Origin of the sequence: Herpetosiphon gulosus (assembly GCF_039545135.1) — a bacterium.
Classification (GTDB): domain Bacteria; phylum Chloroflexota; class Chloroflexia; order Chloroflexales; family Herpetosiphonaceae; genus Herpetosiphon; species Herpetosiphon gulosus.
The window spans coordinates 57,672-115,342 of record NZ_BAABRU010000005.1; the positions used below are offsets into that span (position 1 = coordinate 57,672).

Below are 57,671 nucleotides of genomic sequence, written 5' to 3' on the forward strand. Positions count from 1 at the left end.
TGCCATTTTGGGCTTGGTGATGCTCTGTACCGCCTTCTTGAATGCTGGGATTGAGCGCTTTGCCTATCGACCCTTACGCAATGCTCCACGCTTGGCCCCCTTGATTTCAGCGATTGGCATGTCGTTTGTCTTGCAGAACGTTGGGATCTTCCTGGGCGATGGTCTGATTTGGGATAAAATTGCTGCCGGGCTGGGCTCAGATGCAATTGGTCGGGTGGCTGATGCAATGGGTAGTCAATCGGTTGCCCCCAAGAACATCCCCGACTTGCTACCAAATGGTCAAGTCTTTTTTGTGCCTGCTAGTTTGCGCTATACCTATAAAGATCTGTTGGTAGCTGTTGTGAGCCTTGGCTTGCTTGCGGGCTTATATTCGTTTGTGCGTTTTACCAAGCTTGGTAAAGCAATTCGCGCAACCGCCCAAGACCGTGACGCAGCACGTTTGATGGGCATCAACGCCGACCGCACCATCTCCGTAACCTTCCTTATTGGTGGCGCGTTGGGCGGTGCTGCCGGTATGATCGTTGGCCTCTACAACGGGACAGCCTTATTTACCATGGGCTTTACCGCTGGCTTGCTCTCGTTCACGGCGGCGGTACTTGGCGGTATTGGCAATATCCTTGGTTCGGCTTTGGGTGGCTTGCTGATTGGCTTGGTGCTCTCTTTGAGCGATCAATATATTGGCACACGCTGGTCGAATGCGGTGATTTTCGCCATTCTTGTCTTGATTTTGCTCTTCCGACCAACTGGTTTGCTCGGACAAGAAGGTGGCCAAAAAGCCTAGAAACGAGGATTGTATGCCAAATACAAAGCGCTATGCGATAACTGGCGGGCTTGGCTTCGCAATTGGAACATTCTTTTTATGGAATTATCCTAATCTTGAGCTTGGTTCAGCCTTAATTGGTGGTTTATTCATTGCCGCACTCTGTTTGCTCTATAGTGCGCCCTTGCCCGATATGGTTAAAGGTGGTTTGATCGCTGGGTTGTTCGGTGCTGTTATGACGATTGTCTATGGCCCCGAAAAACCAGGTGTGGCGATTATTGCGGGTATGCTCAGTGGCTTGGGGGCTGGTTTGCTAGCATTTCAACGCAAACCGCAAGCAACGCCCCAAGCTGGAGCCGTTTTGGGTGCTGGCGCTGGCGCAATTGCTGGTGCTTGGACGGCCCTCGCTCTCTTTTTGACCGCATTTGTGATCGCTCCCGCCGCAGGCGTGACAGCCAATGATTTTGCTAAGCATTTATCTGAAACAGTGATTTTGGCCGATCTGCTGGGCTTAGGCAGCGATATTCTGATTTTGCTGTTCGTGTTGGTCTTTTGTACCATCACCGGCGCATTATTAGGCGCGGCAGCCAGTGCAGCCCGAGCCTTGCCCTTACGCCCCAACATTCCACTATTGGCAGTGATTGCGCTGCCTGTGTTGTTGATTCCGCTGATTGATCGGGCTGGCAACTTGCTTTTGCTCGATGCCTTGATTCCGATTTATATCTTTATTCTGTTGGCTTTGGGCTTGAATATTGTGGTGGGCTATGCGGGCTTGCTCGACTTAGGCTATGCTGCCTTCTTTGCAATTGGCGCTTACACCACCGCCATGCTCTCATCGCCACACCTTGGCATCAACCTAAGTTTTTGGTTGGTGATTTGGGTGGCGGCGGCAGTGGCGGCAATTGCTGGGTTGACCTTGGGTGCACCCACATTGCCCTTACGCGGCGACTATTTGGCGATTGTAACGCTTGGTTTCGGCGAAATTGTGCCGATTCTGTTCCGCAACCTTGGTGGTGGCCCACCTGCCGGAACCTTGACCTTGCGCTTCTTCGGCATGCCAATTGGGATTGAGCAGATGGACTTAACTGGTGGCAATAAAGGGATTAACCCAATCTCGCCGCCAAATTTGCCTTTGATTGGCAATTTCGAGCCATCGAACAAAATTCCTTGGTATTACCTATTGATCATCATCATGGGCTTGGCAATTTTCTTCATCAACCGCTTGCGTGATTCACGCCAAGGCCGCGCTTGGATGGCCATGCGCGAGGATGAATTGGCCGCCGATGCTATGGGTATCAACGTGGTGCGCACCAAATTGCTAGCTTTTTCGATGGGTGCAATGTTCTCAGGCTTTGGTGGTGCATTCTATGGTGCATTCATCGGGGCGATTTTCCCAAGCTCATTCGACTTTAGCGTTTCAATCATCTTGTTATGTATGGTGATTCTTGGCGGCTTGGGCAATATGGCCGGGGTGATTGTCGGTGGCTTGCTAATTCAGGGCGCTGATAAGATGTTTATCCCCAAAGGTGCCGAATTGTTCCGCGATATTGCTGACCAGAGGGCCCGCGCCACCGGTGGAAGTACGGTCGGGGTTTCAGCACTCCAAGATTTGACCCAACAACGCTTGCTGTTGTTTGGCATCGTGTTGGTGGTGATGATGCTGATTCGACCGGAAGGTTTGTTGCCCAACGAGCGCCGCAAAGCCGAATTGCATGCCGATGATGATCCGATCAATATCAATAGCGTTGCAGCCGAGGCGGAAGCTGATCCGTCGGTGGCGGCGTAGGAGACCTGCTATGGCACCTTTGCTGCAAGCTCGCGGCATTACCAAGCGTTTTGGTGGCCTAACCGCCGTGAGCGATGTTTCATTTGAGATTGAAAAAGGTTCGATTGTTGGGCTGATTGGTCCCAACGGCGCTGGTAAAACGACCTTCTTCAATATGATCACTGGCTTGTATACGCCTAGCGATGGCGACATGATTTTCGATGGCCAGCGGATCAACGGCACCAAGCCCAGCGAAGTAACCAAACTGGGAATTGGCCGAACCTTCCAAAATATTCGCTTGTTTGCGCATATGACGGCGCTCGAAAATGTCTTGGTTGGTCAGCATTGCCGTATGCAGACTGGCTTGTTGGGCACGCTTTTTCGCACGCCCAGCATGCGAGCCGAGGAAAAAGAGGCTCGGCATAAAGCCTTTGAATTACTTGAATATGTGGGCTTAGGCCGCAACAGTGCTGACGAAATGGCCAAAAATCTGCCGTATGGCGATCAGCGCCGTTTGGAAGTGGCACGGGCGTTGGCAACCAACCCCAAATTGTTGTTGCTCGATGAGCCAACCGCTGGTATGAACCCCAAAGAAACCGATGCCCTGACCAAGTTGATCTATCAGGTACGTGATGAGCGCGATCTTACGGTGCTGCTGATCGAACACGATATGAAAGTGGTCATGGGTATTTCCGAGCGGGTGACCGTGCTTGATCGCGGGATTAAAATCTCCGAAGGCTTGCCACGCGAAGTTCAAACTGATCCCAAGGTCGTCGAAGCCTATCTTGGCACAGGCCATGCCGCCAAGGGCAAAGGCGGCGGCGCTCCAGTGTTTGATAAAGCCTAGGTTTGGGGTCAGGGATTAGGGACTAGGGGTCGGGTTTGGAACCACGAAGGCTGCGAAGAACGCTAAGTCGCTTAGCATAATTCAAAACTTCTGGCTAAAAACCCGATCGCTGTGGCCTAGCATTCGTGGTTGCCTATAAAGAAGGATCGATTGGATGGTTTGGTATTTCATCCTTCATCCCTCATCCTTCATCCTTTAATGATAAGGACATTCGCGATGTTGCAATTGCAAAATGTACATACCTATTACGGCAACATTCATGCGCTTAAGGGCATTTCGCTGGAGATTAATCAAGGCGAGATTGTGACCCTGATTGGCTCGAATGGCGCTGGGAAAAGCACAACCTTGCGGACAATCTCCGGCATTACGCCGCCTCGTGCAGGCCAAGTGTTGTTTGAAGGCAAGCCGATCAATGGTGTGCCCGCCCATAAAATTGTTTCGCAGGGTATTTCGCAATCGCCTGAAGGTCGGCGGATTTTTGCCAACCTAACCGTGCGCGAAAACTTAGAAATGGGTGCATTCACCCGCAACGATAAAGCTGAAATTGCTAGCGATATGGATCGGGTGTTTGAGCTGTTTCCCCGTTTGAAGGAGCGGGTTGCCCAGCGTGGTGGTACGCTCTCTGGTGGCGAACAGCAAATGTTGGCAATTGGCCGAGCTTTGATGTCGCGGCCTCGCTTGTTGTTGCTTGATGAACCATCGATGGGTTTGGCTCCAGTGTTGGTTGACCTGATTTTTGAAATTATTCAAAATATCAACAGCCAAGGTACAACCATTTTGGTGGTTGAGCAAAATGCTTTGATGGCCTTGGGGATTGCAAATCGGGCCTATGTGCTCCAAACTGGGGCGATTGTTAAAGCTGGCGATGCCGCAACCTTGCGCGAAGACGAAGACGTGCAAAAGGCCTACTTGGGGATGGAATGAGCGACCGAGTTTTTTTGGCCCATCTGCGTGATCAAGCCGAGTTTGTCGCTGGCGATGGTTGCCATTTGCGCGAATTGCTGCATCCAGCTCAGCAGCCAGTTCAAATTGGCTATAGTTTAGCGCATGCCTACATTGATGTTGGTTGCCGCACTGCCGATCACTGGCTTGAACAATCTGAGGTATACTACATCATTGCTGGACATGGAACGATGGTGCTTGATGGTCAGGCCCATGCGATCGAGGCTGGCTCGTATTACTATATTCCGCCACGTTGCTCGCAATGGTTGCGCAACGATGGCGAGCAATGCTTAGAGTTTTTATGTATCGTCGAGCCGCCCTGGACGGCGGCAGGCGAGACGATTACTGAGTAGCCTCGCTGATGAGTCTTTGGGCGCGGGTCTTCCCGCGCTTTTTTGTCGTCTCTGTTCCAACCAGCATTGAGCTTTTTATTGACACACCAAGGTGGAACACTATGGTTTTTGGATTAACAGCTTTGGCAGTAGTGGCGTATTCGGGATTGTCACTGCTCTTCAAAGCGCTTGCTAGTCGGACACGTCCGGCCCAGATGGTTTATGCGTCAAGCGTGATTGCAACAATTTGTGGGCTGATTTATTTTATCGCCAGTGGCGAGTCATGGTCGTGGCCTGCGGCGATTTTGGCCTTTTTGGCGGGCGTGACCTTTTATTTTGCCACGATTGCTCGGGCTAAAGCCTTGGAGCATTCGCCTGCCTCGTTGGTTTTTGCGATCAGCAATTTGGATCTAGTGGTGGCTGGGGTGATTATTTTGCTCTTGCCCGCTGCCTGGAATATGTTGCAATTTGGCTCGGTTACGATCAATTTACCGTCGCAGGCGGGCAATCCAACCCTTGGCAATCTATTGGCGTGTGTGTTAACGGCAGTTGCCGTGCTCATTGGTGCTCAAGTTAAAGGTAGCGAGAAGCTGAGCAATGCCACCTATGTTTGTTTGGGCTTGTTGGTGGTTTCAAGTTTTGCTGCTGTAACCTATGCACGAAATTTTGGGGCACAAATTGGCTTGCTGATGTTTGTTGATTTTGCGGCTGGGGTGATTCCTGGCTTGCATCTTACCCCGCAAGTGCGTCGCCACGAATGGGGTTGGGGCGCGGTGGTTGGGTTGATCACCTTTGGCGGTTTTGTGGCAATGATGCATGCCCAAGCCATGTCCGATGCGGCAACCTTGCCATTTGTATTGTTGGCTATCAACCTCAAAACGCCAATCACCGCGATTATTGCCGTACCATTGTTCCGCGAACAATTGACTGCCCGCAAAATCATCGCTATTAGTTTAGCAACGCTTGCCTTGTTTATTTGGCAAATCTAAATTTGGGGATCGGGAGTTTTTGATCCACGAAGGACACGAAGAGCACGAAGGGGTGAGGAGTTAGGATTCAGGGGCGAGGGGTCAGATTTGCATTACCGAACCCAAGCGTCAATCCTGACTCCTGATCGCTGGCCCCTGACCCCTAAATCGTCTCTGTGCCTCTGCGTTAGATCCCGATCTCTAGCCCCCAACAACCGATCCCTGATCCCTAGCCTTTGCGCCCAAATTGGCGTTCGATTTGGCCTTGAGTAATTTGCAGCATGGTTGGGCGGCCATGCGGACAGGTGCGTGGCATTTCGCAGCGCTCAAGTTGTTGTAACAGTTGGCGCATTTCTTCGTGGGTTAGGGTTTTGCCCGCGCGAATTGAGCTATGGCAGGCGATTGTGGTCAGCATTTTTTCACGCCGATCGTCGCTGGTGGCCCCGCCTTCATAACTCAAATGATCAGCGATTTCCATCAGGGCGGTGGCAATTTGACCAACATGCAAGCCACTCGGTACAGCTCGCAACATTAATGTGCCTTCGCCAAATTCCTCGGCCTCAAAGCCCCATTGCTCCAAATCGGCCAAATGAGCGCTGAGCAAACGGGTGACCGCTGGTGGTAATTCAATCGGTTGGGCTAACATCAGGGTCTGGCGCTCGATCGGTACATCCTGATGTTCGGCCATCAAGCGCTCATAAACCACCCGTTCATGGGCCGCATGCTGATCGACTAAATACATTCCATCGCTACTTTCGGCCACAATATAGGTTTCGTTAACTTGGCCGACCACCCGCAGCATCGGCAATTTGGCCTCGCCTGGGGCTGGCATGCTCGGCGCATACGCTGGATCAAAGGCCTGTTGCTGAGGCGGCAAGAAGCTGCGGGTTTGGCTCGTGGCTGGCGTTTCAAACCGCGCTTGGTTGGCGATTGGCGGCAAATTCACGGTTGAATCAAAATCGTCATCAGGATAATTATTAACCTGAGGGCGTGGCACAACAGGAGCATCATCAAACAAGGGTGCATCATTGCTTGCGCTACGTCGTTCGCCGTTGGGTGAGCGTAATTCGACCCGCCGATTGACGCTGTCGTTGGCTCCAAAGCCTGTCCAAGCCCGAATGGTGCTTTGAGCGGCTAAGGCCTCACGCACCGCTTTGGTCAATGCGCCATAGACATGCGATTGATTGCGAAATTTGACCTCGCTCTTGGTTGGGTGCACATTTACATCAACCGCCTCTGGCTCAAGCTCAATGTTCAAGGCCACAATCGGATGGCGGCCCTTCATTAATAGGGTATGGTAGGCCTCTTCGATCATATACACCAAATTGCCTTGCGGCTTGATCCAGCGTTGATTGACGAATAAATGCATATACGAACGAGCAGCGCGAAAGGTCGAGGGCTGGCTGACAAATCCATGGACGCGCACGGTTTCATCCTCGGCTTCCGAGGTACGATCAACGCTAATCATCTCGCGGCCAACATCAATCCCATACAATTCGATCAAGGCATCGAGCAAGCGTCCATTGCCTGGGGTTTGCAAGGCCAGCTTGCCATCAAGCAGCAATGTCCAGCGAATGTTGGGGTAGGCCAAGGCATATTGGGTCACGATCGTGCTAATTTGGCTCATTTCGGTGGCATCAGAGCGCATAAATTTGAGCCTTGCTGGGGTGTTATAAAACAAATTGCGAATCGTGAAGGTTGTGCCAACCGAGCAGCCGCGCGGCGTTTTCGCCTGAATTTCGCCACCTGCGATCCGCAATTCAGTGCCAACTTCATCGGCAGCAGTGCGAGTAAGGCAGGTTACTTGGGCTACCGAGGCAATTGAAGGCAAGGCTTCGCCACGAAAACCCAGCGTGCGAATCGAAAATAAATCGTCGATTTCGGTTACTTTGCTGGTGGCATGGCGCAAAAATGCCGTTTCAACTTCGTCGCTGGCAATCCCAGAGCCATTATCTTGGATGCGCAATTCGCGTTTGCCGCCCTCGCGTGCCTCGACCCGAATCTCGGTAGCGCCAGCATCGACCGAATTTTCGATTAATTCTTTGACGACCGAGGCGGGGCGTTCAACTACCTCGCCAGCAGCGATTTGGGCAGCTAAAGTTGGGTCTAAAACACGAATTGGCATTGCTCAGGCTCCTCGTAGATACACATTCTGCCTTGCTATTGTAGCATAAATTGGGCTTTTTAGCATAAATGAGCTATTTTGGGATTAGGGGTGGAGTGAGGGGTCAGGATTCAGGGGTGAGGGATCAGTAACGCAGAAATCGCGAAGGCTGGGAATGGGGGTAATAGAATGACTAGTAACAATCACTCACCCCGACCCCTCGCCCACTGCGACGGGCAAGGGGCATTCCAATCGTCATGATGGAGAGATTCCCCCTCGCTCGCTCGGCGGGAGAGGGGGCTAGGGGGTGAGGGTATGAACATCGACTGTCCCTCTACTGTGCCTTTGCTAATAACCTACCCTTGAAAGAAGGGGGTCAGGGCAATGCTACAGACGCTCATCAACCCGAGCGAGCACAAATTTGAGATAGCGGCCTTCGTTAAAATGGGCTGGGACTGGGTGATCGAGCGCTTGCCCAGCTTCATGAATAATTCGCAATTGCTGATCGGTTTGAGCAGCGGCTTCGCCCAGCATCAAGCGAAAATTAGCGGGCGAAAGTTGGCTGGTACAACTGGCCGAGGCCAATAGCCCACCCTTAGCGACACATTGAATCGCCAAGGCATTGAGTTTGACATAAGCACGAGTGGCCGCATGAATATTTTTCTTGGAGCGGGCAAATGAAGGCGGGTCGAGAATCACCAAATCATAGGTTTCGCCACGCTGAATCGTGCGACTCAGAAAATCGAAGCAATCGCGGGCCAAAAAGCGCTGGTGCTCGTTCATCAAACCGTTGAGGATAAAATTTTGCTCAGCATCGTGGGCGGCGGCTGGTGCAATATCGACACTGGTGGTGGCAGTTGCTCCGCCACGAGCAGCGTATAACGAAAATGCTCCAGTATATGAGAAGCAATTGAGCACCGTTTTACCATGGCTCCATTGCTCAATGGTATGGCGGTTTTCCCGATGATCAAGGAATAAGCCTGTTTTCTGGCCTTCAAACAAATTAGCAATCAACTTGAGGCCATGTTCTTCGACCACCAATTGGGCTGGTGGCAATTCGCCCCACAACAACTCAATTTTGCCAGTTTCATCGTCGTTTTCGCTATCGTCGCGGCGGCGGCGCACCACTCCCCGCAGTTGCGGCACGCTGGCTTGCAAGGCTTTGACCACATCGGCAATCAATACCTCAACACAATCGGCGTAGGTCGCAATCACGGCATATTGATTGTAGAGATCAACGGTGATCCCAGGTAGGCCATCGCCCTCGCCAAACAGCAAACGATAGGCAGTGGTGGCGGTTTGGCGCAATGGTTTACGGGCCTGCCATGCTTGCTGAACGACCGCTTTGATCCAGTTGGCATCGGGCTGCATGCGGCTCGAAAAAATGCGCAAAGCGATCGGCGAGCGAGCATCCCACAAGCCAAACCCTTGCCAATTGCCACAATGTAGCCGCACCCATGTGCCGCTGGCTAAACGAGTGCTAGGCGGCACATGGTCGCGGTAGACCCATGGATGGCCTGCCTGAAGATGAGCCTTTAGCTGGGTTGGCAAGTTGATTGTTGGCATTGAACGGGCAGCCACACACGACTCCTCTAGACTGCCGATGGCACGTATCCGCGTACCATCTGCAATAAATCTTGAACATCAAACGGCTTAGAAAGATAATTGGTATAGCCAGCACTGAAGGCGCGTTGGCGGTCTTCGTCGGCGGCATGAGCCGTGACTGCAATCACCGGAATATGGGCTAAATCAGGCTGCATGCGAATTTCGCGAATCAGCGTCCAACCATCTTTGACTGGGAGTCCTACATCGAGTAGTACAAGTGCTGGGCGATGTTGGCGCATATATTCAATTAATTGCAGCCCGCCACTCAGCGTGCGCACACTATAACCATAGCGGGTCAACATGCGCATGACTAATTCGGCTAAGGCTGGTGTATCATCAACAACCACGATATGTTGCATAATCTGCAATACCCCCGTAATGTGGATCGATTTAAAAACCTCGCAAAGGTCAGGTTTCCTGCGTCCAATCGCGTAATCTCATGTAGCTATCTAGGCAGATACCATGCCAAGAGTACGCGATAGTGCTACTTGAATGGATGACTTTAATCCTAGCTTACGAGGGTGAGTTTACTTCCGAGCTTACCAACTTGCGCAATAAATCACAATTCGACTGAGCCAAGCTGCGGTTGGGTGATCGTCGGTAGTACCACGTTGGTTTGATCACCTTCGCTGGTATGTTGGCTGCCGCGCTCAAGCGGGTTCGAGACAAAGGCAATTGGTAAAACCTCGTCCATATGTTCAACTGCAACCACGGTTATTTGGCGGCGCACATTGTTGGGCACTTCTTCCAAATCACGCAAATTCTTTTTGGGAATCAGCATGGTGGTGATGCCAGCGCGATATGCCCCTAAAATTTTGTCACGTAGCCCGCCGATTGGCAGCACCCGCCCACGTAGGGTAATTTCGCCAGTCATGGCCACGTCGCGGCGTAATGGCCGATGAGTTAAGGCCGAAATGACCGAACAGGCTAAGGTAATCCCTGCCGACGGCCCATCCTTGGGCACACCACCTTCGGGTACGTGAATATGAATATCGATTTTTTCGAAGCGTTTGCCATCGATCCCCAAACGGCGTGATGAAGCGCGGGCATACGACAGCGCTGCTTGGGCTGATTCTTGCATCACATCACCAAGTTGGCCAGTGAGGGTCGTTGTGCCTTTACCGTCAACAATCGCGGTTTCGATTGCAACCACATCGCCACCGTTGCTCGACCAAACCATGCCTGTCGCCACGCCAATTTCATCGCGATCGTTGGCGCGGCTGTAGTCAAATGGCGGTTGACCAAGGAAATCGGTGAGCATGGCTGGCGTGATCCGGTGGGGATAGCGTTTTTTCTCGGCGACGCGGCGGGCAATTTTGCGGCAAATGCCGCCAATTTCGCGCTCAAGGTTGCGCACACCTGCTTCCCACGTGTAGGTGCGAATGATCTGGCGCAAGGCTTCATCGCTGATCGTGATTGGATGTTGCTTCAAGCCATTGGCCTCGATTTGCTTGGGAATCAAGAATTTACGCGCAATTTGCACTTTTTCTTCTTCGATATAGCCTGGTAGCTCGACAATCTCCATCCGATCAAGCAATGGCTCGTCGATTGGATCAAGCATGTTGGCAGTGGTGATAAACATAATCTTCGAAAGATCATACGCCAGATCAAGGTAGTGATCGGCAAAAGTATTATTTTGCTCAGGATCAAGTACCTCAAGCAAGGCCGCCGCTGGATCGCCGCGGAAATCGTTGCCCAGCTTATCGATCTCATCAAGCATAAAAACTGGATTGATCGTGCCTGCATCTTTCATGGTTTGGATGATGCGGCCTGGCATGGCTCCGATGTAGGTCCGGCGATGGCCGCGAATTTCGGCCTCGTCGTGTACGCCACCAAGCGAAAGCCGTACAAACTCGCGGCCTAGTGCCTCGGCCACCGAGCGGCCAAGGCTGGTTTTACCGACACCTGGCGGGCCAACAAAACATAAAATTGGCGATTTGGTACTATCACCAGCTAGCATACGCACGGCAATAAATTCTAAAATTCGCTCTTTAACTTTTTTCAAGCCATAGTGGTTATTTTCGAGCACCTTGGCCGCTACTTCAAGATCATCAACATCGGCGCTGGTTTTCGACCATGGCAGTTCAAGTAGCCAATCCAAATATGTCCGAATAACGCTATATTCAGGCGCAGCAGGTGGCATCATCTCCAAGCGGCCAAGCTCTTCTAAGGCTTTGGTTTGAGCTTTGGCAGGCAAATTGGCCGCGACAATTCGATCATGCAATTCATTCAATTCGCGGGTCAATGGATCTTCTTGGCCTAGCTCGGTTTGGATGGCCTTGAGTTGTTCGCGCAGGAAGAAATCGCGCTGTGATTTATCGACCTCTTTTTGCACCTGATTTTGAATATGATGCTCTAATTCAAGCACATCAATCTCTTGCGAGAGCACCACGCTCAATCGGCGTAAGCGCTCCTCGACCTCAAAAAGTTCGAGCAATTGTTGGCGACGAACAATATCAAGTGGCAAGGTCGAGGCGATTAAGTCGGCCAAGGCACTGGCATCTTCAAGGTTGAGCGCAGCAACATAAGCATCATCGGGCATAGTGCGGCTTAGTTTGACCACTTTTTCATAGGAAGCCAACACGCCGCGCATCATGGCCTCAATCGCCAAACTCGATTCATGGGCTGGCTCGATGATCTGCACTTGGGCATTGATGTAGGGTTCGGTTGCCAGCCAATCGACAATTTGCACCCGCTGTTGGCCTTGCACCAAGACCGAGGTTGTGCCATCGGGCAGTTTGAGCACCCGCTCAATATGGGCAATCACCCCGACCTGATACAGTTGGCTGGTATCGTGCTCCTCGATTTCAATCGCTCGTTGAGCTACCGCGACAATTTGCCGATCGGCACTCATCGCCGCCTCGATTGCAGCCATTGATAGCTCGCGGGCTACAAAAAGTGGGGTGACCATTGTCGGGAAAAGCACGGTATTGATGAGTGGAAGCACTGGTAATTCCAGCGTGTTTGTTGCCTGAATTTCATCCACCAACTGTCGATCATCTGCCATGGGTTACACCTTTTATCGCAATTCTGGCTTGGGTTGCTTGTTGAAACATACGGGGCATTATAGCACAGCCTTCTTGGGATGAACGGTTGCGGGCCGATCGCGAGCTTTGGCCGATTAACCGTGGTGGTGATCGTGAAGAAATTGTTACATAGCGTAAGCAAATTCACACTTTAGCGGCTGCGCTCGGCTGATTAAACTGAATTACGACAAAGGAGGATCGGTATGGCCACGCAACGGCAACAGGCTTTGAAGGTCTGGGGGAGGCTGCGATGATTACCGCAACGATGCGTGTTGGTGAATTGCTGGGACGGTATCCTGAGCTAGAAGATTGGCTCGTATTGAACGTGCCAAGGCTGGCTCGGTTGTCGAATCCGCATTTGCGGCGGATTTTAAGCCGTTGGTTGACGCTCAGCCAACTGGCGCAAATGATGCACTTAGAAGTTGATCAATTGTTGATGGCGGTCAATCAGGCCTTAAATGCTACTAATCAGCCCGAAGTTAGCTCCCAAGAGCCACCAGCTTGGCTGCAAGAACGCCCAATTCATCGCACAATCCAGGTTGATCAATTAACCAACGAGGTTGATGATCCGGTGCAATTGATTTTGCGCAGCGCCAAAGCAGTGCCCGCTGGCATGGTCTTATTATTAGTTAATTCATTTGATCCTCAGCCAATTAGTGCCGCCTTAGATCATCAGGGATTTGTGAGTTGGCAACGGCCAAATCGTGAGCGCTGGGATTGTTATTTGTATCGCCAATTGCCTGGCGAAGAGCAATGGTTTGCGGCGCGGCCAGTGCTACAACAACATCGAGTGATCGATAATCGTGGCCTTAAAACACCCTTGCCCTTGGTCAATACCTTGGAAGCCTTGACGACCTTGGAGCCAGGCCAGCAATTACTGACCTTGACTGATATCCAGCCAACCTATCTTTACCCAATGCTCGAAGAACGTGGGTTTAGCTACAACACCAGTCGCGCAATCGATTATGGTTATATCACCACAATCAATCGGCCATTGATCTCAGTTAATTAATGACTGAATGGGGCGAGCAATGCTGCTGCCCCACTGGCCTTGGAATGGTTGGTTTAATTTGGGGCTTTACTTTTGCAATAAACTAAGCTATCATATCGGATATTAGCGAAATGAAGGTTGAGCATGACAGCGGCACTCCCAACGGAAATTCAAGCTTTTTTGCGGGCTTTGGGCAACGAAACCCGTCAAACGATTTTGTTTTTGTTTGCCAACCATCATCAGCTCACAGTCGGCGAAATTGCCGAACTAGCCCAAATTGGCCAATCGACCGCCTCGGAACACTTGACCATGCTCAAACGCGCGGGCTTGTTGATTTCGACCCGCCAAGGTAAAGAGGTGATTTACCAAGCTGATAACCAACGCATGGTGACCTATGCCGAGGAATTAGTGGCCTACTTAAAAACCTGTACCTACGAATAGCTATTTTTTTACCAAACATATCGTTATATTCCGAAATGACGATATATCTACAAGGAGCTAGCAATGCAAGCAATCGTTATTTTAGGTGGTTATGGCGTGGTTGGTTCGCAGATTGCCCAGATTCTGCGCCAGAGTCACCCTGATTTGGCCTTGATTTTGGCGGGGCGTAACCCACAGCAAGCTCAGCAATTGGTCGCCGAACTTGGCGGACCAACCAGTGCGGCGGCGGTCGATGTGTTCAAACCGCAGCCCTTGGCGGAGTTGCAACCACGTGCCATCATCAATGCCGTCAATGATCCGCATGATTATGTGTTGCAAGAAGCGGTGTCGCGGGGGATTCCGCTGGTTGATATCACCCGTTGGACATCACGGCTGCAACAAACCTTGAATGGGATTGATCGCAATACGCTCAAGGCTCCGTTGGTGTTTGCTTCGCACTGGATGGCGGGCTTGGCCAGCGTGGTGGCGTTTGCGGCGACCCAGCAATTAGCCCAAACCGAACAAATGGATTTGCATGTGCTATTTTCGCTCAAGGATAAAGCTGGGCCAAATTCAATTGAATATATGGAGCATATTGCTACGCCGTTTACGATCACTGAAAAACATCAGCCACGTGAGGTTTACCCTTATACCGAGCCGCAAACCGTGACCTTTCCCAATGGCTATCGCGCCAAAACCTATCGTTTTGATACGCCCGATCAATGGACATTGCCACAAAGCACCAAGGCGGCGAGTGTTTCAGCCCGCATCACCTTTGATGATCGTTTGACTATGGGTTTGTTGTTGGGCTTAGCGCGTTCTGGGGTATGGAAATTGTTGATGCATCGGCGTTTTGACCGTTTGCGCCATGCCTTGCTCTACAATCCTGGCAAGGGCGCAGCCCATGAATTGGTGTGGCAGATCAGCGGGCGTGATCATGCTGGCAAGCCGCAGCAATTGACCAAAACGATTGTTGATCGCCAAGGCCAAACTCATTTGACCGCAGTGGGAGCAGTAATTCAGCTTGAAACCATGTTGGGTTTAGATGGCAGCCAAGCGTTTGCGCCAGGCATCTATTTCCCTGAGACAGCGCCAAAGTTGGCCTATGCTTTGGGTCGCATGCAACAGCTTGGGGTGGAATTAAATTAATCGATCAAGCAGCGCTTTGATAGTTTGACCCCTCACCCCAACTCCTCGTCCACGGCGGCGGATGAGGGGCTTTTGGGATCAGTGGTTCCCCCTCGCCTGCTGGGCGGGAGAGGGGGCGAGGGAAATTAATCGCGGCGTAGTTTACGATAGGTGATGCGATGCGGGTGATCGGCGGCACTGCCTAAGCGTTTGCGGCGATCAGCCTCGTATTCGCTGTAGGTGCCAGGATACCAAACTACTTGACTATCGCCTTCAAAGGCCAGCATGTGGGTGGCAACCCGATCGAGGAACCAGCGATCGTGGGAAATAATCACGGCACAGCCGCCAAAATTTTCCAAGGCTTCTTCCAAGGCTCGCAGGGTATGCACATCCAAGTCGTTGGTTGGTTCGTCGAGCAGGATAACGTTTGCGCCCGATTTGAGCATTTTGGCTAGATGCACGCGGTTGCGTTCACCACCAGAGAGGCCGCCGACTTTCTTTTGTTGATCCGAGCCTGAGAAATTGAATCGAGCCACATAGGCGCGTGAATTGACCGTGCGTGGCCCAAGCTGAATCTGCTCAGCACCTTCGGAAATTTCTTCCCAAACAGTTTTTTCGGGGTCAAGCGTTTCGCGGCTTTGGTCAACATAGGCCAATTTGACGGTTGAACCAACTTCAAACACGCCGCTATCAGGCTGTTCTTGGTCGGTAATCATGCGGAACAAGGTCGTTTTACCAGCACCGTTTGGTCCAATAATGCCCACAATCCCGCCAGCAGGCAAATCGAGGGTCAAGTTTTCGTAGAGCAACTTATCGCTGAACGATTTACTCACATTATTGGCGCGAATCACGATATCGCCCAAACGTGGCCCTGGTGGAATGAAAATTTCCAATTCGCCTTGAGCTTTTTCAGTATTTTGGCTGAGCAATTGCTCGTAGGCGTTGATCCGGGCTTTGCTCTTGGTTTGACGCGCCTTGGGAGCCATGTTGATCCAATCCAACTCGCGTTGGAGAGTTTTTTGGCGTTGCGATTCGGCTTTTTCTTCATTGGCTAGGCGTTGTTGTTTTTGCTCAAGCCACGATGAATAATTGCCTTTCCACGGAATGCCTTGACCTCGATCAAGCTCCAAAATCCAGCCAGCCACATTATTTAAAAAGTGGCGATCGTGAGTGACCGCGATGACCGTGCCAGGATATTCTTGCAAGTGCTTTTCAAGCCAAGCCACCGATTCAGCATCAAGGTGGTTAGTTGGTTCGTCGAGCAGCAAAATGCTTGGCTCTTCGAGCAACAGCCGACAGAGCGCCACGCGGCGGCGTTCACCACCAGAAAGCACCTCAACTGGTGTATCGGATGGGGGACAGCGTAGCGCATCCATGGCGAAATCGAGGCGGCTATCCAAATCCCAGGCATTCATTTGGTCAAGCTTATCTTGCACCTCGCCTTGACGTTGGATCAGCGCATCCATCTCGTCGTCGCTCATAGATTCGCCGAATTTGGCGTTGATTTCATCGTATTCGCGCAAGGCATCGACGACGGGCTTGACCGCTTCTTCAACAATTTGGCGCACCGTTTTGCTGGCATCAAGTTGGGGTTCTTGCTCAAGATAGCCGATGCTATAGCCTGGAGCTAAAACCGTTTCGCCTTGAAACTCTTGATCAACGCCCGCCAAAATGCGCAACAGGCTGGATTTACCCGAGCCATTCGTACCCAGTACGCCAATTTTTGCCCCATAAAAATAGGATAACGAAATATCCTTCAAAACTTGCTTATTCGGCGGATGAATTTTGCTCACCCGAATCATCGAGTAGATAACTTTGTTATCCACAAACACCTCACATCTAGGCCAGAGTTCATTCGGCCTTATTGTACTTGAATTTGATAGAACATAGAGCAAAGAACATAGAGCATCGGATCGGTTGTCGAGGACGAGAGATCAAGTTTTGATCCACGAAGAGCACGAAGAACGCAACCGCGAAGCATTTTTAGCCACGAATTGCACAAATTTCACGAACGTTTTCATCCCTCATTCCTCATCCTTCATCCTTGTCTTATGGTATGCTTACCCCATTTGCCAATGCACCAGAGGGATGTTGTATGCTACGAGTGTCGGATGCTCTGCGGCTATTATTACAAAACCAAACAGTGGTAGGCAACGATTGGCTACCGCCCACCAAAATTCGCTCGCTCTACTTAAATGATCCTGCCGCGATTTGGCTGGAGCATCATGGCGCGGCGCATGGTTTTGCCCCTGAAACGCTCAGTTATGCTTTTATCGATTTTCTGGCGGAAAAAGGCCAGCAATTCGAGCTGGCTTGGCTGCAACGTGTCGCGCCCAATGCCGTTCAGGTTTGTATCGAACCCTATGAAGGCCGCGAAGCTCAGCGTGTCGCCCAAACTCTCGATCTAATTGAGGCCGGAACGCCTGTGATTGCCCAACCAGCCTTGTGGTGGCCGACTGAGCGAATTTTTGGCACCCCCGATTTGATTGTACTTAGCTCGTGGTTTCGCCAACAATACCCTGAACAGGCACATTTGGTCGACGAAACTGAACATTATTTGGTGCTTGATTTGAAGTTTTCAAGCAATCTTGAGAAGCGCGAAAAAGCTGCTGATTTGAGTTGCTACAGCGCTCAAACTCGTATGTATAGTTATATGCTAGGTCAGATTCAGGGCATTATGCCGCGGCATGCCTTCCTAATTACCCGTGATCGCTTGCATAATCCAATCTCGATTCCAATCGAAGTTCAGCTTGATCAGCCGCTTGATGCTGATATTCGCCAAAACTGCGAGCGCTATTTCGAGATTGTGCGCGATGGCGGCCAATATGTGCCCTGGAACGACCCGATTGTGCAGTTGAACCCGAATGTTAACGATGAACGCTGGGGCAAAGCCCGCACCCAAATTCGCCAACGCCAACCAGGTGGCGAGATGTTGCGGCTCTGGAATATTGGCGCGGCGGCCCAACAAAAATTGGTCAAAGCTGGGATTACCAGTTTGGCCAGCCTCATGAACGCCGCCAGCCAAAGCTTGCCCAAGGGCGTGATGAAATATCCCGACCCGATGAAAGCGATTATGCAAGCCAACCATACAGGCCTTGCCCAGCGTGCCCAAGGGATTGCACCAGCCGCCAAACCCTACGAATTTTTTGTTGATTTTGAGTTTTTTAGCAATTTGAATGTGAATTTTGAGCAGCAATGGCCCACGCTCCAAGGTACGCCCATGATTTTTATGATTGGGATTGGTTGGTTGGAAAATGGTCAGTGGCACTACCACGAGTGTATTGCTGAGCGCGAAGATCATGCTGCCGAGCAAGCAATCTTGGCTGAATTCATCGCCGTGTTACAAGCCCAAACCAATCAGCAGCTTGATCAAGCGGTACTCTATCATTGGCATAACGCCGAGCCAGTTGAATGTCGCCATGCTGCGGCCCGTCATCAATTGCCCAGCGATCATCTGTTGCTCAATTTGCCATGGTTCGATTTGAAAAATGTGTTGGTGGATAATGCTTGCGCTGTGCCAGGCGCGTGGGATTATTCACTCAAAAGCATTGCCAAAGCTTTGGCCGCACTTGATCCCCAATATGATCCGGCTTGGCCCAGCGATTTAGCCGACGGCTCTCAAGCCCAATTAGTTGGTTGGTATGCCTATCGCCAGTCCAATCCACGCGCCAGCGCCGAAATGCAATTGCTCAGCCGTTATTTAGAGGCCGATTGCCGTGCGACCTGGAAAATTTTGGCATGGCTGCGAGCTGATGATTAATAATGTTAATAGATAGGCCATAGTTTGCTGATTTCATTGATTCAACGGCTGTGCTAGATTGAGCAGCAGTTGTTGTGGAAAGGAATCGCTGGCTATGCAAAAATTACTCCCGCCAAGGCTCTTTTTGTTGACGATTGGCCTCATGCTGGGATTACGCTGGCTTTGGCCAATTGGGCTTTTAGTGCCAACGCCGTTTAATTGGCTTGGTTTGTTGATTGGGGTTGCTGGTTTGGCTGTCGCGATCAGCAGCGCCCGCCATTTTCGCCAAATTGGTACAAATATTATAACCTTTGGTCAGCCTGATCGTTTGGTAATTTCAGGTTGGTTTTGTTGGAGTCGCAACCCCATGTATTTGGGTTTTAGCCTCAGTTTATTGGGCATTGCCCTGTTGCTTGGCGCGGCGATCTCGAATTTGGTGCTGGTTGTGGCATTCGTCATTATTGTTGATCGTTGGTATATTGCCTTTGAAGAGCGGGCGATGCTAGCGAATTTTGGCGAGCAGTATACCGCCTATCAAGCCCAAACCCGCCGCTGGATTTAGCAAATCAGGGCTGCCCGCCGCTGGGCAGCCCTGATTGATTATTCAGCTTGTAATACCAAATGCTTCCACGGAGCCAATGCTACCTCGCGAATTTTGCCCTCGGCCACGCTATATAGCTCGCCAGTTTGCACATCGCGATAGTGGGCGACGCTGGGTAATTGGGCATGCAACGGCAAATCAAGCGTCCATGGCGTTTCATTATTGTTCAGCACTATCACAAATTGGCTTTGCGTATCCCAACGGGCACAAGCAAAAATATTCATATCGTTGTCGGCAAACAGCGTTGCATAATGGCCAGTCCGTAAGGCATTATGCTCATGACGAAATTTAACCCAGCGTTTGGTCCAAGTTTGGAGATCGGTCTGCCAGGTTTGCGGTTGATCCCACGGGAAACAGCGCCGACAATCGGGATCTTTGCCGCCATGCAAGCCAATTTCATCGCCATAATAGATACATGGCGCACCAGGAAAGATTAATTTGAACAAAACCGCCAATTTCATGCGCTCTAAAGCCCATTTGCCAGCTTCTTCGGCAACGCTTAAAAAGCGTGCAGTATCGTGCGAACCAAGCAAATTAAATTGGACATAGGTCACTTGCGGCTGATAACGCACAATCAAATGGTCGATTCCAGCGGCAAAATCGGCAGCTCGCATCCGATAGCTAGCAAAGAAATCGGTACATAAATCACGAAACAAATAATTCATCACGGCATCAAATTGATCGCCTTGCAGCCAAGCTGAGCCGTCAGTCCAAATTTCGCCCACAATATAGGCTTCAGGATTAATATCTTTGACAATTGTACGAAACTCACGCCAAAAATTATGATCATCAATTTCATTTGGCACATCCAAGCGCCAACCATCAATGCCTAATTCAATCCAATAGCGAGCTACATCAAGCAAATATTTGCGCACCGCCGGATTATCGGTATTGAATTTGGGCAACTCGCGAAAATCCCACCAAGTACGATAATTGGCTGAATAGCGTGATTCGTAGGGATGAATTGGAAAGCGTGAGATATGAAACCAATTAGTGTAGGGTGAGTGCACACCGTTTTCAATTACATCGTGAAAAGCAAAAAAGCCGCGGCCACAATGATTAAACACTGCATCGAGAATAACTTTAATTCCACGGCGATGCGCTTCATTCAATAAGGTTTTAAAGGTTTCTAGCGTACCAAAATGGGGATCGATTTTGAAATAATCGAAGGTATTGTATTTATGTGAGGTTGTGGCTTGAAAAATTGGGTTGAGATACAGCGCATTAATGCCCAAATCAACTAAATAATCAAGCTTATCGATAATTCCTTGCAAATCGCCGCCCATATAATTATACAAGGTTGGGCTTGTACCCCAAGGCTGCGCATTCGCCGGATCATTGGTTCGATCACCATTGGCAAAGCGCTCAGGGAAAATCTGATAAAAGACGGCATGTTTGACCCATTCGGGCGTTTGCCAATCGCTGGTTGTCATAGCTACTCCTGTTGATCGTGGCTTCGCAGCGTATGGTACCACAAGCAACTCGTGCCAAGCCAAAATCGGCATGGAAGTATGCTCCATGCCGATCACAATAAACGCACTTAAATTGATTTAGCTGTTACGGCGGGCGACCAAGCGCAATTTGAAGCTACTGTCGGGGGCTGGGGTTGGGGCAAAAACTTTCTTCAACTTGTAATCAATTGGATCAGCTTCGAACTTGGCATAGTGCAACAGGGCAGCAGTGGTCAGCATAATTTGGACTTCGGCTAGGCCAGCACCCAAGCAGGTGTGTGAGCCAGTGCTAAATGGCGCGAATGCCCCAGGAATGCGGTGCTCGTTACGCGGAGCCAAATAGCGATCAATATCGAATTTTTCTGGCTCGGGGTGGAGTTCGGGCAAGAAATGGCCGACCGTAGTTGCTACCAAGGTGCGTATACCTGCATCAACCCGATAGCCACCAAACTCAAATGGAGCTTTGACGGTGCGCGGCACAGCTGGCGCAATTGGATACATGCGGAAATTTTCAAGCACCACGCGATGCAACACTTCCATTTTGCGCAAATCGGCTGGATCAGGCACGCCATTGGCAAACAACGCATCGGCTTCGGCTTCAACTTGTTCGTATAGCTCGGGCTTGGTGGTCAGCACATACAACAAGAATGCCATCGTATTGGCGACCGTATCCAAGCCTGCGATATATGGCCCCAAGGCGGTCATGACCAAATCGCCTTCAGGCATTAAGCTAGGATCATTGGTAGCGGCAATAATATCGTCGATCAGGCTTGGTGGGCGGTTGGTATCGCGTGCACCGTTACGATGCGCTTTCAGTACCTGCTTGCTCAATTCCAAGCTACGGTCGCGGGCACGCCGATATTCAGGCAGCATGCGCAAAATGCCTGGGCGTTGGCGCGTGATGTGGGTCATGAGCGCAATCCGCACGAATGTCCGCACATCATCGATATAATCACCTGGGCCTTGGCCTGCAATCAACATCCCCAATTCATCGGTAATCAAGCGTTGGAGTTGGGTGACTGTGCTTTTTGATGTACCAACCTGCCATTGATCCAAAAAGCCATGAACAACCTTGAGTACTTCGGGAAATTGCGTTTCAATCGTTTGGCGGCTATAACCGCGTTTTTGCAAGGCCCGCAAGCGCGAATGCTGTTCGCCATCGACGCTAATCAGCGATTTCGAAGCACCCATTTCAGCATCCATTGAGTGCCAGGTTTCCCACGAGCTAAAATGCTTGGTACCTTCGCGGGCTAAAAAGAGACATGCCTCAGGCCCAGCCAAAATTGTAAATTTATTGTTGAGGGCTTTGACGCGAAAAATCGGGCCAAATTTTTGATATTGCTTAACGAAAAAATCAATTGGATCGCTGAGCATTGCCTGCAAACTGCCCACCAAAAACGAGCCATCGGCAACCGGGGGCAATGGCGCATCGGTTGGGCCACTCTTCCAGAGCATCTGTTGAACAGTCATAACACCTCCGCAAATCCTTAAAAATAATTGACACCGCTCCTATCACTATAACACGAACCAAAGAGCCTTGACTAGGGTAAACTGCCCAAACTTAGGTCTAGGTTATTTGCATGAAGATAATATCCCCTCACCCCCTAACCCCCTCTCCCGCCCAGCAGGCGAGGGGGAACCACCGTATCATGACGATTGGAATGCCCCTCTCCCGCCGCAGTGGGCGAGGGGTCGGGGGTGAGGGCACGCTAAACCTACCCTTGATCCCGCTCCCCTTCGTGCTCTTCGCGCTCTTCGTGGTTTCAGTGATCTACCTTCACAATCCCGCCAAATTGGTGTGGAGATCCGACTTAGGGCGGTAGTGAGTTGGGGTAAAATCAACGATACTAACAAGGTCATAAACAGCAAATCTGAGCTACTTGGGGTGAATTATGGGCTTTATTATGGATGGGCTTGATGCCGAGGCCTATGACCGGACGTATACCGATGGTCAGTTATTGCGCCGCATCATGCACTATTTCTCGCCGCAACGCCGTGCCATGGCGATTGCTGCGGGAGCAATTTTTTTGAATGCAGTGCTGGATACAGCCTTACCAATTTTTGTTTCAATTAGCATCGATCAGCTACAGATTGATCGGAGCCTAAGTACATTTATCTACTTGGCGGTTGGTTTGAGCTTGATTGCCACGCTAGCTTGGGTTTTTAATGCAGTTCGCCAGCAGCTCTCTAGCCGCGCCGTGGGCGATGTGGTGCTAGCCTTGCGCGAAGATGCCTGCGATGCAGTGCTTGAGCGTGATATGTCGTTCTACGATACCTTTCAATCGGGCAAGGTCGTCAGTCGAGTCAACTCCGATACCCAAGCCTTTTCGCAGGTCATGACCCTGACCCTCGATCTATTGAGCCGCTTGTTGCTGGTCAGTTTGTTGATTGGCTACCTGTTTACGATTGATGTCAAGCTGACCTTTACCTTGCTGGGCTTTGCCCCGATTATCTTTTTATTTGCTTTGGCCTTCCGCAAAATCGCCCGCCGCACAATCACCCAATCGCGTCGGATGACTGCGACGGTGAGCAGCCACATTCAAGAAACCGTCAGCGGAATTGGTGTGGCCAAAACCTTTCGCCAAGAGCCAGTGATTTACAGCGAATTTCATGAAGTTAATGAAAAATCGCGCAGCGTTAATCAAAAAACCCGCTTTGTATTTAGCAGCATCTTTCCATTGATGAACGGTTTGGCGGGGATTGGCACGGCTTTGCTGGTGTATTGGGGCGCAGTTTCGGTCAATACTGAAAGTTTAAGCATTGGCGATTGGTTCTTGTTTGTCCAAGGCTTGACCATGTTTTGGTTCCCATTGACCAGTATTGCCTCATTCTGGAGCCAATTTCAACTGGGTTTAGCCGCAGGCGAACGGGTTTTTGCCCTAATTGATGCGGAATCGAATGTGGTGCAAAATAATAATCGCAAACTCATGCCTGTGCATGGCCGGATCAACTTCAAGCAGGTTAATTTCAGCTATACCCCCGATGAACCAGTGTTAGGCAATTTCTCACTAGAAATTCAGCCAGGCGAAACGATTGCGTTGGTTGGGCATACAGGCTCAGGTAAATCGAGCATTGCCAAACTAATTGCCCGTTTCTACGAGTTTCAACATGGCACGATTGAAATCGATGGTGTGGATATTCGTGAGCTTGATCTTGGTGATTATCGTAGCCAACTCGGGATTGTGACCCAAACGCCATTCTTGTTTGATGGCAATGTGCGTGAGAACATTCGCTATGGCAAGCCCGATGCCTCTGATGAAGAAGTCCAAACCGTAGCACGCTTGGTTGGCGGCGGCGATTGGTTGGGCAGCTTGCCGAATGGCCTTGATACCGATGTTGGTGAGCGTGGCGGCAATCTCTCGCTTGGCCAACGCCAATTGGTGGCCTTAGCTCGCGTGTTATTGCAAAATCCAGCGATTGTAATTTTGGATGAGGCGACCGCCAGCATCGATCCGCTAACCGAAGCCTTGATTCAAGAAGGGCTTGATGTGATTTTGAAAGATCGCACAGCAATTGTGATTGCCCACCGACTCTCGACCGTGCGCCATGCCGACCGAATTATCGTGCTGCGCAAGGGCGAAATCATCGAAACTGGCAGCCACGAAGGCCTGCTCGATCAAGCTGGCCATTATGCCGAACTATATAACACCTATTTCCGCCACCAAAGCCTTGAATATATTGAGTCAGGTGCGAAGGATGAATTATGAAGGTTAGAGCATAGATGTAATGGATTATACGGTTAACAACCAGTTCCACCGTGCCCTCACCCCCAGCCCCTCGCCCACTGCGGCGGGCGAGGGGAGCACTCCCGGTTCCCCCTCGCCTCGCGTGCGGGAGAGGGGGCGAGGGGGTGAGGGAAAACGATCATTGCTAACCCAATAAACCATTACACATAGAGCAAAGAACATAGAACATAGGGTTAAGTCAGAGGTCAAAAAATCAAAAGGCAAATCAGAATTAGAACTTAACGCAGAGGCACAGAGAAGATATGGTTATGAATTGATGGCTTTGGGCTAGCACGATCATAATCCTAAACATCTGTGTCAATCTGTGGCGAAAAATAATCATTCGTGTAATGCGTGCAATTCGTGGCTAAAAAATCTTCGTAGATCAAAGGAACGCCGATCGCTGAGTTTCTAGCGATCGGCGTTGCTGATTAAAATGTAATGTTGGTGGTTGAATAGACTTTGGCAAAATTGCGCAGCACGCTATTATGGTGGGCAATAATTTGGGCTGCTTTGAGCGTTTCGCCATCGAAGGTGCTATGGGCATCGGCGGCGAGGCTCACGCGAAACCCGCGCGACCAGGCTGCCCGACAGGTGGTATCAATGCACAATTCAGTTTGAAAGCCCGCTAAAACTAGCTGTTTGATCTCGCGCTGGCGTAGCATTTCGGCCAAATCGGTGTGTAAAAAGGCGTTGGGCGTTTCTTTTTGCACAACCAAATCGCCTGCTTGGAGCTTGCAAACCTCGTGCAGTTGCCAACCAGCGCTGCCTGGGGCATCAGGATCATCGGGGCCGCCATTATGTTGCACATACACCACTGCTGCATTGTTGGCTCGTGCAGCACTAATTAATCTAGCAATTGCTTCCAACACACGTTCACCAGCATAGACCGTTGCCTCGGGTGCGAACATATTGACTTGAACATCCAGCAACACTAAGGCAGTTTGTGTCATTACCAATCCTCGCGTACATCAGCGGCACAACGGAAGCCTACCTCAAAATCAGCATCGTTGGCAGCAGCTATGTTGCGATTCGCTCCGCGTAATGCATCCGGCGAACACGACCACGACCCACCACGGGTGACGCGCAAGCCAGCATTCTTAGGGAAATCGCGGCCATCACTTGGGTCATAAGGATAGCGCTTATAGGCCGTATCTGTCCACTCCCAAATATTGCCAGCCATTTCTGCTGCGCCACACGGACTATCGCCTTGTGGTGAATAAGCGCCAATTGGCACGGTTCCGCCTGCCCCGCCTTCACGCGCATTGGCGCGATGCTCATCCCATTGATCGCCCCAAGGATAAACCCGCTTATGCCCAGTTGTGGCATCCCAAGTTGCCGCTTTTTCCCATTCAGCTTCGGTTGGCAGCCGCTTGCCCGCCCAACGTGCATAAGCTCGCGCTTCGTCGTGAGTTATTTCGACGACTGGATGATCTTCGATGATATGTGGCGGCAATGGGCCACCCCAATAACGTGGCGCAGTTGTGCCAGTTTCCTGCACAAAACGGGCATAATCGGCGCATGTCACCGGAAAACGGTCGATCAAAAAGGTTTTGAGGTCAAGCCGATGCACCGGAACTTCATCGGGATCATTGCCTTCGCTGCCCATGGGCATTGGTCCAGCCATAACCCGTACCATTTCACGTCGATCGCCTTCCCAGATAATGCCATGCGGCAAGCGTTCAGCACGGAGTTCGCTTGGTACATGCAATGGGCGGCTGGGCTGCCCCGCATTGATGGTCGAGCGCGGTTGAGTGCCGATGCGTGGTTGACTAATTGCCACAGGCGTAGCCACCGCTTGAGCCGCAGCTTGCAGGGTTCGGGCGGTTGCCGCTTGAGCAATCACGGCAGGTTGGCTGATGCTGACCGCTTGATCTTGCTCAAGCACCCGTTCGAAGACCATATGCAAGGCCGCAGCGCTCGGCGGGCGATGCTCAGGCTCAATCGCCATGGCTCGATCGATTGCCCGCGCCAACAAGACTGGAATATCGGGGCGAGCTTGTTCGACAGTTTGCATCGAAATGCCCCGCAAGCGGTTGGGTGCTTCGGGCGGCATCTTACCAACTAATAAATGATAGAGCGTTGCACCCAAGGCATACAAATCTGAACGTGGGTCAGTACCTTGACCCAGATATTGCTCAATTGGCGAGTAGCCACCTGAATAGGCTTGGGCAGCGCGAGTTGTGGCCGAGCCATCGCGATATTCTTTGGCAATCCCCAAGTCAATTACCATCAAGTCGCCGTGTGGAGTCAAACGTAAATTTGCAGGTTTAATGTCGCGGTGAATAATTGGTGGCTCTTGGGTGTGCAAATAGGTCAGCACATCACAGACGATTTGACCCCATTCAGCCACCTTGCGCCACGAAACCATCTCTTTGGCTTCATCCATCATCTTTTCTAAATCTTTGCCAGGTGCATATTCCATCACCAAAAACTGAGCCCCGCTGGGATCAGTAAAATAATCGGTGACTTTGGTCATGCTGGGGTGACGCAAACGCGCCAACAATTGGGCTTCGGCCAAAAACTGCGCATGAGCCGATTGATCAAATTCATTATTTTCTTTGATAGCGCAGGGCGTTTTGAGCCGCAAATCGATTGCGCCATAAACCCGACTAAAACCACCAGCTCCAATAAAGGTCATAATTTTATAACGCTCTTGGAGAATCACCCCACGCCGCAGCGTGCCGCTTGCTTCGCGTGGAAGGTTGATAGCAAGTGGTGTTGGCGCAACCGTTCCACAATGCGAACAGAATCGTGCACCTGGTGCTAGCGACATTTGACAATTTGTACACGCTAATGCGTTCATAACAGTACTCATCTATGGTTAAAAGCTTGGGTTCGTTCGATTATAGCATTATGCTCTCAAGCAAAGAGTGTACCAAGGTCAAGCTTTATTGCCACCTGAATGGGGGATAATGCCTAACCTGATCAATTGCCGATCAGCCTAGATATTCAGCTATAAGTACTATGCCCAAGCCAATCAATAACAGACTACAGCCGCGCATAACCCAACGATAGGCCGCGCCTTGCAAAAAGCGCCGCGAACGAGCGACGATCTCGCACAGGAAAATTTTGCTGCCAATCAACAAAAGATAAAAGACCAGCAAAAAACTGACAGTCGCCAACCAACTATGCTGACGTTGAATGCTAATTAGCAATGGCCCGCCTACTGGCAGCCAAAATAACCATGGATGCGGATTAAGCCAGTTGGTAATTAAAGCCCGCCATAAGCTAGCCCATGGTGCGCCACTTGCCTCAGCTGGTGGTTTGGCTCGCCAGGCATCGATCCCCATCCAAATCAGAAATAGCCCACCTGCCAAACCTAACCAACGATTGATACTGGCTGGCAAGGCATTGGCCACAAACAGCGCGATCAAGATAATTGGTGCATCGGTCAATAATGGGGCACAGGCCACCAAATAGCCTGCACGGCGGCCATGCTCCAAGGTTTCGCGAATCACCAAGCCCAACATTGGCCCAGGCAAGAGGCCAGCAGCCAGCCCCAAGCCCAACGCCTGTAGCAGATATTCAATCACAGCCGATTCCTTGAATTAATGCTGATCGTCGGCCCAACGCAAACGAGCAGCCAAACCAGTTGGGGCATCATCATGATAATGGCGAATTGTCGCCACAATTGTGGTCGAACACCCAGCCTCAGCGGCTAAATCAGCACCCAGCGGCCCATGATGGGCATAACGATAGATTGAACGACACCACCAACGTGGCTGTTGCGCGGCCCAAACATAGAATCGCGGCGCGAGCTGCTTCCATACCACCGCAATCCCATACCAAATCAACGATACGGGCCGACCTTGACGATCAACCTTACCAGTATCGTGATATAAAGCCAGACGTAGTAACTCACTATCCTGCTCACCAGCAGCGACCAAGGTGGCATACACATCAAGGCAATGGCGTTGATCATACAGCGGCATGCGTTCAAACAGTGGATACTCGTGGCTGGTCAAAAGTTGTTGAACTAAGGCACGCTCGGCAGGAGTTACCGTGGCCCGTAAAGCCGCCCAGAGTTGGCCTAAGCGCATCAGCGCACTCATGAAAACTCCTAGGCCTCAGCATGATCATGGTTATGTCCAACGGCATGGCAACAACCAGCAAATGGCAAAACGATCCGTTGAAATAATTGGTAGATCGGAGCAATCATGGCATCTAAAATCCGTGGGTCAAGATCAAGCTGACCAAGATTAAGCCGATTGATCATCCATGGCAAGAGAATTAAGATCATCAAAATAATATTGGCTGGCCGCCGTAAACGCTCCATCGGTGTAGCCCAACCTTGCGGCAACAAGCCAGCAAAGGTATTAAAGCCATCAAGTGGTGGCAAGGGCAGCATATTAAAGGCCGCCAAGCCAATATTAGTTATAATCACATAATAGAGAAAGGTATAGAGTTGCTCCGAGAGCCACATCCCGCCATTAATATAGAGCGGGATGGCAAAGATTGAGGCTAATAATAAGTTGCTGGTTGGGCCTGCTAACGACGAAAGTGCAAAGCCTCGCCGCCCCCAGCGAATCCGAAAGACGTTAATTGGCACAGGCCGACCCCAGGCCATTGGAGCATAACCCAGCATTACGAAAAACATCATAAACGCACCCAGTGGATCGAAATGCACCACCGGATTGAGCGAAACCCGCCCTTCTTGGGCGGCAGTTGGGTCGCCTAAACGCAAGGCCACAAAGGCATGCGAAAATTCATGGATGGTTACACCTAAAACAATCGCCACCAAGCGCATGACAAATGTATTTAAATCAATCTGCATACAAGGCTCTCCCCACGAGCAACAGCATTATCAGGCTGTATCCTACCACGAATTAGCCCTGATAATGCTGCTGGTCTAAGTTGAAAGATAAGGTTTATCTATATCTTACAAAGCCTATAACTCCAGAGGCTTCTTTGATTGGTTTGTCATCCATAGATCGTCCTTTAGGGGTGCAGGGGGATGAAAATACCCTGCGTTTCCCTCCGGCGGAGGGACGGAAGGGAGGCAAACTGGGTATCTGCTGGAATCGAGAACGTGCAAACTCTAAACTGATACAATTGGGCTCAGATCTATTTGAAATAAAGGAAATTGCAATGCCAATTCGCGGATGTTTAATTGATCTTGATGGCACGATTTATAGCGCTGGCACACTTATCGAGGGGGCGGTGGCGGCGATCGAACAATTACGGGCAGCTGGCTATCAATTGTTATTTTTAACCAATACCGATTCACAATTGCCCGAAACCTTAGCTGCCAAACTCCAAGCCCGCCAAATCCCGATCCAAGCCCATGAAATTATGAACCCGCTCCAAGCGATTGCCACCTATCTGGCCGATACTGACCCCAATTTATATATTCTGGCTCCGCAAATCGTCAAAACATGGCTCGAACAGCAGTATCCGCCTAAGCCTGAAGAGCCAGTGAGCCATGTGGTGTTGGGGCATTGTGGCGATGTCGATGGCTATGCAAGCCTTAACCTAGCCTTTCGACATCTTTTGCAGGGAGCTGAATTTCTAGTGAGCCAGCCTGGCCGCAATTATTTAAGCAACACTGGTTTGAACCTTGATACTGGGGCGTTTGCGGCCTTGCTGGAATATGCCAGCCAAATTCAGCCAACGATTTTGGGCAAGCCTACCAAAACCTTTTTTGAACAGGCCATGCAAGCTTTGAATCTTTCAGCAGATGAAGTTGTCGTGGTCGGTGATGATTTGACGACCGATATTGTGGGGGCGGCAAACAGTGGGATGGCGAGTGTCTGGTTGCGCACAGGCAAGGGCCAGGATCAAACATTAACCCCCAGCATGGCGCAACCAACCTGGATTTTAGAGAGTATTGCCGAGTTACCAGCGCTTTTGGCAGAAGTTAATAATTGAACTACGTGGGCGTTCCCTCACCCCCGACCCCTCTCCCACTGCGGCGGGCGAGGGGCGTTATGATCGGATGGTTCCCCCGCGCCTCGCTGTGCGGAAGAGGGGGTCAGGTGGTGAGGGCATGGCCCTAAGCTTCAGCGTCAACCACTGCCACCGTGCAGCGTGAAACACAGATCAAGCGATCTTGCTCATCGCTAATTCGTACTTCCCAAACTTGGGTGCGCCGCCCACGATGCAGTGGTGTGGCCACTCCGGTTACCACGCCGTTACGGACTGAGCGCAGATGGTTGGCGTTGATTTCGACCCCGACAACCAATTGATTGTTGTGCATCACATTGGCCCAGCCAGCCACCGAGGCCAGCGATTCGGCCAAAACCACCGATGCGCCGCCGTGCAGCAAGCCAAATGGTTGATGCACTTTGCGCTCAACTGGCATCGTGGCTACCACCCGATCCAAACTGACTTCGGTAAAGCTAATTCCAAGCGTATCAGCGAGTGTGCCCCGTTGAAACTCGTTCATTGCGCTTACATCAGGCAAATCGTTCATACACCCTCCTTGGTGCTGATTGCTCGTAAAGCAACATAGAAACTTGAACCTTGGTTCGGCACACTGGTTGCCCAAACCCTGCCACCCATCGCGGTCACGAGGCCTTTGACGATTGCTAAGCCCAAGCCAGTGCCACCAGTATCTCGAGTGCGAGCTTTATCGGTGCGATAAAAACGCTCGAAAATTGTGGCAGCCTCGGTTGGGTCGAAGCCAGCGCCAGTGTCGTGAACGCCCAAAATAACTTCACCAGCACTTTGGCGAGCAGTCACGCGAATTTTACCACCTTGTGGGGTGTAACGAACGGCATTTTGTAAAAGATTAACCAGCACTTGTTGTAAACGTGATGGATCAGCATGGACCAAATCGATCTGTTCGGCGCTATCGTTGGCTAGCTCTAATTGTTTTTCGCGTGCCGCCAATTGCATGCGATTGACCGCGCGATTGACGACATCTTGGGGTTCTAGTTCGACTGGGTTGAGGCTCAACTGGCCTGCATCGGCCAAGGAAAGGGTGCGTAAATCTTCAATCAGATGATTCAGCTGTTGCACTTCCTCGCCCAATGAGCTAATCACCTCAGGCGTGGGCTTGCTTACGCCATCTTCGATACTTTCAAGCTCAATTTGCAGTACGCTCAGGGGGGTACGCAATTCGTGGGCAATATCGGCGACCATTTGGCGGCGGACTTGCTCCGAGCGATGCAGTTCGCTGCTCATGGTGTTGAAAGCTTGGCTTAATTCAGCAATTTCATCGTTGCCTGAATCGTCAACTTGCACTGAACGCTCGCCCTGAGCTAATTGATGCACAGCGGCGGTTAGGCTACGCAATGGCGCAGCCAAGGTTCGCGCAAGGCCGATGCCAATTGCCAATGCTAAGAGGGCGGTAATTCCTCCGGCCAACCAAATATTGCGCCGCACCATGCTCAAAAAATAATCTTCATCTGCGCCAAATTGGCCTTGATTGGGCCGCACAATCACTGTGCCAATGACTGTGCCATCTTCAGCACTAATTGGTTCGCCGCGCTCGATATCGCGTTGGGTAATTGTGTTGGTTGGTTTATTGATTTGGCCGCGCCCACGGCTATCAAAGACGATTTCGCCAGTTATATCAACCACCACCACATGGCGAAATTGCGGCGGCATGAACGATCGTGGCCCAAGCTGCATACAACGCTGGCCGTTAAAATCCCAACTGCCAATAATTTCATAGCAAGTGGCCAAGGTTGGGGCAAACTCTTGGGCTGCTTGTTTGGCCTGTTTGGCCGCAAGATCGCTAAAATAGCGATTGACGGTGAAATTTGCCACCGCCGTAATCAGCAAAATTGCAACGAGGGCAACTGCGATGTGGGTTAATAATAATTTTCGTTGCAGTTTCATACTTTATTCCGCAAATTTGTAGCCAACGCCAAAGACCGTCAAAATATAGCGTGGAACGCTGGGATTTGGCTCGATCTTGCGACGGACATTTTTGATATGGGCATCGACGGTGCGGTCGTAGGCCTCGCCTTCTTCACCTTGGACAGCATCAAGCAATTGGCTACGGGTCAAGGGGCGGCCTGCTGAGCGCACTAAAGTTACCAATAAATCAAATTCGGTCGGAGTTAGGCTGGTGATCGGATTTTGCTCAATCACGACGGTGCGACGTTGCAGGTCGATCTCAATCCCACTTTTGCGGACAATCATGGGTGGTTCTAGCTCGCCATTGACCCGGCGTAATACAGCTTTAATGCGGGCAACGACTTGGCGCGGCGAAAATGGTTTGGTAATATAATCGTCAGCGCCCAATTCCAAGCCCGCCAATGAATCAACTTCCTCAACTCGGGCAGTTAACATAATAATTGGAACGCTTGATTCGGAGCGTAAGGTACGACAAACCGTAAAGCCATCAACCATCGGCAACATCAAATCGAGCAAAATCAAATCGGGCTGTTCGCGCCGCGCCATATCAAGGCCTGCTTGGCCATCGCTGGCGGTGATGGTGCTATAGCCTACGCCCTCTAAATAATTTTGTAAACCAATCGCAATTTTGCGCTCGTCTTCAACAATTAAAATTTTTGCACTCATACAAGCCTCCACTGGGTGATGGTTGTATTGTAGCCTGAACCCGTGAAGAATCTGCGAAGATCGCTTATTTGCGCGAAAAAACCAGCCGTTTACGTTGCTTGTTGCTCAAAACGTTGTAGATAAATACCCCAAAATCAAAATGCTCCTCGTCGAGGCTGGCATTTTCGTTGGGAACGAGCGGTGCGATCCAAGCTGGCGGGGTGTAACTCCAGCGCAACCGCTCATACACATGTTCATAGACAATCAGGGTGTTGGTTTCGCCGCGAATCACATCGGCGCTGGTGGCATCGCCAATTTGCAATTCACGCCGATTCAAACGCAAAAATAGCCCGCGGGGAGTACGATAAAACACCACTGCGCTGCCAGGCAACATACAAATTAAGCCATCGATGGCGCGTGGATTGGAAATTTTCAACGGTGCTAAGATCGCGTCATCGGGATCAAAAAAATAATGCGAATGATACCGAGCAAACTCTTGCAAAATCATAGGCTATCTCGTCCATGGCAGCTGGCACAATCAGCCTAGGTTGCTAGCGATCTCACACATTCGCTGCAACCTTTGAAGCCCTGATCAACCGATTAGCTGCGCTACTAAATCCTGTCGTAATTGTATAAGCAAATGGACTTTTACGGATACCGAATGCTTTTTGTGTTATATCCCAACATGGATTAGCAGCCATCCGAATTTTGGATGGCTGCTAATAACGCTATAATCAAGCTGTTAGGCGCAACGACGCTGCTAGCGGCGGGCCATTGGTAAGTATGAGCGGAAGCCTGAAGTCCAATCAATCGTTAGATCTGTGCCACGGACTAAGCCCAGCGGTTGATATTGGCTAATTTGCGGGAAGACTAAGCCTAAACGATTGTTGCGCAAGCGCCGAACCACAATTTCGCTCAAAATCGTGCGATAGTCGGTGGTGATCGCTAAATCAACGCCATAGTCAAGTTGGGCATTGGCGAGGCCTGGCCAGCGCCCGAAAATCCGCCCACCATTGACGTTGCCGCCTAAAACCATGGCCAAATTGCCGTGGCCATGGTCGGTGCCAGCGCTGCGATTGGCCTTCAAACGGCGGCCAAATTCGCTCATCACTACAATCGTTAACTTGCTATGATAATCAATCAAGTCGTTGTAGAAGGCATGCAGCGAACGGGTCAATAAATCAAGTTGGTTGCCCAAAATTGGCACTTGCGATTCATGAGTATCCCAGCCACCAAAATCAAGCGTTGCCACTTGCAAGCCAACATCGAGTTTGATCATCTGGGCAATCGCTTTGAGTGAATCCGACAAACCGCCAGCGGGATAGGTGGTAATTGGCACATACGGATTAGCGGGGTTACGCGCTTTGACCGCCGCGATTGAGCTAAGCAAACGGGTGGCTGGGCCATCGAGCAAACTACCAGTTTGGCCATAAATTTCGTTTAATGAGGCTTGTTGTTGTGCTCCATAGGTCGAATAGCCCTGCATTGCGTAGCGCTGCACATTCGAGATCGTCACAGCGTTTGGGCTGCCTAGCAACGAAGCGGGCAAAGCTGAGCCAGTTGACATGACTGGCACAACCCCGTCGGGGCGGGTGGCGGCCATGTGGCGAGTTAGCCAACCAGTGCTGGTCGATTTATTGTCGGGCGTGCCACGTTCCATAAAATCCATGGCATCGAAGTGGCTGCGCGTGCCGTTGGTCAAGCCGCTGGCGTGAATAAAAGCCAAATCTTGGCTATCGTACAATTCTTTGAAGGCAGCAGCTTTGGGATGCAACCAAAATGGCACATTACTCAACGAACCTAATTCAAAGCCTGCGCCTGTGCCACTGCCTGGAAAGGTGATTGTGCTACGGGCGGCTTGAAAATTGGCATCATCAAGCGGCGAGACAATCCCGATGCCATCGCAGCCGCCGCGTAAAAACACCACTACAAAAATATCGCGTTGAATATCGCCTGGCTCAGCAAAGGCCAAACCACCTAACCGACCACCAGCCATGGCTGCAATCGCACTACTACAGCCAACCACAAATTGACGACGTGTTAAATCCATTGCAGCCTCCTAACGGGTATAAAATTCAGGGAGCATGCCAATCATATGCACAAGGCTGCTCAAGCGTAATTTAACGTCATTGGCGGTTCCAGTTGGTGGTTGATCGAGGTTGCCGTTTTGGCCCATCAGTTTGAGCAATTTGGTTTTGACCAAGGCTGAAGGTTGATAGCCCAGCATACGCATAATCCAGAAATCGACAATCTGACGCACGGTGGTTACGCTGCCGGGCATTTGGCCTTGTAGATCGAAGGTTGCTGGCGGGAAATAGCTTTGCTGCAAGTGGAATAACAGGTTCCAGGTATTGAGCAGGGCGTTGCTGCTGCTCCAATAGCCGCTCTCGTCGGGGTGTCCAGTTGGGGTAGCCCAGTTGAACATGCGATAGCCCGCCAAGGTAACCCAGGTAAATAGCTCGGCGCTAGGTTTGACTTCGGCTCCAGTTGAGCGCAAATAGGCTGCAACAACTTCATTCGGTCGGCGAATCTTGCCGCCCCATGTGCTCAAAAATTCTGGAGCTAGCAAAATCGTGCGAATAGTTTTTTTGATCTGATCAGGGGCGGTGTAGTTAGCTGTCCAAGTTGCTACAGCTTTATCAATTAACGAGGCTGGCGGATTATCGCTGACCAAACGGCGGCAGAGTTTGGTACAAAGATTGCGAATTGTGGCCGGATGTTTGGCCACTAAATCCAACACGGCTTTGCCATGAGCTTGCGGGCCAGCATTGGCATTTAAAAAGTTGGCCAGCACAATCTTTTGAGCATTATCGTTCCATGTATCGAGATAATGGAACAAGCCAGTATTGGGAATGCCGCCTGTGCCATCAGCCACCGTCCAGCCCGTAAAGGCACGGGCCGCCTCGTAGACATCTTGATCGATATAGCCGATTGGGCGGCCTTGGGAATCGCGCGGCACTTCTTGCCAGTTGTCGTAGATATTATTGAGGTAGTTTTGGGAGCCGAAGGTGTGCAATTCAAACAATTCGCGAGCATAATTTTCGTTGGCAGGGCCGTCGCGGCTGGTAGCATTATCAAGGTAATACAACATAGCGGGACTGGTGGCAACCGCTTCGAGAAACGTGCGGAAGTTGCCATAACAATTAGTGCGAATCACGCTTTTGTCGTAGTGTGACCAAAGCGAGGAGATGCGGGTATCGCTATAGGCCCAAACATTAAAGTGATTATGCCAAAAATCGGTCATAATCTCGAACAATTGCCATTTGCTGTAGATTGCGCGAATCCAATTGGCGGCTACAACTTCGTCGATTGGGCGAATGCGCTCAGCGTTGGCTGGATGTACGCGCAATTCCCATAATTCGGGCTGGGTTTTGTTGAGGGTAACGAGGCCGCGCATTTCATCCATTGCTGGAAAGCCAGTGCCAGCGGCGTAGACGATGCGCAAAGTGGCGTTGGCGATGCGGGTGTTACAATCGGTGTCGTTGTTGAAATTAGGGTTAAGCTGCTCATCGACATAGGCAGTTAAACCCATAGTACGAACTCGGGCGAAATCGCCCGAACGTGCTCCGTAGGCCATACGCGAGAGCGCGATGACCTCGAATGGCGGAGTTGCCATGGCTTCAGTTGTCGAGGGTTGCAGCGACGCTGCCCCAACATCCTCATGAACGACTGCGCCTGTGGCCCCTAGCGCAGCGCCCAACAATAACTGGCGACGCGAAAGCGACATACAGACTCCTTAAAAGAGCTAAAAAAATTAACCTAGGCCAAATGATAGGCGTTAGTCTAACGACCTTTAACCAAGGTTTTATTAATAGGATGTTAATTAATTATGAGCAATTAATATTTGAATCAAGTGTGAGAAGCGTGTAGGATAATCACCATTGTGATGCGGTTAGCCCATGCACCCCTTTTTCTCGCCAGCAATTTGCTTGGGGCATCGGTTGCACCTTTGTGAGAGATTAAGGAGCCTGCAATGGAAGCAACATTTTGGATTAATTCTTGGCAACAAGGCGGTAGCGCAACCAGCTTTCATCGGCGCGATATTCACCCGTATGTTGAACATTTTGCCACGCCTGAATTTTTGCAGGGCAAACGGGTGCTTGTGCCCCTATGTGGTAAAACTAACGATCTGCGTTGGTTCAGCCAATATGCCGAGGCCGTGATTGGGGTGGAGTTGGTGACCACCGCGATTGAGCAATTTTTCGCTGAGCAAGAGCTTGATTATGTTCAGCCCGACCCAACCAGCTATGTTTCAGGCAATATTACGATTCTGAATCGCGATGTCTTGAGTTTAACCAGCGCTGATGTGGGCAACATCGATTTAGTTTATGATCGGGCGGCCTTGGTTGCCTTGCCCCACGAAATGCGCAACCACTATCGTGCGACGATCGATCAATTATTGCCGGTTGGCGGTCAGCAAATGATTATCACTTTAGAATATGCGCCGCTGATGGCGACCCCACCATTTAGCATCACGCCAACCGAGATAGAGTTTTACTATGGCGAGCGCTATTTTATTAGCCATTTTGCTGCGCCCAGCCAGCCTGAACATCGCATGGTCGCTAAATTCAATTTGCAATTTCTCAAAGAACATGGCTTTTTGATTACCCGCTATCAGAAGTAGAGAGCGGGGTTTAACGCAGAGGAGCAGAGTTGAGGCAAGGGGCTAGGATTCAGGGATCAGGGGTCAGACGTTAATGTAGTGAAATGAGGGATGTACGTAATGCGTGCATGGGTAGCTAAAACCTGAACTTCGTGATTGTCAAACTGATCCCTAATCCCTGACCCCTGATCCCGCTCCCCTTCGTGCTCTTCGTGTCCTTCGTGGTTACAAAAACTGATCCCTAATCCCCTCAGTTTCTTTGCGCCTCTGCGTTAAACTTGCCTTATGTTCTATATTCTTTGCTCTATGTTCTCCGACTACAACCTTGGGTCGATTGGCTCGCTCTCAAGCGCTAGCACCCCAAAAACGCATTCATGGACGCGGCGCAATGGCTCACGATTGACAAAACGATCAAGCGCCTCGAGGCCTAAGGCAAATTCGCGCAATGCCAACGAACGTTTGCTGCTTAGTCCGCGCTGGCGCAAACGCTCCAAGTTTTCGGGCAAATCGTATTCAGGGCCATAGATGATGCGTAGATATTCAGCGCCCCGACATTTAATTGCTGGTTGGACGATGCCACGCGAATTCTGGACCACCCATTGTTTGGGCTTGATGACGATGCCTTCGCCGCCTGCTGCCGTCAGTTTTTGCCACCATGCGATCGTTTGTTCAACGCTAGCTTGATCGTGTAAATCGACCACGCGATAGGGCGTTGCCAGCATCAAGCGCGGCTCAGCCTCGGCCAAAGCCGCCAAGGTTTGCATATGCCATTCATGATCGCGATCGTAAAACGGGCGTTGCTCACAAGCCAAGAGATGAAACGGTGCTAGTTTTAAATCATCCAAACTGCGCACAGGCCAGCAATAGTGTTGGTAGGCCTCAACATAGCCTTGCACCGCCTGCTGCCGCAATTGGGTATGGGCAATCAGGGCTTGTAACTCGACCGATTCGGGCATGCGCGTGACCGTCTGGCGTAAAGCGGCTTGGGCTGCGCTCATGCTAACGGTGGCAGCGGCTCCTACGGGCGCATATTGATTTTGTATCAAATCATGCGCTTTGGCCGACCACGGCAGCACTTCACAATCCAAGGCAAACCAGCCTGAATCGAAGCTTTCCCACCAATTAAGCTTGGTGATGGCTTGTTGCAGCCGTTGCAGAAAAGCCATTTCAAGCTCAGGATCGCTAAAGAAGCGTCGCCCAGTGCGGGTATAGCAAACGCCAATCTGCTCGCCAGCTACGCCAAAACGCTCACGAGCAACCTCGCTGTTGCGGCAGATAATCACAATTGCCCGCGAACCCATATGCTTGGCTTCGCACACAACTTCGTTGACCCCCGCCCGCCGATAATATTCCAAGGCTTCGACAGGATGCTCCAAGAAACTGCCAAGTTGGCTGGTTTCTGAGGGCGACATGGTTGGTGGTAAATAGATCAGCCATTGTGGCTCGATAGCAAAACGACTGATCACTTCCAAGGCGGCGCTGGTTTGTTCTTCGCGCAAATTGATTTGGTTGATTAAACTAGTGCTAATTTGCAGCTTGCCTTGAAAATCGCTCAAATCGAGCACTTGATCATGGGCTTGTTGGGCTGAAAGTTGGGTCGCATTCATTTCTAAAGGCCGTTTTGGGATGGCATATTGAGCAAAAGCTGGAACGCGCACAAACTCACGCTCGGGATAGCGCAGCGCAGTCAGTGCTCCGCCAAAGGCACAGCCAGTATCAATATCAACCGTGTTGTTAAGCCATTCGGGCTGGGGAATTGGTGTATGCCCATAAACCACCAAGCCCTCGCCGCGATATTCTTTGGCCCACGGATAGCGCACTGGCAAGCCAAATTCATCGGTTTCGCCCGTAGTTTCGCCATACAAGGCAAATTCACGCACGCGCTTCGACATGCGGCCTTGTAATTCTTGCTTCATGCCAGCGTGGGCTACCACCAATTTTCCGTCATCAAAAATGAGATGGCTAACCAAGCCTTCGATAAACTGGCGGACTGTTTGGCGAAAATCTTCATCAGTTTCAGCCAAAGCTTGCATGGTTTCGGCGAGGCCATGGGTTTGTTTGACCTTGCGTCCAGCCAAGGCCCGCGCTAATTTATCGTCGTGATTGCCTGGCACACACAAGGCTGCGCCTGTTTCAACCATACTCATCACCAACCGCAACACGCCAATTGAATCTGGCCCGCGATCAACCAAATCGCCGACGAACACTGCGCGGCGGCCAGCAGGCGGCGTGACCGTAAAGCCATAATTATGGCCTGGCGTGAGATTAATGCTATAGCCCAATTCTAGGAGCAAGCGCTCAAGTTCAGGGTAACAGCCATGCACATCGCCAATAATATCGAAGGGGCCATGCTCAGCTTTACGGTTGCTCCAAGCGCGTTGGCGCACAATTTCAACTGCATCAACATGCTCAGGCGTAACGCTATGTACCACCCGAAAGCCTTCATCGTGCAATGTGCGCAGCGAACGCCGCAAATTATCGATCTGACGCTTGACCACAAAATCGCCAAAATCGCGATTGGGGCGGCCTAAATTGCGCTCCAAACAAACTCGTTCAGGCGTATGCAACACAATCGCCACGGGCCAAACGTGATAATGGCGAGCCAAGGCCAGCAAGGGTTTCCGCGCTTCAGCTTGCACATTGGTCGCATCGATCACGGTCAAACGGCCTAAAGCTAGGCGCTTGGCGGCAATTGTATAAACCAAATCAAAGGCATCAGCTGAGACCGATTGATCAGTTTCGTCATCGGTGAGCATTGCGCGACAGGCATCGGACGAAATAATTTCGGTTGGCTTGAAATAACGCTGTGCAAAGGTCGATTTGCCTGAGCCAGAAGCCCCAATCAATACTACCAACGACAATTCAGGTATTCCTAGTTCCATAACACCAGCTCCTTAGTCCACTTGGGTGCGGCGCACTTGGAGCAACCAAGCATTCGCCGCCGCTAGATCGGGCAAAATTGGTAGTTTGGTTGCGGCATAGGCTTGTTCAAATTCGGCATGGAGGGCAATTCGCCAACGATTAATCACATCCCATTCCAATTCGCCAGCCCGAATCGCCATTAGCTGATCGTGTTCGGCAAGGTGGCGCAAACGTAATTCGCCATGGCGTAAGGCATGGATGCCGCTCAGCAACAAGCGAATCAAATGCATCACATGTTTCCAGCGTAGGCTACCGTTGGTGCGTAAATCGCGCTCAAGCAGGCGAAATTGGGCCAACACATAGCTATTATGGCTTTGGTAAATGCGACTGGTCAGTAGTTTATGGCGCATCGCGCGTAGCTCCAAGGCCAAGGGCGAGGCATGCTCAACCAGATCAGTATACAAACATTCAAGGGCATTCGGATTGGCCCGCAACAGTAAATTCAAAAATTTTTGCACTTCCCAATAGTGTTCTTGAGTTTCGCTCAATTCATATTGTTCGGGCACACTTGCCAAGCCCCAATGAACAGATGCAGGTGGCACAAAAAAGCCACGCCAATCAGTATCCGATTCGGGCGTATCCAAGCCATAAGCGCGTGAGCCAACCACACAACGATACTGAATCCATTGGCGGTTTTCAGCCAGTTGCGGTTGCTCCAAACTCAATAAAGGGTCATTAAATTGCTTGCGTAGGCCAAAATCTTGGCGGGTGAGTTGCAAAATTGTGCCATCAACACAGCGCACCGTGTAATATTCGCTATGCTCGCAGGGTGTTGCAACCACTTGGGCCACGCTATGTTTGGCCTGATTCTCGATTTTGCGCAACAGCACCACGTGGGTTCCGAGCGCCAAATGTAGTTTAGGTTGCATCTTCAAACACCCCCAATTGCGACGGCGCACCATGATAGGGATCTTCTGGCCCCAATGGCTCAATGCTGACGCGATAGTTGTAACTTGCTGCGACCCGTTCGGCCCAAGCCGCAAACTCAGCCCGCGTCCATTCAAAGCGATGATCGCGGTGGCGCAGCTGGTCGGCGGGCAAGCTTGGAAACAATTGATTGTACTCACGGTTGGGCGTGGTCACCAGCACTAATTTCGGGCGGGCAAAGCCAAACACGGTTTGTTCAAAAGCCGCCAAATGCCCAAGCTCAAGATGCTCCAAAACTTCGACGATTGCGGCGGCATCGAAGCCTTTCAAACGAGCATCGCGATAAAGCAATGAGCCATGCAGCAAGCTCAAGCGTTGGCGTTGACGTTCGGGCAAGCGTTCGATCCGTTGCTGCAACATTGCCAACGAGCGGGTGCTCAAATCCATGCCGACGACTGCGTTGAATTGATTATCTTTGAGCAATTCGCGCAAGAGCTTGCCTTCGCCACAACCCAAATCAAGAATTCGTTGTGCTCCACTGGCTTTTAAGCGTTGCACAATCACGCTATGGCGCTGAGCATGCAGGCTTTGACGTTCGCTTGGTTCGCTCACTTGTTCCTGATCTGGCTCGATTTGGGTTGTTGTTTCAGGCGCAACTGCTTGCAACAAATGCTCAAGCGCAGCACTGGTAAGGCTTTTTTGATAGCGCAAATAACGGGTTGTAATCAACTCGCATTCTGGATGTTGCGCCAACCACCCATCGCCTTTGCGTAACAATTTGCTCACCTCGTCATTGCCAATCCAATAGTGCTTAGCATTATCTAACACAGGGATGAGCACATATATGTGCGTGAGCAGTTGTTTAACCGTGAGATTGGCACTTAATTTGAGTGAGAGATAGCTATTCGTTGGATTATCGTGCGCAATTGGCTCGGCGCTAACCTGATAGCCCAACGGCTCAAACAAGCGTTGAATTAAGCTTAAACCGGCCTTCGCCCGCACTGCCACAACTGGCAACTCGACAGTTAGCGGCAACACCAAATCGACCAACTCTGGGCGTTTTTTGCAAACTCCAGCCATGGCGCTCGAAAAAACATCACCCATCGCCACACATAGCAACGATGAAGCCACATACGGTCGATCGTTGACATATTGGCTAAGCATGCCCTCGCCGCCACGATTGCCGCGCACCAATGCCACCGGATCAACCTCAAGCAACAGGGCGATGGTACAGCGCTCGTCGTTAGCTTCGGGGTAGAAAATATGGGCCGAGCCAAAGGGCAAGGGAAAGGTTTGCACCCGCTCAGGATGCTTATGCAAAATAAAGCCCAAGTCGGTTGCAGGCGTGTGGGTGGTCGTTAATGTCAGTAGCATCAGCAGGCTCCCTCTAAATCCATCTCGGCATAATGGCTATTTAACCACAAAAAACCCTCTTGCAATCCATCGCAAGAGGGAAGCCGCGATTCATCATTCGACCGACAGGCAGCCTTAGCCAAGCATCAACTGCTTTTCGCTGACACCAAGCAATTGCATTGCATCGCTTGGGCTACGGGCAACGCGCAGATCTTCGCCAAACGAAATCCCCAAGTTGGTCAGAATCATCGCCATCGAGGCCGAAATCCCACAGAGGATCACTTGGGTTCCTAGTAATTTGACCGTTTGAATCGTTTGAGTCAGCAAACCGCAGCCATAGGTATCAATATGGGCAATGCTGGTAACATCGAGCACAACCGCGCGGGCACGCTGCTCGTGAACTCGTTTCAACAAAGCTTCGCGGAAGGTATCGATCCGTTGATCATCGAGGTGACCAACAATCGGCGCATAAATCACATCGTGGGCTAATTCAGTAATTGGCACTTCGAGATCAGCAATTTGCTCGCGTAATTGTTTTTCCAACTCGATTTGTTTTTTTAAATCACCATTTGTCGAGAGCAAAATTTCATTTTTAAGCGCCAAAGCAGCATTGGATTCAGTAATCGAATCGATCATACTAATCAGGCGCTGATTGAATTGCCACAACAAAAAGCCAATAATAATAAAGATCCCGATAATCACTGCTGCATTTAGATAGACAAACCATGACAAGACTTGATATTCTTTAAATGGGCTAAACAAGCCAGCAAAAAAAGCTACAATACTGCTACTGATTGAAGTGACAACAATCGTGCCTTTTTGTTCATTGGAAATATATTGTAGCCCAGTAATTGCCACAATTAATGGGGTAAACATATAGCCAGTTGATAAAACTGGCTGAATCAAGGCCAACATAATCGTTGAAAATAGTAAGCTTGCCCCAATCGACCAAACAACGGTTGTATTAGTATAATTATCGTAACCATACCACATAAAACCACAGATGAGCGCATTTACTCCCATAATGCTACTAACTATTAAAAGAACTGTATTTGATAATACAGTTCCTAGGCCCATAAATGCTAACCCAAATACGCCAATGATAACCGTCAATGAAATAACAACCTGTAACAGGCGTTCACGCACAATACTGAGATCCATGGGATTCCTCGGTAGATGTCTGGTAACGAGAGGTCATAGTAGACCAATCGTGGTTTGCTCGCATCCAGGTAGCTAAACCATCGACAAAGCGATACAAACTTGGTGAACAAATCTCAGGAGCCAGTTTATCGAGCATAATGCGTTCGCGAGTGAATTGGTTGATTGTATCATTATGCAAACGGGCGACATAATTTAATGCTTCGCCGATTGGTAATTGATGTTGGGCATGTACGAGATACACCAAATTTTGCCAATCGCCAGCTAATAATTCTTTGCGCAACGAAATAATATCATTTGAGTAGAACACTACCCGATTAACATATTCACACAAACGCCGCACCATTGGATGCAACCGTACTTGTGGATGCAGAAAATCGTTATTGCCAAATTCAATCAAGGCTAAGCACAAATAGGTGCCACTGGTATATAAACGTTGCATGGCATAGGTTTTTTGGGTTGGAATATAGCCTTGGGCACGATTATTGGCTTCCCATTGCACCGCGGCAAACGATTTGCGCAATGAATCAAAAAAGTAGTGTTGCCAAGCTTCGGGCGAACCTTGCACCAGCCGGCTGGTTACATCGCCCATCGCTTGCACAATTGGCAAATCGTGGCGCTTGGCGGGTGAACCTTTGAGCACCTTGATCAAGCGTTGTAGCAAGATGGCCATTGCTCCAGCATCGTGCTCACGGCCAAAGCGATCTAATTGATCATCTAGGAGAAAGAGGCTGGTACTCCAATCGGCAATGGTTGGCATGCGTTCAGCCAGCGCATTCGGGTATGCTCGCGCCATCAACGTACCATAGCCACGTTGGTTAAATGAGATCCGCGTTTCCAAATCATCAAGCAAGCCAAAGCTATCAGCCCAAGCTTGGGTTGAGGCTTGAATTGCAACTGCATCGGGATGAATCGCCGCTGGAAATGGACAATAGAGCACCGGAAGATCACGAGGCATAAGCGTGGCTAAGTGATGCAATGTAGTACGGGTTGGCATTGAGTCAATCTCCTAGATGCTTGACAAACCTAATACAAGATGGTTGCTTCTCAAGCAAATAATTCATCTCTACTTTTCATGCAGCATACGACAATTCGGTAAGTTTAGTAGCATAACGGCTGGTAATATCCGACCAATCATAATTTCCACGCATCAATGTCATCATACCGTTTAATACTTTTTGAAGTGCCACGCTACAATTTTTCAGTTGAGTGTTGGTTGTTATAAATTGTTGAACACAGTGATTATGCTCGTTAGCGACAATTTCTAAGGCTTCTGGAATGCTAATACCACGCTGCAATGCAATAATTGCTCCATAATTATGCCAATCGCCTTGGCGTAATTCCTTTTTGATTGAAACAAGATCATTGCATAAGCTCAGTACAAGGTTTGTCCAATTTTGTAGATTGCGTAAGTCGATTGATTGACGTTCAGTGGCGGTTAAATAACTTGCATTCATAAATTCAATAAAAGCAATATAGATCGCAACAGCGCTAGTAAATTTACGATAGTGCAAGTATTCAATTTCGCTTGGAATAATCGAATACAGCCGATTGTGGGCTTCCCATTGATTGCCAATAAAATAATCGTCAACCTGTTGGGTAAAAACCTCAAACCATGCCTGTGGGGCCAGCGCCCGCATCCGACCCATAATATCAGCGAGGGCTGTAACTAGCAGTGGTTCGTCGGCAGCAACCGTGGCTCCGCGAATAACTGCCCCAAGCCGATTGTGTAAGCGAGCTAAAGCTTGAGGATCATGGCCAATTCGCGCTTCATCACATTGATCATCAAGCTCAAACAGCCAAGCATTCCAATCGCTGATAATTTGCAGCCGCTCAACACTCGCATACGGATAACAACGGGCAATCAACAAGGTATAGTTGTAATCAAGAAAAGCCTTACGTCGCGCTTCGCTCAATAAACCTTGTTCAAGCACCCATTTAGTCGTCTGCTGTTGAACCTCCGCTGCCAATGGATGGATTTGCGAAGGAAACGGAGATTCCAACCTTGGAATGGTTGTTGGAACCGTTCTCGCTAATTGTTGTAGGTGTGCTGTATTTGGCATAACATACCTCATCTACACGTTCTACACTGGCTACCATCTGCGCTTCTCACGGCGACACATGGCGAGTAGGTTAAATTACCTTGGTACTACCTTAATCTATCCACCTAACCTATGTCTATCACCCAAAGCGCATTCTTTAGTCCTCTCTTTGATCACCGCTATAGGTGAATCAGTTAATAGCTACTTAGCTACACAAATGTACACACATATCGCGATTATATGAGTATAAAGTGATATAACACATCGCGTTATACCACTTTTGACTATACCTTTAGTACTAGTACCTAGGGTGTTATTCGCCTGAAATGGTAACTTCTGTAGTAGTTAACTCAACTAATACCCAGCCGCGAACACTGTTAATCATCCAAATTTTGCTGGCCGCCCAAAGATCGGCTAGGACTAAAGTACGTTCTTGGATTGCTCGTTGTTGCAATAATTCGGCACGATAGGTTCCGGCCAATAAGCCAACTTCGACTGGGGGAGTCCAACGCTGGCCATCAAGTTCAAGCACGAGGTTGCCTCTGGTAAATTCGGTCAATTGTCCATGCTCATTCCACAGTAATACATCAAAATCTGCGGGGGATTGTTGGGAGTATTCGTCATACAATCTGCGGTTAGTCGTTTTGTGGTATAGGAAGCGGTTCTGGGAGTTAACCGCCGTAGCAGCTAAACTAACCTTTTGGCCATCAGCGGTCGCAATTAATGGACTGCTAGCAATGCTAATCTCACCCGCATAGGTGAGGTTCAAACGTACTCGCAGCGCAGTTGAGCAGCCATGGCTATGCTGATTGAGTGCATTTAGCACGGCTGTTTGGTCGTAGATAAAGCCAAAGTAGGCCGCCGAATCGTGCAAACGCCGTAAATGCTGCTCAAGCAACCAGTAACGCTGACCATCCCAACGTAGGGTCTCAATCAGATCAAATTGGGGCCAGCGCTCGGTCAATAATTGGGCTTTGAGTTGGGCTTCAGCATATTCGTCATCGGCCTGCGAATCCCAGGTAATGCCGCCGCCCACACCATATTCGGCCTGCTGGCGTTGTTGGTCGATCCAGACGGTGCGAATTGCTACATTAAAGGTGGCGCTGCCATCAGGCCGCAATATGCCAATTGCCCCACAATAGACCGCCCGTGGATCAGCCTCGAATTGGCGAATCAGTTCCATGGTTTTGACTTTGGGTGCACCAGTGATCGAGCCACAGGGAAAGAGCGCTTGCAGAATATCGAGTAGGCTGGTGTTGGGCTTGGTTTTGGCGGCTACGGTTGAGGTCAGCTGCCAAACCGTGCGATAGCGCTCGAGTTCGAATAAACGTGGCACGCCAACGCTGCCAATCGCCGCAACTCGTCCCAAGTCGTTACGCAATAGATCAACAATCATCAAGTTTTCGGCGCGATTTTTCTCCGAGGCCAATAATTGACGCGCCAAGCGTTGATCTTCTTCGGGCCAACGCCCGCGCGGAGCCGTGCCCTTCATTGGTTTGGTGGTCAACCGTTGATCGCGCCAATCGAAAAAGAGTTCGGGCGAAGCTGAGAGAATTTGATACTCGCCAAGATTGAGGTAGGCACAATAATTGGCAGCTTGAGCCGCCCGTAAATCATGATAAAAGGCCAGTGGATCGCCGCTAAACTCGGCTCGTAACCGCAAGGTATAGTTAACTTGATAGGTTTCGCCTTGGGCAATCGCCGCATGAATCGCCGCGATCGCTTGGCGATAGTGTTCAAGGCTAATTGTCGGTTGCCACGGTGAGAGTTGATACTGCTGCGCCGTCGGTTCAACCACTTGGGGCGCAGCAAAGGCTGCAAACCAGACCAACGGCAACGCTGCTGGCGGATACGATTGCAGGGCCGAATCAAAGGCCACTGCCGCCTCGTAGCTCACATAGCCAATCACATATGCCCCTGCTTGCGCCGCTGACTGAGCGGCTTGAATCGTCGGAAGCACCTCGGCGCTGGTCGTCGCTTGGTAGATTGCCAAGGGTTGACGAAACTCCAACGCTTGGGGCTGACCAGTTGCATCGGCGAAATCAAAACGCCCATAAATCGCACTCACGAATTGTTGCCTCCCAACAATAAAGCCAATTGGCATAGCCCGCAACGATATGCTACTCTAGCGGCATGCACACCGGTTTCTAGCCCATGAGGTTTCTGATGACTGCGACAATTCTAGATCAGATTTTTGCCCATAAACGCACCGAGGTCGAGCGCCAAAAATTGAAGATTCCCCAAGCGAAACTTGAACAACAACTTGGTACTGCCCCAAAGCCGCGCAGCTTGCGCCAAGCCCTGCGCCAACCTGATCGGATTAGCTTGATCGCCGAGGTCAAAAAGGCTAGTCCATCCAAAGGGGTCTTTTTAGAGAATTTCAACCCAACTGAGCTAGCTGAAACCTACGCCAGCAATGGGGCGGCGGCGATTTCGGTGTTAACTGATGTGCGCTTTTTCCAAGGCAGCTTAATCTATTTACGCTCAATTCATGAGCATCTCGATAAATTAGGCTATGCCACGCCCTTGTTGCGCAAAGATTTTCTCTACGATCCCTACCAAATTTATGAGGCCCGCGTATCGGGAGCCGATGCAATTTTGTTGATTGTGGGCATGCTCGATGATCAAACGCTGCATGAGTTGTATCAATTAACCTATGGCTTGGGCATGGAAGCCTTGGTCGAGGTACATACTGAGGATGAGATGACCCGTGCTCAGGCGCTCCAGGCTCAAATCATTGGCATCAACAACCGCGATTTGCATAGTTTTAGCGTTGATCTTGCTACCACCCAACGGGTTAGCGCTAGTTTGCCTGCAATCGGCGATCCTCAGCGGCCTGTGTTGGTCGCCGAAAGTGGCATCCATGGTCCTGAGGTGCTGCCAACCTTGCGCGAATGGGGCGTTGATGCCATTCTCGTGGGCGAATCGATTGTGCTGGCCCCCGATCATGCGGCCCACGTCCGCGCCTTGAGCCAGAACGAACATAGAGCGTAGAGTAAGGGCGCGTTTTGATCCACGAAGCGCACGAAGAACGTAAAGGCCGAAACCACGAAGAGCGCGAAGGGGCGCGAAGGGGTCAGGTTTGGGTTATCGGTGCTTAGCTAATTATTCGTGTAATTCGTACAATTCGTGGTTAAAAACTGACCCCTGACACCTATCTAGAAGGAGCATTATGTCCGAGTTTCCTGATGAGAATATTGATCGCCGCCTGCTTGATGCGATTCGTGGGCGAGCCTCAATGGAAGATATTGCCAACCTACGCGGGCCTGAGGTTGATACACCAGCAGCGGCAATTGAGGCCTTGAAACAGGGCAACGAACGCTTTTTTAGCGGCGAAACCCAACGCACGGTGGTCAGTGTCAATCAACGCCGTTCGCAAATTATTAGTCAAACGCCATTTGCGGTAATTCTGGGCTGCTCGGATAGCCGCGTGCCGCCACAAATGATTTTTGATCGTAATTTGGGCGATTTGTTTGTGGTGCGGGTGGCAGGCCAGATTGTTGATCCAGCCACTCAAGGCAGCATCGAATATGCGATCTCGCATCTTAAGTGCAAATTGATTGTGGTGATGGGCCATGAAGGCTGTGGCGCGGTCAAGGCTGCCTTGGCTAGTGACGAACAGATTGCCAAAGAATCGGCCAACATTCGCTACCTGATCGAACAAATTCGACCAGTTTGTGAGCGCTTGCCAGCGATTCGCGACGAAAAAGCTCGCATGCGCGAGGCCGTGACCCAGCATGTTCGCGCCCAAGTCGCTCGTTTACGCCAAAATCCGGTTGTCCAAACCTTCGAGGCGGCTGGCACAATTGCGGTGATTGGGGCATATTATGAAATTGGCAGTGGCGCTGTCGATTTCTTTATCAGCCCCGAAGAACTGGCGGTTGATTAGTAGCGAGCAGAAGAACATAGAACATAGAACATAGAGCATAGCTGTAATGGTTCATGCCCTCACCCCCTAGCCCCCTCTCCCGCCCTGCGAGCGAGGGGGAACCGCTTTAGGAGTGCTCCCCTCGCCCGCCGCAGTGGGCGAGGGGTCGGGGGTGAGGGTACTGAATGCTCTTCTAATTTCCAATCCCCGACCCCCAACAACCAACACCCACACTTGCACAAAGCCCTGCTATCCGTAATAATGCAGCTTTCAAACTACTCCAGTGATGGAAGGATGCCCAATGCCTTCGCCAGTGCCAGATGGACACGTTCGCGGTGCGTTGCTGCCAATTGGCGGCGCAATGGATTTGCAGCGCAGACGGTTAATTTTATTACGTTTTTTTGAGCTTGCAGGCGGCTCCAACGCCCGCATCGTGGTTATTCCTACCGCCTCGGAATTGCCTGATGGTGGCCGCGAATACCTTGAGGTGTTTGGCAAATTAGGCGTTGCCAGCGTCGAATTATTGCCAGTTCGCGAACGGATCAATGCCAATGATCCGCAAGCAAGCGAGATTATTGCCCAAGCAACTGGAATTTTTATGACCGGCGGCAATCAATTGAAGCTCACGGCGGTGCTTGGTGGCACACCTGTTGCCACAGCTATTCGGCGAGCTAACGCGCGGGGGGTTCCGGTGGCGGGCACGAGTGCGGGCGCTTCGGCGATGAGTGCCCATATGATCGCCTATGGGGCCAAAGGGCTAGTGCCACGCTATGGCATGGTGCAATTTGGGCCAGGGCTTGGGCTAACCAATCGGGTTGTGCTTGATCAACACTTTGGCGCTCGCCATCGGCTGGGGCGTTTGATCGCGGCAGTCAGCTTTAATCCATATCTGATTGGGCTGGGTCTTGATGAAAATACTGCCGCTGAGATCGATGATGATCATCTGATGCAGGTGATTGGTGAAGGCTCGGTGACGGTGGTTGATGGCGCTGGTATTACCTATAGCAATATTCATCAGCTCAAAGTTGGCCAAAAAGAGGCCATCGTTGGCGTGAAATTGCATGTGCTGACCCATGGTTGGTCGTATGATCTGATCAAACGTGAGGTGATTCCGCCAGTGGTGATGCCTGCGCTGTCAGTTGCCCCCAGCCTCGAACAGCCAGCCGCCGACCCAGAGATTTAGCGAGCCTCTTGCCGCGCTCGCTGCTCGTGGTACAATACGGCGCAACGTGGCTCAACGCTGCGCCACCCACTCGTATTTCCCCAAATTCTAGCCTACCCATTGCCACTATTCTGTGGAGGTTTCCCGATGAAAATTCTCGACACGCGCGTCTATCGTGGGCCTAACTATTGGTTGTATAAGCCAGCGATCAACATGACGGTTGATCTTGAGGAGCTTGAGGCTTATCCAACCCATTTGTTGGGTGATTTTGTTGATCGCTTGTTGGCGCTCGTGCCCAGCCTCGACGATCATCATTGTTCGTTGGGGCGACCAGGTGGCTTTGTGGAGCGGCTGCGCGATGGTACATGGCTGGGCCATGTGTTGGAGCATTTGGCGCTTGAGTTGCAATGTTTGGCCGGCACCTACGTAACCCAAGGTAAAACTCGTGGCACAGGCCAAGATGGCCAGTATTTTGTAATTTTTCAGTATGGTCAAGAGGATGTTGGGATCGAGGCCGCCAATCTGGCGCTGCGTTTGATTCAATTTTTGTTGCCCGAAAACTTGCCTTCAGCCATGCCCGCTGGGGAACGGGCCACCTTTGATTTGGTGCGCGAGAAAGAAGATTTGGCGCGGATGGCGGTGCGTTTGGCTTTTGGCCCCTCAACTGCATCGTTGGTCAAGGCTGCCGAGGAGCGTGGGATTCCATGGCTGCGCTTGAATGAGCATTCGTTGGTGCAATTTGGCCATGGTAAATATCAAAAACGGATTCAAGCTACGATTACCTCGCAAACCAGCCATATCGGGGTCGAAGTGGCCCAAGATAAGCAATTGACTAATAAATTGCTCGAAGATGCTGGTTTGCCTGTGCCTCGTCAGCGGGTGGTACGCTCAGCTGAGGGTGCGGTGCAAGCAGCGCGACGCTTGCGTTATCCTTTGGTGGTCAAACCCTTGGATGCCTCGCATGGCCGTGGGATTTCGATTGGCCTGACTACTGAAGAAGAAGTCCAAGTTGCCTTTGCCCAAGCCCAAGAATATCGCTCGTATGTGATTGTTGAAGAACTAGTGCCAGGCAGCGATCATCGGGTTTTGGTGATTAATGGCGAGGTCGTGGCAGTTTCCGAGCGTGTACCTGGCCATGTGGTTGGCGATGGCCAACATACAGTGGCTGAATTGGTCGAGATCGTCAATAGCGATCCACGGCGCGGGGTTGGTCACGAAAATGTCTTGACCAAACTGGAGATCGATCATCAAGCTGAGCGCTGCATGGAAAAAGCTGGAGTCAGCTTAGAAACAGTGCTTGAAGCAGGCCAAGTGTTGTATTTGCGCTCAACAGGCAACCTCTCAACTGGCGGTACGGCAATCGATCGCACCGATATGATTCACTATGAAAATGCCCAAATTGCGATTCGCGCCGCCAAAATTGTCGGCTTGGATGTCGCGGGCATCGATTTTATTATTCCCGATATCAGCCGTCCGGTTAGTGAGGTTGGCGGCGGGATTGTTGAAGTTAATGCAGCGCCCGGCTTTCGCATGCACGTTGCACCATCCGAGGGCACGCCGCGCGATGCAGCAGGCCCAGTGATCGATATGCTATTTCCGGCAGGTACACCAAGCCGTATTCCGCTGGCAGCATTAACTGGCACCAACGGCAAAACCACCACCGCTCGCATGACTGGGCATATTCTCAAGATGGCGGGCTATCATGTTGGCATGACCAGCACCGATGGGATTTATATCGATGGTGAACGGGTGCTGCGCGGCGATATGACTGGCCCCAAATCGGCGCGGATGGTCTTGCGCGATCCGACGGTTGATGCTGCTGTGCTTGAAACTGCACGGGGTGGTATTTTACGCGAAGGCTTGGGCTACGACGAAGTTGATGTTGGCGCGATTCTTAATATTAGCGCCGATCACCTTGGCCTGCGTGGCATCGATACGCTCGAAGAAATGGCCAAAGTTAAATCGCTAATCATCGAAGTGATCAAGCGTGATGGTTGGGCCGTGTTGAATGCCGATGATCCGCTGGTAGCAAAATTGGTATCGCGTACTCGCGCCAAGCCCTTCTACTTCAGCTTTGATCCAGCCAATCCCTTGGTGCGTGAGCAAGTCCAAGTGGGCGGGCGGGCAATCGTGGTCGAAAAAGGGGTCAATGGCGATATGGTGACACTCTACGATAAGGGCCGCCATATTCCGCTGTTATGGACGCACTTGATTCCGGCAACCTTGGAAGGTCGAGCCAAATTCAATGTTGCCAATGCCATGGCCGCTGCGGCGCTAGCCTATAGCTTGGGCATCAGTATTGAAAACATTCGCCAAGGCTTGCGAACCTTCACCACCTCGTTCTACCAAACGCCTGGGCGCTTGAATGTCTTTGATGAACATCCCTTCCGCGTGATTTTGGATTATGGGCATAATCCGGCAGCGGTCAGCAACTTGATCGATGTAGTGCGTCAATTGCCACGCGAAGGCAAGGCGATCTGTGTGATCTCAGTGCCTGGCGATCGGCGCGATGTTGATGCGCGTGAGATTGGACGCTTGCTCGGGGCAGGGGTTTTTGATCAGATTATCATCAAAGAAGACACCAGTTTGCGAGGCCGTAAAGAGGGCGAAATGCCTGGCTATATTCGCGAGGGTTTAGCCGAGGCAGGCTTTGCTGAGAGCAATATTCACTATACTCGTCACGAGCGCGAGGCGATTGCCATGGCCTTAGATGGCGCACAGCGTGGCGATTTGGTGATGGTTTTTGCCGATGAGCCAACCGATGCTTGGAAACAAATTATTTATTGGGGCAAGCCGCGCGATGCTCAAAGTAAGGTTGGGGGCGTAATTTAGCAATCACCATTAAAACAACCTAACCAGCTTCCTATCCCTAGCATACCCCACCGTGGATCAAGCCCTGATCTCGGTCTTACAAGGGTAGGTTTTTAACAATGATTTGGATGGGACTTACCGTCGATTAACGTTCCCTCACCCCCTAGCCCCCTCTCCCGCACGCGAGGAGAGGGGGAGCCGTCCATCATGATGATTGGAACGCCCCTCGCCCGCCGCAGTGGGAGAGGAGTTGGGGGTGAGGGAACGTTAAAACCTACCCTTGTAAGCTGATCTCGATGGGGTATTGGATATTTAGGCCGACCAACCCCAGCCAACTCCATCGGGCTTGGCCGCAGCCGTAGGTAGCGTGCGGGTCAAACGCCAAACTTGGCGTGTGGTTGGATCACGAATTTGAAAAAGTGCTTGAGTTTCAGTCTGATCGATCAACAAATATTCGAGGTTTAAATTGGATGGCGGCGTATTGAGCCAATGCGTAATCTCTTGGATATAGCGTTGGGGCTGCTGTTTAAAAAATTGATCACCCTCGCTAAACCCAAGGGTTACCGCAGTTTGATCAAGCTCCATCATAATTGCACTATTGAGCATGTCGGCAATTTCGTTGGCAGTGCTTTCCTCACGATTCGTTCGAATACACACATATTCGGCCAAATCGAACGGCTCGCTGTGTTGTTCAAGAGGGTGCAATGGAAACGTAGCCAAGGGGAATCCAAGTTGATCAGGGTGGAGGGGTTCCGAGACGGCAGTACATGGTTGCGAATCCGTCGCAGCGATCACCAGCCAGTGGTCGCGGGTCGGATGATGTAACAACATACGTCGTTGCATAAAGACTCCTCTACGCATCGTTGAGAAAGGAGAATCAAAGTATACAGCATATTTCTCGAAATGCGTACTCTATTATAGCCCAAGTTGTAAAAATAATTAATACACTGTTATGTATATAGCCTGATAGATTAAAATCGTTTTAGTTATGGGTAAGGGTTTTGCTTCAGCGCCAATTGATATACGATTCATTGAATTTAATAGCAAGAATTGGCGCTTAAATAAGAAAATAGCGTGTTATTGCACGCTATTTTCAAATATTCATTTCAGTATTTGATTATTGTGTTACTACATCACGGCGTAAGCTAATCATTTCGTGTAATAAAGTGAAACCAGCGCGTTCATATACTTTAAGCGCACTTGGATTATCATGATCGACGACTAATTCCAGCTCTTGAATTGTTTCTACACTGAAAATCCATGCTAAACAATACTGCATAATCTTGATTGCAATTCCTCGGCCACGCGCAGCAGGCGTTACGCCCACAAATTCAATGCCAGCTTCGGCAAACTCTGGTTGGCGTTCGGCATAAATGTAGCCAAGTAATTGCTCAGTATCACGCACAATAAAAACTTGGCGATCATGATTGATCCGTTCGAGAATTTGACTACCGCTGTAGTAGGTTTGGGGAAATAGTTGATCATGCAATTCGCAGAAGGCCGCATGTAATTCGGCGGGCAATATCTCAACATCACTAGCAGTTACATGTTCAGTTAATTGTGAACGTTTGTAACTTAAAATTGCATGGGTATTGCGCTGGTAAAATTGCTGGTGAGCAGCCCAATCACGCACAAATTGATTTTGCAAATTGCAAAAAATATCGATCATGGTGACATGCGCTTGGAGTTCTGGCAATAATTCGGCTAGGAGCGCATCGGCTAGCTCAAAGCGATGTTCGTCTAAGGCAATTGGCCCCCACAAAAAAGCGCGGCCTGTATCGGAAATTTGCTCCAAGCCAATCAAGCCGATTAACTGATCAGCTTCGAAGGCCAAGGCAAACTGCTGCTCGATGGGAAATTCAAGCTCACGCCATGTTTGAGCGATTTGATCAGCTTGTGGGCCGGCAAACCCCAAATGGGTGCTAGGGTCGTGTTGAAATTGGGCCATAAAGGCGGCGGCTTGGTCAATTTGTGTTGCTTGCATGCGGCTAATCGTTGGCATCTATTTACCTCACATTCAGTTATTTGGTACTGAGTTATTTTCTTGGTATCATGGCTCAAATAGATCAATCGTTGGATGGATTGGAGCGTACAGCGGTGGGAGCATGGAATATCATCGGAAATGAGTGGGCGGTCGAATTATTGCGCTTGGCAATTGCCCGTAATTCAGCTAGCCATGCCTATTTGCTGACCGGATTGCCGAATATTGGCAAATCAACCCTCGCCCTACATATGGCTCAAGCGCTCAACTGTGAAGCCAACAATAGTGATGTTTGTGGCAACTGTCGCGCTTGCAAGCGGATTGCTAAGGGTAATTTCCCCGATGTGCGGATTGTGGGCTTAGCTGAACAGGCCGCCCAACAAAAAGCTAGCGAAAGCATCAAAACTCGTTTGGGCATCGATACCGTGCGCGAATGGCAGGCTGATATTGCGCTGCGACCTTACGAAGGGCGACGGCGGGTATTTATTATGCATGATGCCGAAACCATGACCGAACAAGCCGCCAATGCCTTGCTCAAAACCCTCGAAGAACCACCACCATTTGCCACCTTGATTTTGGTGGCTAATAGTGCTGGCGATTTGTTGCCAACGATCACCTCGCGTTGTCATGTGCTCAAATTGCGCCCAGTGCCACGCCAACAAGTGACCCAAGCATTAATCGAACGCTGGCAGATTGCTCCCGATGATGCGGCGATTGTGGCCGCATGGAGTGCAGGCCGGATCGGCTGGGCCGCCACGGTGGCTCAATCGCCCGACCTATTGCAAGCTCGCGCCGAGCAACTTGAGAGTTTGATTGAGTTGCCAAGCAAGCCGTTGCTTGAGCGTTTCAAATGGGCCGAAAGCTGGAGCAAGGCCAATCGCGAGCGTGATGAGCTGTTTGCGATGCTCGAATTGTGGCAAGTTTGGTGGCGCGATGTGCTACTGACCGCCGCTGGCACTCAGCAAGGCCTGATTAATATCGATCGAATCGAAGATTTACAGGCGTTGGCGCGTTTGCCATTAGCTGCGATTCATAAAACACTCAAGGGCATTAATGATGCAGTCACCCAAATTCGCGAGAATGTTAGCCCGCAATTGGCCCTAGAGGGCGTGTTGCTCAATTTGGCTGGGGCGAAGTAGGAACGTTGGGGATCGGTTGTTGGGGGTTGGGGATGAGGTTGATGTTAAACCGCGAAGAACGCGAAGATCGCGAAGCTGGGGCTATAGGCTATAGATGTAATGGTTCATTGGGTTAATAATTAATTATACCGTGCCCTCACCCCCAGCCCCTCTCCCACGGCGGCGGGCGAGGGGAGCACGCCTGGAGCGGTTCCCCCTCGCCTCGCGTGCGGGCGAGGGGGTCAGGGGGTGAGGGCATGCTGGCCGTTGTTCATGCGATAAACCATTACATATAGGCTATAGATGGACGACCCTGGAATTATCAAGCATCGTTCCGATAGCCTAGCGCCTTCAGCCTTTAGCCATTAATCCTCTGCGCCGCTGCGTTAAAACCTGCACTCATTCCTGACCCCTAATCTTCTCGCTCTTCATCCTTCATCCCTCGGCTTTGTTGTCATCCCTCTGCCTTAAGTTGTGAAGTTTTTCCTTAAGTTTAGACGTGGGCTGGTATTCTATAGACAGGTTCGCGATGGCGTGCAGGGGGTTCACAGAAAACCCGACATCGCGAAGCATTGGAGGAATCAGTATTATGAACGCACCAGCCTATGTACGCAATCAAGAACTCAAACGTTGGGTCGAAGAAATGGTTGCCTTGTGCAAGCCCGACGATGTGTATTGGTGTGATGGTTCTGACGAAGAATATGCATTGATGTGTGGGCGCTTGGTTGAGTCTGGAACCTTCGTTCCATTGAATCCCGAATTACGCCCCAATAGTTACTTAGCTCGTTCAAATCCTTCCGACGTGGCTCGGGTCGAAGATCGAACCTTTATTTGTAGCTTGAGCAAAGGCGATGCAGGCCCAACCAATAACTGGATGCATCCCAAGGAAATGAAGGAAAAACTGAACGGCTTGTTCGATGGCTCAATG

The 57,671-nt window shown here is 50.6% G+C and carries 47 protein-coding genes (2 of these 47 cut by a window edge); 20 read left to right on the forward strand and 27 right to left on the reverse strand.

Going from position 1 to position 57,671, the window contains the following annotated elements; all coding sequences use genetic code 11:
- The 6 genes from ABEB26_RS07915 to ABEB26_RS07940 all read left to right on the forward strand — a co-directional run.
- Positions 1–781 carry the 3' portion of a branched-chain amino acid ABC transporter permease gene (locus ABEB26_RS07915; protein ID WP_486348301.1) on the forward strand. The gene continues 233 nt to the left of window position 1, outside the view, so 781 of the gene's 1,014 nt are visible here — the last part of the coding sequence; its start codon lies beyond the left edge, outside the window; it ends in the stop codon at positions 779–781.
- Positions 782–794: 13 nt separating this feature from the next.
- Positions 795–2,546 carry a branched-chain amino acid ABC transporter permease gene (locus ABEB26_RS07920; RefSeq protein WP_345721429.1) on the forward strand — a complete coding sequence of 584 codons (1,752 nt, stop codon included), beginning with the start codon at positions 795–797 and terminating at the stop codon, positions 2,544–2,546.
- Positions 2,547–2,556: 10 nt separating this feature from the next.
- Entirely contained in the window at positions 2,557–3,372 is an 816-nt protein-coding gene (locus tag ABEB26_RS07925) for an ABC transporter ATP-binding protein (protein WP_345721430.1), read from the forward strand.
- Between the two features lie 216 nt (positions 3,373–3,588).
- Complete coding sequence (locus ABEB26_RS07930) at positions 3,589–4,296, forward strand: ABC transporter ATP-binding protein (protein WP_345721431.1); 708 nt, start codon at positions 3,589–3,591, stop codon at positions 4,294–4,296.
- Positions 4,293–4,667, forward strand: a complete 375-nt coding sequence (locus ABEB26_RS07935; RefSeq protein WP_345721432.1) for a cupin domain-containing protein — start codon at positions 4,293–4,295, stop codon at positions 4,665–4,667. Before ABEB26_RS07930 ends, ABEB26_RS07935 begins: the two co-directional genes overlap by 4 nt.
- Before the next feature lie 101 nt (positions 4,668–4,768).
- Positions 4,769–5,635, forward strand: a complete 867-nt coding sequence (locus ABEB26_RS07940) for a hypothetical protein (RefSeq protein ID WP_345721433.1) — start codon at positions 4,769–4,771, stop codon at positions 5,633–5,635.
- Positions 5,636–5,843: 208 nt separating this feature from the next.
- Here ABEB26_RS07940 and mutL read toward each other — a convergent pair whose 3' ends face one another.
- The 4 genes from mutL to lon form a co-directional block, all read right to left on the reverse strand.
- A complete protein-coding gene (gene mutL / locus ABEB26_RS07945; RefSeq protein WP_345721434.1) occupies positions 5,844–7,739 on the reverse strand; it encodes a DNA mismatch repair endonuclease MutL in 1,896 nt (631 codons plus the stop codon).
- Between the two features lie 366 nt (positions 7,740–8,105).
- Positions 8,106–9,299, reverse strand: a complete 1,194-nt coding sequence (locus tag ABEB26_RS07950) for a class I SAM-dependent rRNA methyltransferase (protein ID WP_345721435.1) — start codon at positions 9,297–9,299, stop codon at positions 8,106–8,108.
- An 11-nt stretch (positions 9,300–9,310) separates the two neighbouring features.
- Entirely contained in the window at positions 9,311–9,682 is a 372-nt protein-coding gene (locus ABEB26_RS07955) for a response regulator (protein WP_345721436.1), read from the reverse strand.
- A 200-nt stretch (positions 9,683–9,882) separates the two neighbouring features.
- A complete protein-coding gene (gene lon / locus ABEB26_RS07960) occupies positions 9,883–12,330 on the reverse strand; it encodes an endopeptidase La (protein WP_345721437.1) in 2,448 nt (815 codons plus the stop codon).
- A gap of 269 nt (positions 12,331–12,599) precedes the next feature.
- On the opposite strand from lon, the gene ABEB26_RS07965 reads away from it, so the two are divergent.
- The 3 genes from ABEB26_RS07965 to ABEB26_RS07975 all read left to right on the forward strand — a co-directional run bounded on the left by ABEB26_RS07965 (position 12,600) and on the right by ABEB26_RS07975 (position 14,909).
- Positions 12,600–13,361 (forward strand): DUF2249 domain-containing protein, encoded by a 762-nt coding sequence (locus ABEB26_RS07965; protein WP_345721438.1) that lies wholly within the window; start codon positions 12,600–12,602, stop codon positions 13,359–13,361.
- Positions 13,362–13,484: 123 nt separating this feature from the next.
- The gene (locus tag ABEB26_RS07970; RefSeq protein ID WP_345721439.1) at positions 13,485–13,781 is read left to right on the forward strand and encodes an ArsR/SmtB family transcription factor; all 297 of its coding nucleotides are present in this window, start codon (positions 13,485–13,487) and stop codon (positions 13,779–13,781) included.
- A 63-nt stretch (positions 13,782–13,844) separates the two neighbouring features.
- Positions 13,845–14,909: a saccharopine dehydrogenase family protein gene (locus tag ABEB26_RS07975; protein WP_345721440.1), complete on the forward strand. Its 1,065-nt coding sequence runs from the start codon at positions 13,845–13,847 to the stop codon at positions 14,907–14,909.
- 125 nt (positions 14,910–15,034) lie between these two features.
- On the opposite strand, the gene ettA is transcribed toward ABEB26_RS07975, so the two are convergent.
- Positions 15,035–16,714, reverse strand: coding sequence for an energy-dependent translational throttle protein EttA (gene ettA / locus ABEB26_RS07980; protein WP_486348298.1), 1,680 nt, complete (start codon positions 16,712–16,714; stop codon positions 15,035–15,037).
- Between the two features lie 269 nt (positions 16,715–16,983).
- On the opposite strand from ettA, the gene ABEB26_RS07985 reads away from it, so the two are divergent.
- Positions 16,984–18,648, forward strand: a complete 1,665-nt coding sequence (locus ABEB26_RS07985) for a ribonuclease H-like domain-containing protein (protein WP_345721442.1) — start codon at positions 16,984–16,986, stop codon at positions 18,646–18,648.
- Positions 18,649–18,742: 94 nt separating this feature from the next.
- Entirely contained in the window at positions 18,743–19,189 is a 447-nt protein-coding gene (locus ABEB26_RS07990) for a methyltransferase family protein (RefSeq protein WP_345721443.1), read from the forward strand.
- Positions 19,190–19,227: 38 nt separating this feature from the next.
- Here the strand turns inward: ABEB26_RS07990 and ABEB26_RS07995 are convergent, their stop codons facing one another.
- Positions 19,228–20,661, reverse strand: a complete 1,434-nt coding sequence (locus tag ABEB26_RS07995; protein ID WP_345721444.1) for a glycoside hydrolase family 13 protein — start codon at positions 20,659–20,661, stop codon at positions 19,228–19,230.
- Positions 20,662–20,778: 117 nt separating this feature from the next.
- A complete protein-coding gene (locus ABEB26_RS08000) occupies positions 20,779–22,149 on the reverse strand; it encodes a cytochrome P450 (protein ID WP_345721445.1) in 1,371 nt (456 codons plus the stop codon).
- Between the two features lie 422 nt (positions 22,150–22,571).
- Between ABEB26_RS08000 and ABEB26_RS08005 the strand changes: the two genes are divergently transcribed.
- Positions 22,572–24,386, forward strand: a complete 1,815-nt coding sequence (locus ABEB26_RS08005; protein ID WP_345721446.1) for an ABC transporter ATP-binding protein — start codon at positions 22,572–22,574, stop codon at positions 24,384–24,386.
- A 449-nt stretch (positions 24,387–24,835) separates the two neighbouring features.
- Here ABEB26_RS08005 and ABEB26_RS08010 read toward each other — a convergent pair whose 3' ends face one another.
- The 5 genes from ABEB26_RS08010 to ABEB26_RS08030 all read right to left on the reverse strand — a co-directional run bounded on the left by ABEB26_RS08010 (position 24,836) and on the right by ABEB26_RS08030 (position 29,181).
- Complete coding sequence (locus ABEB26_RS08010; RefSeq protein WP_345721447.1) at positions 24,836–25,357, reverse strand: cysteine hydrolase family protein; 522 nt, start codon at positions 25,355–25,357, stop codon at positions 24,836–24,838.
- Positions 25,357–27,210 (reverse strand): SUMF1/EgtB/PvdO family nonheme iron enzyme, encoded by a 1,854-nt coding sequence (locus ABEB26_RS08015; protein WP_345721448.1) that lies wholly within the window; start codon positions 27,208–27,210, stop codon positions 25,357–25,359. Before ABEB26_RS08015 ends, ABEB26_RS08010 begins: the two co-directional genes overlap by 1 nt.
- A gap of 133 nt (positions 27,211–27,343) precedes the next feature.
- Positions 27,344–27,940, reverse strand: a complete 597-nt coding sequence (locus tag ABEB26_RS08020; RefSeq protein WP_345721449.1) for a LysE family translocator — start codon at positions 27,938–27,940, stop codon at positions 27,344–27,346.
- A gap of 15 nt (positions 27,941–27,955) precedes the next feature.
- Positions 27,956–28,459: a hypothetical protein gene (locus ABEB26_RS08025; RefSeq protein WP_345721450.1), complete on the reverse strand. Its 504-nt coding sequence runs from the start codon at positions 28,457–28,459 to the stop codon at positions 27,956–27,958.
- Between the two features lie 8 nt (positions 28,460–28,467).
- Positions 28,468–29,181 carry a site-2 protease family protein gene (locus tag ABEB26_RS08030; protein ID WP_345721451.1) on the reverse strand — a complete coding sequence of 238 codons (714 nt, stop codon included), beginning with the start codon at positions 29,179–29,181 and terminating at the stop codon, positions 28,468–28,470.
- Positions 29,182–29,495: 314 nt separating this feature from the next.
- Here ABEB26_RS08030 and ABEB26_RS08035 point away from each other — a divergent pair, with 314 nt between their 5' ends.
- Positions 29,496–30,275, forward strand: coding sequence for an HAD-IIA family hydrolase (locus ABEB26_RS08035; protein WP_345721452.1), 780 nt, complete (start codon positions 29,496–29,498; stop codon positions 30,273–30,275).
- Positions 30,276–30,399: 124 nt separating this feature from the next.
- Here ABEB26_RS08035 and ABEB26_RS08040 read toward each other — a convergent pair whose 3' ends face one another.
- The 6 genes from ABEB26_RS08040 to ABEB26_RS08065 form a co-directional block, all read right to left on the reverse strand.
- Positions 30,400–30,819, reverse strand: coding sequence for a hotdog fold thioesterase (locus ABEB26_RS08040; RefSeq protein WP_345721453.1), 420 nt, complete (start codon positions 30,817–30,819; stop codon positions 30,400–30,402).
- Positions 30,816–32,192: an ATP-binding protein gene (locus tag ABEB26_RS08045; protein WP_345721454.1), complete on the reverse strand. Its 1,377-nt coding sequence runs from the start codon at positions 32,190–32,192 to the stop codon at positions 30,816–30,818. The genes ABEB26_RS08040 and ABEB26_RS08045 overlap by 4 nt, the downstream gene beginning before the upstream one ends.
- A gap of 3 nt (positions 32,193–32,195) precedes the next feature.
- Complete coding sequence (locus tag ABEB26_RS08050; protein WP_345721455.1) at positions 32,196–32,879, reverse strand: response regulator transcription factor; 684 nt, start codon at positions 32,877–32,879, stop codon at positions 32,196–32,198.
- A 64-nt stretch (positions 32,880–32,943) separates the two neighbouring features.
- The gene (locus tag ABEB26_RS08055; RefSeq protein WP_345721456.1) at positions 32,944–33,366 is read right to left on the reverse strand and encodes a hypothetical protein; all 423 of its coding nucleotides are present in this window, start codon (positions 33,364–33,366) and stop codon (positions 32,944–32,946) included.
- Positions 33,367–33,618: 252 nt separating this feature from the next.
- Positions 33,619–34,908 carry a DUF1501 domain-containing protein gene (locus ABEB26_RS08060; RefSeq protein ID WP_345721457.1) on the reverse strand — a complete coding sequence of 430 codons (1,290 nt, stop codon included), beginning with the start codon at positions 34,906–34,908 and terminating at the stop codon, positions 33,619–33,621.
- 9 nt (positions 34,909–34,917) lie between these two features.
- Positions 34,918–36,585 carry a DUF1800 domain-containing protein gene (locus ABEB26_RS08065; protein WP_345721458.1) on the reverse strand — a complete coding sequence of 556 codons (1,668 nt, stop codon included), beginning with the start codon at positions 36,583–36,585 and terminating at the stop codon, positions 34,918–34,920.
- Positions 36,586–36,831: 246 nt separating this feature from the next.
- On the opposite strand from ABEB26_RS08065, the gene ABEB26_RS08070 reads away from it, so the two are divergent.
- Positions 36,832–37,482 carry a class I SAM-dependent methyltransferase gene (locus tag ABEB26_RS08070; RefSeq protein WP_345721459.1) on the forward strand — a complete coding sequence of 217 codons (651 nt, stop codon included), beginning with the start codon at positions 36,832–36,834 and terminating at the stop codon, positions 37,480–37,482.
- A 296-nt stretch (positions 37,483–37,778) separates the two neighbouring features.
- On the opposite strand, the gene ABEB26_RS08075 is transcribed toward ABEB26_RS08070, so the two are convergent.
- The 7 genes from ABEB26_RS08075 to pabB form a co-directional block, all read right to left on the reverse strand.
- Entirely contained in the window at positions 37,779–40,343 is a 2,565-nt protein-coding gene (locus tag ABEB26_RS08075; RefSeq protein WP_345721460.1) for a polynucleotide kinase-phosphatase, read from the reverse strand.
- A 12-nt stretch (positions 40,344–40,355) separates the two neighbouring features.
- The gene (locus ABEB26_RS08080; protein ID WP_345721461.1) at positions 40,356–41,252 is read right to left on the reverse strand and encodes a nucleotidyltransferase domain-containing protein; all 897 of its coding nucleotides are present in this window, start codon (positions 41,250–41,252) and stop codon (positions 40,356–40,358) included.
- Positions 41,242–42,624: a 3' terminal RNA ribose 2'-O-methyltransferase Hen1 gene (locus tag ABEB26_RS08085; protein ID WP_345721462.1), complete on the reverse strand. Its 1,383-nt coding sequence runs from the start codon at positions 42,622–42,624 to the stop codon at positions 41,242–41,244. Before ABEB26_RS08085 ends, ABEB26_RS08080 begins: the two co-directional genes overlap by 11 nt.
- Before the next feature lie 114 nt (positions 42,625–42,738).
- Entirely contained in the window at positions 42,739–43,764 is a 1,026-nt protein-coding gene (locus ABEB26_RS08090) for an STAS domain-containing protein (protein WP_345721463.1), read from the reverse strand.
- The gene (locus tag ABEB26_RS08095) at positions 43,742–44,758 is read right to left on the reverse strand and encodes a terpene synthase family protein (protein WP_345721464.1); all 1,017 of its coding nucleotides are present in this window, start codon (positions 44,756–44,758) and stop codon (positions 43,742–43,744) included. The genes ABEB26_RS08090 and ABEB26_RS08095 overlap by 23 nt, the downstream gene beginning before the upstream one ends.
- 76 nt (positions 44,759–44,834) lie before the next feature.
- Positions 44,835–45,824, reverse strand: coding sequence for a terpene synthase family protein (locus tag ABEB26_RS08100; protein WP_345721465.1), 990 nt, complete (start codon positions 45,822–45,824; stop codon positions 44,835–44,837).
- A gap of 292 nt (positions 45,825–46,116) precedes the next feature.
- Positions 46,117–47,871, reverse strand: coding sequence for an aminodeoxychorismate synthase component I (gene pabB, locus ABEB26_RS08105; protein WP_345721466.1), 1,755 nt, complete (start codon positions 47,869–47,871; stop codon positions 46,117–46,119).
- Positions 47,872–47,969: 98 nt separating this feature from the next.
- On the opposite strand from pabB, the gene trpC reads away from it, so the two are divergent.
- The 4 genes from trpC (at position 47,970) to cphA (ending at position 53,665) form a co-directional block, all read left to right on the forward strand.
- Complete coding sequence (gene trpC / locus ABEB26_RS08110; protein ID WP_345721467.1) at positions 47,970–48,797, forward strand: indole-3-glycerol phosphate synthase TrpC; 828 nt, start codon at positions 47,970–47,972, stop codon at positions 48,795–48,797.
- A gap of 178 nt (positions 48,798–48,975) precedes the next feature.
- Positions 48,976–49,692: a carbonic anhydrase gene (locus tag ABEB26_RS08115; RefSeq protein WP_345721468.1), complete on the forward strand. Its 717-nt coding sequence runs from the start codon at positions 48,976–48,978 to the stop codon at positions 49,690–49,692.
- Positions 49,693–49,972: 280 nt separating this feature from the next.
- Positions 49,973–50,854 carry a cyanophycinase gene (locus tag ABEB26_RS08120; RefSeq protein WP_345721469.1) on the forward strand — a complete coding sequence of 294 codons (882 nt, stop codon included), beginning with the start codon at positions 49,973–49,975 and terminating at the stop codon, positions 50,852–50,854.
- 126 nt (positions 50,855–50,980) lie between these two features.
- Positions 50,981–53,665, forward strand: a complete 2,685-nt coding sequence (gene cphA / locus ABEB26_RS08125) for a cyanophycin synthetase (protein ID WP_345721470.1) — start codon at positions 50,981–50,983, stop codon at positions 53,663–53,665.
- A 291-nt stretch (positions 53,666–53,956) separates the two neighbouring features.
- On the opposite strand, the gene ABEB26_RS08130 is transcribed toward cphA, so the two are convergent.
- Together ABEB26_RS08130 and ABEB26_RS08135 are read right to left on the reverse strand one after the other, a co-directional pair.
- Positions 53,957–54,487, reverse strand: a complete 531-nt coding sequence (locus ABEB26_RS08130) for a hypothetical protein (protein ID WP_345721471.1) — start codon at positions 54,485–54,487, stop codon at positions 53,957–53,959.
- Positions 54,488–54,761: 274 nt separating this feature from the next.
- Positions 54,762–55,628 carry a GNAT family N-acetyltransferase gene (locus ABEB26_RS08135; protein ID WP_345721472.1) on the reverse strand — a complete coding sequence of 289 codons (867 nt, stop codon included), beginning with the start codon at positions 55,626–55,628 and terminating at the stop codon, positions 54,762–54,764.
- A 68-nt stretch (positions 55,629–55,696) separates the two neighbouring features.
- On the opposite strand from ABEB26_RS08135, the gene holB reads away from it, so the two are divergent.
- A complete protein-coding gene (gene holB / locus ABEB26_RS08140) occupies positions 55,697–56,764 on the forward strand; it encodes a DNA polymerase III subunit delta' (RefSeq protein WP_345721473.1) in 1,068 nt (355 codons plus the stop codon).
- A 568-nt stretch (positions 56,765–57,332) separates the two neighbouring features.
- Positions 57,333–57,671, forward strand: the 5' portion of a protein-coding gene (locus tag ABEB26_RS08145) for a phosphoenolpyruvate carboxykinase (GTP) (protein WP_345721474.1). It continues 1,491 nt past the right edge of the window; 339 of the gene's 1,830 nt are visible here — the first part of the coding sequence; its start codon is at positions 57,333–57,335; its stop codon lies off the right edge, out of view.

Bases quoted from the DNA above. Each gene is read 5' to 3' on its own strand.
- ABEB26_RS08045 (WP_345721454.1), bottom strand. From the start codon at position 32,192: ATGAAACTGCAACGAAAATTATTATTAACCCACATCGCAGTTGCCCTC.
- mutL (WP_345721434.1), bottom strand. From the start codon at position 7,739: ATGCCAATTCGTGTTTTAGACCCAACTTTAGCTGCCCAAATCGCTGCT.
- ABEB26_RS08010 (WP_345721447.1), bottom strand. From the start codon at position 25,357: ATGACACAAACTGCCTTAGTGTTGCTGGATGTTCAAGTCAATATGTTC.
- ABEB26_RS08065 (WP_345721458.1), bottom strand. From the start codon at position 36,585: ATGTCGCTTTCGCGTCGCCAGTTATTGTTGGGCGCTGCGCTAGGGGCC.
- ABEB26_RS08030 (WP_345721451.1), bottom strand. From the start codon at position 29,181: ATGCAGATTGATTTAAATACATTTGTCATGCGCTTGGTGGCGATTGTT.
- ABEB26_RS08040 (WP_345721453.1), bottom strand. From the start codon at position 30,819: ATGAACGATTTGCCTGATGTAAGCGCAATGAACGAGTTTCAACGGGGC.
- ABEB26_RS08095 (WP_345721464.1), bottom strand. From the start codon at position 44,758: ATGCCAACCCGTACTACATTGCATCACTTAGCCACGCTTATGCCTCGT.
- ABEB26_RS07955 (WP_345721436.1), bottom strand. From the start codon at position 9,682: ATGCAACATATCGTGGTTGTTGATGATACACCAGCCTTAGCCGAATTA.
- ABEB26_RS08005 (WP_345721446.1), top strand. From the start codon at position 22,572: ATGGGCTTTATTATGGATGGGCTTGATGCCGAGGCCTATGACCGGACG.
- ABEB26_RS08085 (WP_345721462.1), bottom strand. From the start codon at position 42,624: ATGCTACTGACATTAACGACCACCCACACGCCTGCAACCGACTTGGGC.
- ABEB26_RS07925 (WP_345721430.1), top strand. From the start codon at position 2,557: ATGGCACCTTTGCTGCAAGCTCGCGGCATTACCAAGCGTTTTGGTGGC.
- ABEB26_RS08115 (WP_345721468.1), top strand. From the start codon at position 48,976: ATGTCCGAGTTTCCTGATGAGAATATTGATCGCCGCCTGCTTGATGCG.
- cphA (WP_345721470.1), top strand. From the start codon at position 50,981: ATGAAAATTCTCGACACGCGCGTCTATCGTGGGCCTAACTATTGGTTG.
- ABEB26_RS07990 (WP_345721443.1), top strand. From the start codon at position 18,743: ATGCAAAAATTACTCCCGCCAAGGCTCTTTTTGTTGACGATTGGCCTC.
- ABEB26_RS07920 (WP_345721429.1), top strand. From the start codon at position 795: ATGCCAAATACAAAGCGCTATGCGATAACTGGCGGGCTTGGCTTCGCA.
- ABEB26_RS08060 (WP_345721457.1), bottom strand. From the start codon at position 34,908: ATGGATTTAACACGTCGTCAATTTGTGGTTGGCTGTAGTAGTGCGATT.
- ABEB26_RS08055 (WP_345721456.1), bottom strand. From the start codon at position 33,366: ATGATTTTGCAAGAGTTTGCTCGGTATCATTCGCATTATTTTTTTGAT.
- ABEB26_RS08080 (WP_345721461.1), bottom strand. From the start codon at position 41,252: ATGCAACCTAAACTACATTTGGCGCTCGGAACCCACGTGGTGCTGTTG.
- lon (WP_345721437.1), bottom strand. From the start codon at position 12,330: ATGGCAGATGATCGACAGTTGGTGGATGAAATTCAGGCAACAAACACG.
- ABEB26_RS07935 (WP_345721432.1), top strand. From the start codon at position 4,293: ATGAGCGACCGAGTTTTTTTGGCCCATCTGCGTGATCAAGCCGAGTTT.
- ABEB26_RS07975 (WP_345721440.1), top strand. From the start codon at position 13,845: ATGCAAGCAATCGTTATTTTAGGTGGTTATGGCGTGGTTGGTTCGCAG.
- trpC (WP_345721467.1), top strand. From the start codon at position 47,970: ATGACTGCGACAATTCTAGATCAGATTTTTGCCCATAAACGCACCGAG.
- ABEB26_RS08120 (WP_345721469.1), top strand. From the start codon at position 49,973: ATGCCTTCGCCAGTGCCAGATGGACACGTTCGCGGTGCGTTGCTGCCA.
- ABEB26_RS08000 (WP_345721445.1), bottom strand. From the start codon at position 22,149: ATGACTGTTCAACAGATGCTCTGGAAGAGTGGCCCAACCGATGCGCCA.
- ABEB26_RS08050 (WP_345721455.1), bottom strand. From the start codon at position 32,879: ATGAGTGCAAAAATTTTAATTGTTGAAGACGAGCGCAAAATTGCGATT.
- ABEB26_RS08130 (WP_345721471.1), bottom strand. From the start codon at position 54,487: ATGCAACGACGTATGTTGTTACATCATCCGACCCGCGACCACTGGCTG.
- ABEB26_RS07970 (WP_345721439.1), top strand. From the start codon at position 13,485: ATGACAGCGGCACTCCCAACGGAAATTCAAGCTTTTTTGCGGGCTTTG.
- ABEB26_RS07985 (WP_345721442.1), top strand. From the start codon at position 16,984: ATGCTACGAGTGTCGGATGCTCTGCGGCTATTATTACAAAACCAAACA.
- holB (WP_345721473.1), top strand. From the start codon at position 55,697: ATGGCTCAAATAGATCAATCGTTGGATGGATTGGAGCGTACAGCGGTG.
- ABEB26_RS08070 (WP_345721459.1), top strand. From the start codon at position 36,832: ATGGAAGCAACATTTTGGATTAATTCTTGGCAACAAGGCGGTAGCGCA.
- ABEB26_RS07995 (WP_345721444.1), bottom strand. From the start codon at position 20,661: ATGACAACCAGCGATTGGCAAACGCCCGAATGGGTCAAACATGCCGTC.
- ABEB26_RS08090 (WP_345721463.1), bottom strand. From the start codon at position 43,764: ATGGATCTCAGTATTGTGCGTGAACGCCTGTTACAGGTTGTTATTTCA.
- ABEB26_RS08075 (WP_345721460.1), bottom strand. From the start codon at position 40,343: ATGGAACTAGGAATACCTGAATTGTCGTTGGTAGTATTGATTGGGGCT.
- ABEB26_RS07965 (WP_345721438.1), top strand. From the start codon at position 12,600: ATGATTACCGCAACGATGCGTGTTGGTGAATTGCTGGGACGGTATCCT.
- ABEB26_RS08015 (WP_345721448.1), bottom strand. From the start codon at position 27,210: ATGAACGCATTAGCGTGTACAAATTGTCAAATGTCGCTAGCACCAGGT.
- ABEB26_RS08025 (WP_345721450.1), bottom strand. From the start codon at position 28,459: ATGAGTGCGCTGATGCGCTTAGGCCAACTCTGGGCGGCTTTACGGGCC.
- ABEB26_RS07940 (WP_345721433.1), top strand. From the start codon at position 4,769: ATGGTTTTTGGATTAACAGCTTTGGCAGTAGTGGCGTATTCGGGATTG.
- ABEB26_RS08035 (WP_345721452.1), top strand. From the start codon at position 29,496: ATGCCAATTCGCGGATGTTTAATTGATCTTGATGGCACGATTTATAGC.
- ABEB26_RS08100 (WP_345721465.1), bottom strand. From the start codon at position 45,824: ATGCCAAATACAGCACACCTACAACAATTAGCGAGAACGGTTCCAACA.
- ABEB26_RS08135 (WP_345721472.1), bottom strand. From the start codon at position 55,628: ATGCAAGCAACACAAATTGACCAAGCCGCCGCCTTTATGGCCCAATTT.
- ABEB26_RS07930 (WP_345721431.1), top strand. From the start codon at position 3,589: ATGTTGCAATTGCAAAATGTACATACCTATTACGGCAACATTCATGCG.